This window comes from Brachybacterium sp. 107 (assembly GCF_052379725.1).
Lineage (GTDB): Bacteria > Actinomycetota > Actinomycetes > Actinomycetales > Dermabacteraceae > Brachybacterium.
Genome location: NZ_JBQSYW010000013.1, coordinates 1 through 54667, shown reverse-complemented (window position 1 = coordinate 54667; position 54667 = coordinate 1). Strand labels below are relative to the sequence as shown.

General features: G+C 71.1%; 55 protein-coding genes and 1 pseudogene (1 of these 56 cut by a window edge). 39 read left to right on the top strand and 17 right to left on the bottom strand.

Features of this window, described 5'->3' with window-relative positions; genetic code table 11:
• Window positions 1-499 carry the 5' portion of a class II glutamine amidotransferase gene (locus ACT3UL_RS13965; protein WP_444578855.1) on the bottom strand. Its footprint begins 446 nt before the window's first position, so 499 of the gene's 945 nt are visible here — the first part of the coding sequence; its start codon is at window positions 497-499; its stop codon lies off the left edge, out of view.
• Between the two features lie 168 nt (window positions 500-667).
• Here ACT3UL_RS13965 and ACT3UL_RS13960 point away from each other — a divergent pair, with 168 nt between their 5' ends.
• The 3 genes from ACT3UL_RS13960 (at window position 668) to ACT3UL_RS13950 (ending at window position 3689) form a co-directional block, all read left to right on the top strand.
• Window positions 668-2206 (top strand): sulfatase-like hydrolase/transferase, encoded by a 1539-nt coding sequence (locus ACT3UL_RS13960; RefSeq protein WP_444578854.1) that lies wholly within the window; start codon window positions 668-670, stop codon window positions 2204-2206.
• Window positions 2207-2338: 132 nt separating this feature from the next.
• Window positions 2339-2761: a VOC family protein gene (locus ACT3UL_RS13955; protein WP_444578853.1), complete on the top strand. Its 423-nt coding sequence runs from the start codon at window positions 2339-2341 to the stop codon at window positions 2759-2761.
• A 106-nt stretch (window positions 2762-2867) separates the two neighbouring features.
• Window positions 2868-3689 (top strand): NADPH-dependent F420 reductase, encoded by an 822-nt coding sequence (locus ACT3UL_RS13950; protein ID WP_444578852.1) that lies wholly within the window; start codon window positions 2868-2870, stop codon window positions 3687-3689.
• Here the strand turns inward: ACT3UL_RS13950 and ACT3UL_RS13945 are convergent.
• Window positions 3578-4597 (bottom strand): lysostaphin resistance A-like protein, encoded by a 1020-nt coding sequence (locus ACT3UL_RS13945; protein ID WP_444578851.1) that lies wholly within the window; start codon window positions 4595-4597, stop codon window positions 3578-3580. The two genes, ACT3UL_RS13950 and ACT3UL_RS13945, sit on opposite strands and share 112 nt — an antisense overlap.
• A 164-nt stretch (window positions 4598-4761) precedes the next feature.
• Between ACT3UL_RS13945 and ACT3UL_RS13940 the strand changes: the two genes are divergently transcribed.
• Together ACT3UL_RS13940 and ACT3UL_RS13935 are read left to right on the top strand one after the other, a co-directional pair.
• Complete coding sequence (locus tag ACT3UL_RS13940) at window positions 4762-6045, top strand: sensor histidine kinase (RefSeq protein WP_444578850.1); 1284 nt, start codon at window positions 4762-4764, stop codon at window positions 6043-6045.
• The gene (locus ACT3UL_RS13935; RefSeq protein ID WP_444578849.1) at window positions 6030-6809 is read left to right on the top strand and encodes a response regulator; all 780 of its coding nucleotides are present in this window, start codon (window positions 6030-6032) and stop codon (window positions 6807-6809) included. Before ACT3UL_RS13940 ends, ACT3UL_RS13935 begins: the two co-directional genes overlap by 16 nt.
• Before the next feature lie 6 nt (window positions 6810-6815).
• On the opposite strand, the gene ACT3UL_RS13930 is transcribed toward ACT3UL_RS13935, so the two are convergent.
• Both ACT3UL_RS13930 and ACT3UL_RS13925 read right to left on the bottom strand, forming a co-directional pair.
• On the bottom strand, window positions 6816-7250 hold the full coding sequence (locus tag ACT3UL_RS13930; protein ID WP_444578848.1) for a hypothetical protein: 435 nt from the start codon (window positions 7248-7250) through the stop codon (window positions 6816-6818).
• Between the two features lie 163 nt (window positions 7251-7413).
• Complete coding sequence (locus tag ACT3UL_RS13925; protein ID WP_444578847.1) at window positions 7414-7590, bottom strand: hypothetical protein; 177 nt, start codon at window positions 7588-7590, stop codon at window positions 7414-7416.
• A 249-nt stretch (window positions 7591-7839) separates the two neighbouring features.
• Here ACT3UL_RS13925 and ACT3UL_RS13920 point away from each other — a divergent pair, with 249 nt between their 5' ends.
• Complete coding sequence (locus ACT3UL_RS13920) at window positions 7840-8433, top strand: AAA family ATPase (RefSeq protein ID WP_444578846.1); 594 nt, start codon at window positions 7840-7842, stop codon at window positions 8431-8433.
• 61 nt (window positions 8434-8494) lie between these two features.
• On the opposite strand, the gene ACT3UL_RS13915 is transcribed toward ACT3UL_RS13920, so the two are convergent.
• Window positions 8495-8671 (bottom strand): hypothetical protein, encoded by a 177-nt coding sequence (locus ACT3UL_RS13915; RefSeq protein ID WP_444578845.1) that lies wholly within the window; start codon window positions 8669-8671, stop codon window positions 8495-8497.
• 236 nt (window positions 8672-8907) lie between these two features.
• On the opposite strand from ACT3UL_RS13915, the gene ACT3UL_RS13910 reads away from it, so the two are divergent.
• Window positions 8908-9663 (top strand): SAM-dependent methyltransferase, encoded by a 756-nt coding sequence (locus ACT3UL_RS13910; protein ID WP_444578844.1) that lies wholly within the window; start codon window positions 8908-8910, stop codon window positions 9661-9663.
• Between the two features lie 71 nt (window positions 9664-9734).
• Here ACT3UL_RS13910 and ACT3UL_RS13905 read toward each other — a convergent pair whose 3' ends face one another.
• Entirely contained in the window at window positions 9735-10715 is a 981-nt protein-coding gene (locus tag ACT3UL_RS13905; protein ID WP_444578843.1) for an aldo/keto reductase, read from the bottom strand.
• 169 nt (window positions 10716-10884) lie between these two features.
• The gene (locus tag ACT3UL_RS13900; RefSeq protein WP_444578842.1) at window positions 10885-12126 is read right to left on the bottom strand and encodes a thermonuclease family protein; all 1242 of its coding nucleotides are present in this window, start codon (window positions 12124-12126) and stop codon (window positions 10885-10887) included.
• Between the two features lie 174 nt (window positions 12127-12300).
• Here ACT3UL_RS13900 and ACT3UL_RS13895 point away from each other — a divergent pair, with 174 nt between their 5' ends.
• Entirely contained in the window at window positions 12301-12837 is a 537-nt protein-coding gene (locus ACT3UL_RS13895) for a DUF2087 domain-containing protein (protein ID WP_444578841.1), read from the top strand.
• 15 nt (window positions 12838-12852) lie between these two features.
• Here ACT3UL_RS13895 and ACT3UL_RS13890 read toward each other — a convergent pair whose 3' ends face one another.
• Window positions 12853-13365, bottom strand: coding sequence for a hypothetical protein (locus ACT3UL_RS13890; protein ID WP_444578840.1), 513 nt, complete (start codon window positions 13363-13365; stop codon window positions 12853-12855).
• A 51-nt stretch (window positions 13366-13416) separates the two neighbouring features.
• On the opposite strand from ACT3UL_RS13890, the gene ACT3UL_RS13885 reads away from it, so the two are divergent.
• The 4 genes from ACT3UL_RS13885 to ACT3UL_RS13870 all read left to right on the top strand — a co-directional run bounded on the left by ACT3UL_RS13885 (window position 13417) and on the right by ACT3UL_RS13870 (window position 17319).
• Window positions 13417-14313: an ornithine cyclodeaminase gene (locus ACT3UL_RS13885; RefSeq protein WP_444578839.1), complete on the top strand. Its 897-nt coding sequence runs from the start codon at window positions 13417-13419 to the stop codon at window positions 14311-14313.
• Window positions 14314-14523: 210 nt separating this feature from the next.
• Window positions 14524-15012, top strand: coding sequence for a DUF4383 domain-containing protein (locus tag ACT3UL_RS13880; protein ID WP_444578838.1), 489 nt, complete (start codon window positions 14524-14526; stop codon window positions 15010-15012).
• Between the two features lie 134 nt (window positions 15013-15146).
• Window positions 15147-15515, top strand: coding sequence for an ArsR/SmtB family transcription factor (locus tag ACT3UL_RS13875; RefSeq protein ID WP_443335551.1), 369 nt, complete (start codon window positions 15147-15149; stop codon window positions 15513-15515).
• Between the two features lie 7 nt (window positions 15516-15522).
• Window positions 15523-17319, top strand: coding sequence for a SulP family inorganic anion transporter (locus ACT3UL_RS13870; protein ID WP_444578837.1), 1797 nt, complete (start codon window positions 15523-15525; stop codon window positions 17317-17319).
• 38 nt (window positions 17320-17357) lie between these two features.
• Here ACT3UL_RS13870 and ACT3UL_RS13865 read toward each other — a convergent pair whose 3' ends face one another.
• The 3 genes from ACT3UL_RS13865 to ACT3UL_RS13855 form a co-directional block, all read right to left on the bottom strand.
• Window positions 17358-17780 (bottom strand): organic hydroperoxide resistance protein, encoded by a 423-nt coding sequence (locus tag ACT3UL_RS13865; RefSeq protein WP_444578836.1) that lies wholly within the window; start codon window positions 17778-17780, stop codon window positions 17358-17360.
• A complete protein-coding gene (locus tag ACT3UL_RS13860; protein WP_444578835.1) occupies window positions 17777-18277 on the bottom strand; it encodes a MarR family winged helix-turn-helix transcriptional regulator in 501 nt (166 codons plus the stop codon). The genes ACT3UL_RS13865 and ACT3UL_RS13860 overlap by 4 nt, the downstream gene beginning before the upstream one ends.
• A gap of 84 nt (window positions 18278-18361) precedes the next feature.
• Window positions 18362-20920: an FAD/NAD(P)-binding protein gene (locus ACT3UL_RS13855; RefSeq protein WP_444578834.1), complete on the bottom strand. Its 2559-nt coding sequence runs from the start codon at window positions 20918-20920 to the stop codon at window positions 18362-18364.
• Between the two features lie 146 nt (window positions 20921-21066).
• Between ACT3UL_RS13855 and ACT3UL_RS13850 the strand changes: the two genes are divergently transcribed.
• The 9 genes and pseudogenes from ACT3UL_RS13850 (at window position 21067) to ACT3UL_RS13810 (ending at window position 30951) form a co-directional block, all read left to right on the top strand.
• Entirely contained in the window at window positions 21067-22107 is a 1041-nt protein-coding gene (locus ACT3UL_RS13850; RefSeq protein WP_444578833.1) for an amino acid ABC transporter permease, read from the top strand.
• A 176-nt stretch (window positions 22108-22283) separates the two neighbouring features.
• Window positions 22284-23021: pseudogene (locus tag ACT3UL_RS13845) on the top strand (amino acid ABC transporter ATP-binding protein); the annotation flags it as partial.
• Between the two features lie 203 nt (window positions 23022-23224).
• A complete protein-coding gene (locus ACT3UL_RS13840) occupies window positions 23225-24241 on the top strand; it encodes a transporter substrate-binding domain-containing protein (RefSeq protein ID WP_444578832.1) in 1017 nt (338 codons plus the stop codon).
• Window positions 24238-25296 carry a transporter substrate-binding domain-containing protein gene (locus tag ACT3UL_RS13835; protein ID WP_444578831.1) on the top strand — a complete coding sequence of 353 codons (1059 nt, stop codon included), beginning with the start codon at window positions 24238-24240 and terminating at the stop codon, window positions 25294-25296. Before ACT3UL_RS13840 ends, ACT3UL_RS13835 begins: the two co-directional genes overlap by 4 nt.
• On the top strand, window positions 25293-26294 hold the full coding sequence (locus ACT3UL_RS13830) for an LLM class flavin-dependent oxidoreductase (protein ID WP_444578830.1): 1002 nt from the start codon (window positions 25293-25295) through the stop codon (window positions 26292-26294). Before ACT3UL_RS13835 ends, ACT3UL_RS13830 begins: the two co-directional genes overlap by 4 nt.
• Complete coding sequence (locus ACT3UL_RS13825) at window positions 26291-27691, top strand: LLM class flavin-dependent oxidoreductase (RefSeq protein WP_444578829.1); 1401 nt, start codon at window positions 26291-26293, stop codon at window positions 27689-27691. Before ACT3UL_RS13830 ends, ACT3UL_RS13825 begins: the two co-directional genes overlap by 4 nt.
• 136 nt (window positions 27692-27827) lie before the next feature.
• Window positions 27828-29273, top strand: coding sequence for a hypothetical protein (locus ACT3UL_RS13820; protein WP_444578828.1), 1446 nt, complete (start codon window positions 27828-27830; stop codon window positions 29271-29273).
• Window positions 29274-29388: 115 nt separating this feature from the next.
• Complete coding sequence (locus ACT3UL_RS13815) at window positions 29389-30306, top strand: LysR family transcriptional regulator (RefSeq protein ID WP_444578827.1); 918 nt, start codon at window positions 29389-29391, stop codon at window positions 30304-30306.
• Window positions 30307-30426: 120 nt separating this feature from the next.
• A complete protein-coding gene (locus tag ACT3UL_RS13810) occupies window positions 30427-30951 on the top strand; it encodes a hypothetical protein (protein ID WP_444578826.1) in 525 nt (174 codons plus the stop codon).
• A gap of 167 nt (window positions 30952-31118) precedes the next feature.
• Here ACT3UL_RS13810 and ACT3UL_RS13805 read toward each other — a convergent pair whose 3' ends face one another.
• Complete coding sequence (locus ACT3UL_RS13805; protein WP_444578825.1) at window positions 31119-31403, bottom strand: YciI family protein; 285 nt, start codon at window positions 31401-31403, stop codon at window positions 31119-31121.
• A 188-nt stretch (window positions 31404-31591) separates the two neighbouring features.
• On the opposite strand from ACT3UL_RS13805, the gene ACT3UL_RS13800 reads away from it, so the two are divergent.
• From ACT3UL_RS13800 to ACT3UL_RS13785, 4 genes are all read left to right on the top strand, one after another.
• Window positions 31592-32167 carry a helix-turn-helix domain-containing protein gene (locus ACT3UL_RS13800; protein ID WP_444578824.1) on the top strand — a complete coding sequence of 192 codons (576 nt, stop codon included), beginning with the start codon at window positions 31592-31594 and terminating at the stop codon, window positions 32165-32167.
• A gap of 2 nt (window positions 32168-32169) precedes the next feature.
• Window positions 32170-33321 carry a serine hydrolase domain-containing protein gene (locus ACT3UL_RS13795; protein ID WP_444578823.1) on the top strand — a complete coding sequence of 384 codons (1152 nt, stop codon included), beginning with the start codon at window positions 32170-32172 and terminating at the stop codon, window positions 33319-33321.
• Window positions 33318-33695: a hypothetical protein gene (locus ACT3UL_RS13790; RefSeq protein WP_444578822.1), complete on the top strand. Its 378-nt coding sequence runs from the start codon at window positions 33318-33320 to the stop codon at window positions 33693-33695. Before ACT3UL_RS13795 ends, ACT3UL_RS13790 begins: the two co-directional genes overlap by 4 nt.
• Before the next feature lie 75 nt (window positions 33696-33770).
• Complete coding sequence (locus ACT3UL_RS13785) at window positions 33771-34322, top strand: hypothetical protein (protein WP_444578821.1); 552 nt, start codon at window positions 33771-33773, stop codon at window positions 34320-34322.
• Between the two features lie 82 nt (window positions 34323-34404).
• Here the strand turns inward: ACT3UL_RS13785 and ACT3UL_RS13780 are convergent, their stop codons facing one another.
• Window positions 34405-35181: an alpha/beta hydrolase gene (locus ACT3UL_RS13780; protein WP_444578820.1), complete on the bottom strand. Its 777-nt coding sequence runs from the start codon at window positions 35179-35181 to the stop codon at window positions 34405-34407.
• Between the two features lie 98 nt (window positions 35182-35279).
• Between ACT3UL_RS13780 and ACT3UL_RS13775 the strand changes: the two genes are divergently transcribed.
• The 6 genes from ACT3UL_RS13775 (at window position 35280) to ACT3UL_RS13750 (ending at window position 41951) form a co-directional block, all read left to right on the top strand.
• Window positions 35280-36698, top strand: a complete 1419-nt coding sequence (locus tag ACT3UL_RS13775) for an alpha-amylase family glycosyl hydrolase (RefSeq protein ID WP_444578819.1) — start codon at window positions 35280-35282, stop codon at window positions 36696-36698.
• A gap of 52 nt (window positions 36699-36750) precedes the next feature.
• The gene (locus tag ACT3UL_RS13770) at window positions 36751-37110 is read left to right on the top strand and encodes a hypothetical protein (protein WP_444578818.1); all 360 of its coding nucleotides are present in this window, start codon (window positions 36751-36753) and stop codon (window positions 37108-37110) included.
• A 42-nt stretch (window positions 37111-37152) separates the two neighbouring features.
• Window positions 37153-37344 (top strand): hypothetical protein, encoded by a 192-nt coding sequence (locus tag ACT3UL_RS13765; protein ID WP_444578817.1) that lies wholly within the window; start codon window positions 37153-37155, stop codon window positions 37342-37344.
• A 180-nt stretch (window positions 37345-37524) separates the two neighbouring features.
• The gene (locus ACT3UL_RS13760) at window positions 37525-39366 is read left to right on the top strand and encodes an ABC transporter ATP-binding protein (protein WP_444578816.1); all 1842 of its coding nucleotides are present in this window, start codon (window positions 37525-37527) and stop codon (window positions 39364-39366) included.
• Window positions 39363-41180: an ABC transporter ATP-binding protein gene (locus ACT3UL_RS13755; RefSeq protein WP_444578815.1), complete on the top strand. Its 1818-nt coding sequence runs from the start codon at window positions 39363-39365 to the stop codon at window positions 41178-41180. Before ACT3UL_RS13760 ends, ACT3UL_RS13755 begins: the two co-directional genes overlap by 4 nt.
• 258 nt (window positions 41181-41438) lie before the next feature.
• Window positions 41439-41951 (top strand): lamin tail domain-containing protein, encoded by a 513-nt coding sequence (locus tag ACT3UL_RS13750; protein WP_444578814.1) that lies wholly within the window; start codon window positions 41439-41441, stop codon window positions 41949-41951.
• A 178-nt stretch (window positions 41952-42129) separates the two neighbouring features.
• Here the strand turns inward: ACT3UL_RS13750 and ACT3UL_RS13745 are convergent, their stop codons facing one another.
• Window positions 42130-42786 (bottom strand): GNAT family N-acetyltransferase, encoded by a 657-nt coding sequence (locus ACT3UL_RS13745; protein WP_444578813.1) that lies wholly within the window; start codon window positions 42784-42786, stop codon window positions 42130-42132.
• Window positions 42787-42881: 95 nt separating this feature from the next.
• Here ACT3UL_RS13745 and ACT3UL_RS13740 point away from each other — a divergent pair, with 95 nt between their 5' ends.
• The gene (locus ACT3UL_RS13740; RefSeq protein WP_444578812.1) at window positions 42882-43511 is read left to right on the top strand and encodes a pyroglutamyl-peptidase I; all 630 of its coding nucleotides are present in this window, start codon (window positions 42882-42884) and stop codon (window positions 43509-43511) included.
• A gap of 794 nt (window positions 43512-44305) precedes the next feature.
• Here the strand turns inward: ACT3UL_RS13740 and ACT3UL_RS13735 are convergent.
• Window positions 44306-45226, bottom strand: coding sequence for a rhomboid family intramembrane serine protease (locus tag ACT3UL_RS13735; RefSeq protein ID WP_444578811.1), 921 nt, complete (start codon window positions 45224-45226; stop codon window positions 44306-44308).
• A gap of 159 nt (window positions 45227-45385) precedes the next feature.
• Window positions 45386-46543, bottom strand: a complete 1158-nt coding sequence (locus ACT3UL_RS13730; protein WP_444578810.1) for a DNA glycosylase AlkZ-like family protein — start codon at window positions 46541-46543, stop codon at window positions 45386-45388.
• 238 nt (window positions 46544-46781) lie between these two features.
• Between ACT3UL_RS13730 and ACT3UL_RS13725 the strand changes: the two genes are divergently transcribed.
• Window positions 46782-48983, top strand: coding sequence for an MMPL family transporter (locus tag ACT3UL_RS13725; RefSeq protein WP_444578809.1), 2202 nt, complete (start codon window positions 46782-46784; stop codon window positions 48981-48983).
• Window positions 48984-49171: 188 nt separating this feature from the next.
• Complete coding sequence (locus ACT3UL_RS13720; RefSeq protein WP_444578808.1) at window positions 49172-50026, top strand: VIT1/CCC1 transporter family protein; 855 nt, start codon at window positions 49172-49174, stop codon at window positions 50024-50026.
• Window positions 50027-50240: 214 nt separating this feature from the next.
• Here the strand turns inward: ACT3UL_RS13720 and ACT3UL_RS13715 are convergent, their stop codons facing one another.
• Window positions 50241-50777 (bottom strand): peptidylprolyl isomerase, encoded by a 537-nt coding sequence (locus ACT3UL_RS13715; protein ID WP_444578807.1) that lies wholly within the window; start codon window positions 50775-50777, stop codon window positions 50241-50243.
• A 260-nt stretch (window positions 50778-51037) separates the two neighbouring features.
• On the opposite strand from ACT3UL_RS13715, the gene ACT3UL_RS13710 reads away from it, so the two are divergent.
• The 5 genes from ACT3UL_RS13710 to ACT3UL_RS13690 all read left to right on the top strand — a co-directional run.
• Window positions 51038-51826 (top strand): hypothetical protein, encoded by a 789-nt coding sequence (locus tag ACT3UL_RS13710; RefSeq protein WP_443397960.1) that lies wholly within the window; start codon window positions 51038-51040, stop codon window positions 51824-51826.
• A 34-nt stretch (window positions 51827-51860) separates the two neighbouring features.
• Window positions 51861-52532 carry a GNAT family N-acetyltransferase gene (locus ACT3UL_RS13705; protein ID WP_444578806.1) on the top strand — a complete coding sequence of 224 codons (672 nt, stop codon included), beginning with the start codon at window positions 51861-51863 and terminating at the stop codon, window positions 52530-52532.
• A gap of 145 nt (window positions 52533-52677) precedes the next feature.
• Window positions 52678-52887 (top strand): hypothetical protein, encoded by a 210-nt coding sequence (locus ACT3UL_RS13700; protein WP_443335534.1) that lies wholly within the window; start codon window positions 52678-52680, stop codon window positions 52885-52887.
• A gap of 31 nt (window positions 52888-52918) precedes the next feature.
• Complete coding sequence (gene gluQRS / locus ACT3UL_RS13695) at window positions 52919-53854, top strand: tRNA glutamyl-Q(34) synthetase GluQRS (protein WP_444578805.1); 936 nt, start codon at window positions 52919-52921, stop codon at window positions 53852-53854.
• Between the two features lie 80 nt (window positions 53855-53934).
• Window positions 53935-54667, top strand: a 733-nt coding sequence (locus ACT3UL_RS13690; RefSeq protein WP_444578804.1) for a YhgE/Pip domain-containing protein, incomplete at its 3' end; no start/stop codon positions are given.

The window sequence follows — 54667 nt, the reverse complement described above, 5'->3', positions numbered from 1 at the left end:
GGACGTGGGCGGCGATCCAGCTCAGCGCGGCGGTCACGCCGGCGCGCAGGTCGCCACCGTGGGCGGCCACCTCGCCGGTGATCAGCGCGGCCATCCACTCGCTGTCGGTGGAGCCGAGGACGTGGTGGGCGGCGCCGAGCTCGGCGACCCGCCGCCGCATCTCCTCGGTGACCTCCAGGACCCCGTTGTGGGCGCTGATGATGCCGTCCTGCAGGAACGGGTGGGTGTTCTCGTCGCAGTGCCCGGAGCCGGAGGAGAGGCGCAGGTGCGCGAGCATCGCCCGGGAGCACAGCGTGGTCGCGAAGTCGGTGAACGCCTCGGACTCGTAGGCGGCGACGGGGCGCTTGCGGATCCGCGGCTCGCCGTCCTCGTCGATCCACCCCAGGCCCGTGCCGTCGGCGTTGAACCGCGACTGGCTGAGCAGGGAGTAGGGCGCATCGAGCAACCAGAGATCGGCGGTGACGGGGCGGTCGGAATGAAGAGCGAAGAGTCGGCACATGGCATCTCCACTGTAGAACTCCCTGGCTGGGGGCGCAGTGAGGGGAACCACGATCGCACCACCCGGCACGGTCCGGTCCTGGTCCCGCGGGACCGCGCGGGTGTCCGGGGGGCGCGGTACCGTCGGACCACGAACCCATCGCCTCCTTCGACGACGAGGACTCCGCGCATGAGCAGTTCCCCCGGCCCCCTCACACCGCCGCCCCGGCCGCGACCGACGCCCTCCAACGGGCCCCTGGGGCCCGGAGAGCCGACGGTCCCCGCCCCTGACGTCGTCGTGCTCATGACCGATCAGCAGCGAGTGGGCTGCACGGCGGCCCAGGGCGGTCCGGACACGATGTCGCGCACCGATGCGCTGCTCGCCGCGGGTACGAGGTTCGACCGGGCCTACACCACCTCCCCGGTCTGCGTCCCGGCCCGCACGAGCCTGCTCACCGGTCGCTTCCCGACCGCCCACCGGGTGCGGCAGAACAGCACCGCCGGGCATGCGCTGTACGGGGCGGACCTGCTGGACGTGCTGCGCGGGGCGGGGTACTCGCTCCATTTCAGCGGGAAGCCGCACATGCATCCGGGAGCAGAGGACTTCGACAGCTACACCGGGCCGTTCTTCCACGACAGCGGCCCCGCCCGGCCCGCCACCGGCGACCCCGCCGGCTTCGAGGCCTGGCTGCGCGCCCTGGACCACGGCGTGGCGGAGGAGCCCACGCCGTTCGAGGTCGCGGACCAGTTCCCCGCTCGCATCGTCGACGGCGCCCTGCACGCCCTCGAGCAGGCTCCGACGGACCGTCCCCGCTTCCTCTGGGTCTCCTTCCCCGAGCCGCACAACCCCTACCAGGTGCCCGAGCCGTACTTCAGCATGTTCGAGGACGAGGTGCCCGAGCGGGAGACCGACGCGAGTGTGCTGGACGGCATGGACTGGCGCTTCCGGTGGCTGCATCGGCTGATCGAGGAGAAGCGGCCCGGCTTCGATCGGTCCTGGCGGCGCTATCGTGCGAACTACCTCGGGATGCTGCGGCTGATCGATGATCAGATCGGACGGCTGCTGGACGCCATCGAGTCCTCCGCCCGGCCCACGATCTTCGTGGTGCTCGCCGATCACGGAGACTTCACCGGGGAGTACGGGCTACAGCGCAAAGGTGCCGCCATGCCCGATGCACTGATGCGCATCCCCCTGGGGTTCAGCGGACCCGGCATCTCCGCGCAGGAGCGCCACGAGCTGGTCTCGATCATCGACGTGCTGCCCACCCTCGCCGAGCGCCTGACCGGGGAGATCCCGCCCGGGGTCCAGGGACGCTCCCTCGACCCGTTGCTGCAGGGCCTTCCTGCCCCCGCCGAGGAGTTCGGGTCGATCCTCGGCGAGCTCGGCTACGGGGGTGTGTCCTACGAGGAGACGGATCGGCCTCCTCTCCACTTCTCCTACGAGGGGGCGAGCTTCGACGAGCTGAACTCGGTGACCCTGGGCGGGGAGATGCGCATGCTCGTGCGCGGCCACCACAAGCTCGTGGTCGACGACCGCGGCCACGACACCCTGCACGATCTCCTGGCCGATCCGCTGGAGACCCACGATCTCGCGGCCGACGCCGACCACCAGCAGCTCCGGGCGGAGCTCCGCCGCGAGCTGGTGCGATGGATGATGCGAGCGGCCGATGACCTCCCCGTGGGCGCCTACACGCCGCGCACCCGGCCGCACAACTGGCGCTGGGTCTGAGGACCACCCGTCGGGACCCACCGCGTCAGGGCGCCCGAGCCATCCCCTCCGGCCCGTTTCGTCCGTCGGCCACCGGTGGCACGATCAGCAGCACGAGGGATCGCGACGCGGTCCCGCCCCTGAGGAGGAACCATGCCCCGTTCCACGCCCTACATCTCGTTCCCCGGCAATGCCGCCGAGGCCATGCCCTACTACGCGGAGGTCTTCGGGGGCACCCTCGAGCTCAACACCTACGGCGACAACCCCATGGAGGGCATGCCGTTCACTCCCCCGCCGGAGTCCGTCGCCCACGCCCAGCTGGACGGCGGCCTGCTCACCCTCGCCGGGGGCGACGACATCGGGGAGGACATGCAGCCGCTGGACGGATCGGCCTACTCCCTGATGGTGATGCCGGGGTCGGTGGCCGATGCAGAAGCCCTCATCGAGAGGCTCACCTCGACCGGGGCGAGCATCGAGATGCCCTTCGCGCAGGCTCCGTGGGGCGATCACTACGGGCAGCTCAAGGACCGCTTCGGCGTGCTCTGGCAGATCGACGTGCCCGGCACGCAGGGCTGAGGCGCCCGCAGCGCCGCCCCTCCGCGGAGGGGCGGTGGCACGCACGGCGGGCGCGGAACCGGTCACGTCCGGGAAGACCGCGCCCGCCTGCCGCGTTGCCCCTGTCATGAGCTCTTCCCTCCATCGCACCCTCGGGATCCTCGGCGCCGGCAAGGTCGGCACCGTGCTGGCCCGCCTCGCCCTCGCCGCCGGGCACGACGTGCTGATCTCCGGTTCCGGCGATCCCGAGAAGATCGAGCTGATCACCCAGATCCTGGCCCCCGGGGCACAGGCCGTGACCAACCAGGAGGCCGCCGAGCGTGCCGACCTCGCGATCCTCGCGCTGCCCCTGGGCAAGCACGCCTCGATCCCGGCCGACGCCCTCGCCGGGAAGATCGTCGTGGACGCCATGAACTACTGGTGGGAGACCGACGGGCACCTCGAGCAGTTCTCCCACGCGGGGGCGTCGACCAGCGAGTTCGTCCAGGCGCAGCTGCCCGGGGCGCGCGTCGTGAAGGCCTTCAACCACATGGGGTACCACGACCTCGAGGACCTCGCCCGCCGTGTGGCTGGCGAGCACGACGCCCGCGAGAATGACGCCCACGGGCTCGACAACCACGGACCCGACAGCCACGAGGCCCCGGCTCCTCGGGCGGCCATCGCGATCGCCGGACCGGCTCCGGCCGCGGGAATCGTCGCCGAGCTGGTGGACGAGCTCGGCTTCGACCCGGTGGTGATCGGCTCGCTGGCGGAGGGAGTGCGCCTGCAGCCCTTCACGGAGGCCTTCGGCGCGGGGATAGACGCCGCCTCGCTGCGGGCGATCGTGGACCGCTTCCCTCAGACCGACAGGGGCCGCGAGGTGCTCTCGGCGCTCGGCGCGGACACTGCCACGGGCGCCGACGGGCTGGCCGACGAGGTCGACGACGCGCTGGCCGACGAGAGGGTCTGACCCCGACCCCGCTGCGGCTCCCACAGCTCCAGGCCCGCGCGCTTCGAGTACCACCACCAGATCCCGGCGCTCAGCAGCAGCATCGGCACCAGGGCGAGGGCAAGGCCCAGGAAGCCCACCTCTCCCTGTTCGGTGAAGCCCGGGATCAGCGGAGAGATCGCGAAGAGGGTCCAGTTGTTGGCGGTGTGCAGCAGGATCGGGATCTCGAGACCGCCGGTCTTCCAGGCCAGCAGGCCCATCACGATCGCGAAGAGGGCGATGTCGATCTGCCCCACCCAGTTGTAGCCGTGGCCCAGCACGAACAGCGGCACGGGCACCAGGATCCCGAGGAGCGGCCAGCGCAGCCAGGTGCCGAGGACCTGCATCGGCAGCGCCCGGAAGGCGACCTCCTCGCCCGCGCACTGCAGCGGGGCGAGGAGAAGGGCCACGAGCCACGCCAGGATCACGGCCGGCCCGAGATGCGGGATCACGATCGCCTCGCGCTCCAAGATCAGGTTCAGCACCATGTTCAGCAGCACGTACACGGGGACGACGACGAGCGCCGCCCGCCCCAGCAGGCCCCAGCGGAATCGCCCCATCACCGACAGCACGATGCCTGCCCGGCCGTAGCCGGCCAGCGATCCCACCAGCACCGCGGGGACCAGCAGCGCGAGCATGCCCAGCCCCAGCACCTGGTCGGCCGGGTTCAACGGATCCATCAGGGAGGGGCTCGTGGAGGCCGCCGGCCAGAGCTCCCCGAGGATCATCAGCGGCACCATGACCTGGAGGTTCATGGCGATCCACACGAATGCTGCCACGGCGGTCGTGACCAGCGGGCGCCACCAGTAGCCGCGGTGCGGGATCGCGCGGGCGATGCGATGGTAAGGCTGGGACGGCGTGGTGCGGGGAAGGGGTTCGTGCTGCGTCATGCCCCGATCCTCTCGTCCCGGCTCGGGTGTGGGCATCCGCCGTGCGTCCTCGTCTGCGCCGCTCGGGTCCCCCGCCCGGACCTGCCGCTCGGCTGATGGCGCGACGAGGGTCATCGGCCGCATGGCCGATCCGTCGGCCGCAGATCGATCTCTACGCTGGTGCCATGACCGTCACCGCGCCTCCTGCTCCCGCCGCGCCGTCCGTGCGCAGCGTGCGCCAGTGGGCGATCGCGGTCGCCCAGTCCCTGGTGTGCACGGCGCTGGGCTTCCTGTTCTTCCTCATCAACTTCGGCATGCTGCTCGAGGAGTTCTCCGACAACCCTCCCGAGGGTCTGCTGGGGATGTACGGGGTCGACGCCCTGGTGGGTGTGGTCGCCACGCTCGCGATCGGTCCCTTGCGGTTCGTGCCTCCCGGTCGGTGGCACAGCGCAGCGCATCTGCTGGTTGCCACCGCGGCCGGGATCAGCGGATGGGCGTGGGTGGCCGCGGCGATCGGCATGTACCGACTGGGGGTCCGGCGCCGCCTGGTGCTCGACGTCGTGGCAGTGCTGCTGGTCTCCGGGATGTCGCTGGCGACGATGGTCCTCGATACCCGGATCCGGGGGACCGACCCGGGCATGCTGGAGCTCACCACCATGGGCATCATCGTGGTCCTCGCCCTGGTCCCCCTGCTGCTGGGCCATGTGGTCGGCACCCGCACCGAGCTCCTGGCGTCCCTGCGGGAGCACGCCGCCTCCGCGGACAGGGAACGGGAGGCCGCGCAGCTGGCGCGCGACGCCGCCGAGCGCGAAGCTGCTGCTCTGGTGCGCGAGCGCGACGCGGACGACGCCCGGGTGCGCGCCGAGGAGCGCTCCGCCCTGGCCCGCGACATGCACGACAGCATCTCCCACCATCTGGCCACGATCGCCATGCACGCCGGCGCGATGTCCTACCGCGACGACCTCCCGGTCGCCGAGCTGCGTCGCAGCGCGGGCACGGTGCGCGATGCCGCCCAACAGGCCAACCGCGAGCTGCGCATCGTGCTGATGACTCTGCGCACCACCGGCGGCGACACTCCACTGGCCACCGTCCCCACCCTCACCGACATCGTGGAGCGGTGTCGCAAGGAGGGCCAGGACGTGGAGCTTTCCTGGGTCGGGCTCGCCCCGGAGGATCTCGAGGGTGCCGATCGCAGCACCGTGGTGACGCTCGCCCGGATCCTCACCGAGATCACGACCAACGCCGCCAAGCATGCTCCCGGCGCGCCCCTGGCGATCACGCTCTCGCGGGCCGACCACACCGTGCACCTCCACGCCTCCAATCCGCTGCCGGCGAGCGCACTGCACGCGTCGACCTCCACCGGGCACGGGCTGCTCGGGGTGCAGGAACGGGCCCGCCTGCTGGGCGGCGACGCGGAACATCGCGTGCACGAGGACTCCTTCGAGGTGGAAGCATGGATGCCATGGTGAACGAGACGGAATCAGAGGGATCCGCAGGATCCGAGAGGTCTGTGACGGCCCCGGTCCGGGTGCTGCTGGTGGACGACGAGGCGCTGATGCGCGCCGGTCTGCGCCTGATGATCCACGGCACCCACGGCATCGAGGTGATCGGGGAGGCGGCCGACGGGAGCGCGGCGCTCGAGCAGATCGGCGCCCTGGACCCGGACGTGGTGCTGATGGACATCCGCATGCCCCGCATGACCGGGCTCGAGGCGCTGCGGTCGCTGCGCGAGGCGGGATCCGACGCACGCGTCATCATGCTCACCGCCTTCGACACCGACGAGTTCCTGCTGGAGGCGCTGCGGGCCGGCGCGGTGTCGTTCCTGCTCAAGGACTCCCCTCCCCAGGAGGTCGTGCAGGCGGTGCTCGATGCGGCCGGTGACCGTCCGCGCTTCTCACCCGACGTGCTCACCCGCCTGGTGCGCCTCGCGTCCGACGGCACGCAGACTCCCGCGGGCGCTGTGGGAACCGGAGGGAAGAGGCCGGAAGGACAGGGGTCCGCCGCGGAGGCCGACGCCGAGGCACCGGCATCATCCCCGGCCCCGTCAGGGATCACCGACCGCGAATGGGAGGTGGGCAGGCTCGTCGCGCAGGGACTCGCGAACCCCGAGGTCGGCGAGGCGCTGTTCATGTCCGTCGCGACGGTGAAGACCCACCTGGGCAGGCTCTATCACAAGCTGCAGGTCACGAACCGCGTGCAGCTCGCGATCCGGGTGCTCGAGCTGGGCGGCTGAGCACTCTCACCTCTTGAGGATCCGCCACAGCGCCGTCGCGACGGGCTTGAGCACGCCCACGACGAGGAACAGTCCGATGATCAGGACCATCGGAGAGAACGGCAGGGAGTCGAACATGCCCCCGCTGGAGACGTCTGTCGAGCCGGAGAAGCCCGCCTCGATCTGCGCCCGCTGGCGGGAGATGAAGAGCCAGATGCCTCCGATGAAGGCCAGCACCACGAGGAAGAACGCGGCCTTGCCGATGCTGCTCACGAGGTCGGCCCGATCGGACGTGGCCGTGTCGTGCTCGGGCGCGGTTGCGGAGAAGTCCGCGTTCCACTGTGTGCTTCCGTCGCGGTCCTCGCGGAACGGGAGCGCGGAGTGCGAGCCCTGTTCGTGCGGTGCCGGGTCCTGTCCGAAGGGGTCCTGAGGCATGCCCTCGGGCCCGGTGCTGTCCATCATCGCGTTCGCTCCTGTGTCGCGGCGCCGCGGCGCTCCCCCTGCGACGACCGCCCCCGCGGCCGCGCTCTGCTGGGTCAGAGGATACGACACCCCACCGCCCCGCGGCCGAGGCCGCGCACGTACGCCCGGGCGTCGGCCGACGGAGCAGGCGTCGGGCGACGGATCAGAAGAAGGACAGCACCGCCGCGGTCGCGACCACGAGGCAGGCGCCGCCGAGGGCGAAGATCCACCGGGGGATGGGCCGGTTCCGGGCCGTCACGCAGGAGAGGTGGATCGAGATCATGGTCGCCAGGAACAGGATCCCGGCGAAGGCGGTCAGCAGGATCGTGAGGGTGCTCATCGAGCCACCCCACCGGTGGAGGGTCGTGACGACACCATCGGTCCTCTTTCTCGCGCTTCTCGGGCGTCTCGGGTTCCTGGTGCGTGGGCCGGTCATGGCGATCCGGGGGACGGGACATGGGCGCCGCCGACGAGCCCGCACGCTCCTGGGGCAAAGCCTGCAGAATACTCCTCCGTGATGGATCCCTGATGGGCGCCGATGGCTCGCCGGGGTCGTCTTGCTCACGTCCTCCCAGGCATGATGGGCCGCATGCCCCGAGACCACGTCCTCCCGGTCCGCACGACGCTGATCCTGATCGCCGGTCCTCTCGCCGCCGGGAAGAGCGCCGTCTCCCGGCGCCTTGCCGCGGACCTGCGCCGCCGGGGCCGGCAGATCGCGCTGGTCGAGCTCGATGCCATCGCCGACATGGCGCGGCCGACGCTGCCCGACTGGGCCGCTGCGCACCGGATCTTCGCCCAGGTCACCGGGCAGTGGCTGCGGACCGGTCTGGACACGGTGATCGCCGAGTCGGTCAGCGACCAGGGCGAGCTCGACAGGGTGCTCCAGAACGTTCCCGCGGGAACGCCTGTGCTGACCGTCGTGGCCACCTGCCCTGTCGAGGTCGCGCTCGAGCGCGCGCTGGCGGATCCGACCCGCGGGGTCTCCCGGGACCCTGGATTCCTCCGTGCGGCGCACGTGCGATGGGCCGACGACGCCCGGTCGATCAACGCCGACCTCGTGCTGGAGACCTCGACGACGAGCCTCGAGGAGAGCGTCTCGCGGATCCGGGCGGCGATCGCCGAGCGGTCGACCGGGTCCGGCTGGTCAGCCGAGCCCGAACCGTCAGCCGGTTCCGGGGCCTGACCCGTCGTGCCCGCACGGTCGCTGCACAGCGTTCACGGGCCAGAGGGTCGGGGCCAGAGGGTCAGAGCGCAGAGACCACGGCGGCAATGCTGACGAGGAGCGCGGCGCAGCTCAGGACGACCACCCAGCGCGGGATCGCGCCGGGTCGCGCGGTGACGTTCGTGAGGTAGACGGAGATCACCGCGGCGACGCACAGCACGCCCGCTGCGATGGCCAGGGCGAGGGTGGGGCCGCTCATGCGGCAGCCCGCTCGGTCGGGGGCGTGAAGGGCATCTGCTGTCCTTTCCCTCCGTGCTGCGGAGGTGGCGACGGGCCGGTCGTATGCACCCGACAGGCGTCCTGCTCGACCATGCATCATACCCGTTCAGGGGCCAGAAATGAGCTCCTCCGGCGCCCCGACGGGACGATGCCGGGTGGTTCCCCAGAGGGGTATTCTTTCGACGCTCGCGGGCGGCTCCCGGCACCATGGTCCCTATGAGCACTGCCGAGACGCTGATCGCCGAGGCCGCGCGGGCTGATGTGGACGGCTGGGGCTTCGGCCACCTCGCAGGGCGCGCCACCGAGGAGCGCCCGCCCTGGGGCTATGCGGTCCTGCTCGCCGACGCCGTGGCCACCGCGGGGGTGGCGATCGATCTGGACACCGGCGGCGGCGAGGTGCTCGGGCAGTGCCCGCGCCTGGCCGCGCAGCAGCACGTCACCGAGAGCTGGCCGCCGAACGCCGCGCAGGCCCGGGCGCTGCTGGGTCCCCGCGGGGTGGTCGTGCACGAGACCGCTCCCGGCGCGCCGATCCCTCTGGCCGACGGCGCCGCGGACCTCGTCACGTCCCGCCATCCGGTGCGCCCGGACTGGCCGGAGATCGCCCGCGTGCTGGGGCCGGGAGGCCGGTACCTCGCCCAGCACGTCGGCCCGAGCTCGGCCTTCGAGCTGATCGAGCACTTCGTCGGCCCCACCACCGCGCAGCAGCGCCGCGGCCGCCACCCCGACGACGAGGTGGCCGCGGCGCAAGCCGCCGGCCTCGAGATCCTGGACCTGCGCACAGCGCGGCTGCGCATGGAGTTCTCCGACGTGGGGGCCGTGGTGTGGATCCTGCGCAAGTGCGTGTGGTGGGTCCCGGATTTCGAGGTCGACCGCTACCGGGATCGACTGCTCGCGATGGATGCGATGATCCGCCGCGAGGGTTCCTTCGTCGCCCACTCGACGCGGCACCTGATCCGGGCACGGCGCCGCTGACCGCACTTCACGAGAGCAGTGACGTTCCCGCGGGAACGCCACTGCTCACTGTGAGGTCTGCGCACCGTGGGTCACTGGGCGCCGACGACCTCATGGGGGACGTACGGAGCCTCGAGCGCGGTGATCTCCTCACTGGTCAGCTTCAGATCCAGAGCACCGAGTGCCCCGTCGATATGGCTGGTCCTCGTGGCGCCGACGATCGGCGAGACCACCGGACTCTTCGCGAGCAGCCAGGCCAGGGCCACATGCACCCGTTCCACGCCCCGGTCCGCGGCGATGCGGGCGACCTGCTCCACGATCTCCCGGTCGGTGCCCTGGGTGGAGTCGTACTTCGTCTTCGCGGTGGCGTCGGTGCGGGCGCGCTCGGTGTCCGCGTTCCAGTCGCGGGTCAGGCGCCCGGCGGCGAGCGGGCTGTAGGGCGTGGAGGCGACGCCGAGCTCGCGCAGCAGCGGCATCATCTCCCGCTCCTCCTCGCGGTACAGGAGGTTGTAGTGGTTCTGCATGGAGATGAACTTGGTCCAGCCGTTGACCTCGGCCACGTGCTGGGCCTGCAGGAACTGCCACGCGAACATCGCGGACGCGCCGATGTGGCGGATCTTTCCCGAGCGCACCACGTCATCCAGCGCCCGCATCGTCTCCTCGATCGGGACCGTGTAGTCCCAGCGATGGATGATGTACAGGTCGATGTAGTCGGTGCCCAGGCGCTCGAGGCTCTTGTCGACCTCGGAGAGGATCGCCTTGCGGGAGAGGCCACTGCCGTTGGGGCCCTCGTGCATGCGGCCGTGCACCTTGGTGGCGAGCACGATCTCGTCGCGGTTCGCGTAGTCGACCAGCGCCTTGCCGAGGATCTCCTCGCTGCGCCCGATCGAGTACACGTTCGCGGTGTCGAAGAAGTTGATGCCGGCGTCCAGCGCATGCTGGATGACAGGACGGGCAGCATCCTCCTCGAGCACCCACGGGTGGATCCAGCGCTCGGGATCGCCGAAGCCCATCGCGCCCAGGCACAGCCGCGAGACATCCAGTCCGGTGTTTCCCAGCTTCACGTACTCCATGAGGTGCTCCTTCTGAGGTCGGCTCCGGGCTGCGTCGCCCGTCGAGCTCCATCATCCCCGGGAGCAGCGGAACGAGGGAGTGCTTGCGAGTGCACCCCTCGGGGCCGGCGCGCCGGGCGGAGACGCTGCCCGGCCAGACGTTCCCTCTCCTCCACGTCGCCCTCGAGGATCACGAGCACTTTCGGAACGTCTTCCCACCAGGCATTCCATAGCGAAGACCTGTGTATCCCCCGTCAGCAGCGTTCGAAATTTCGGGCCCATAGGGGGTGCAGCCGGAGGACGACTTGGGCTTCTCCGATTCCGGTGCGGGAGCAGGCTTCTTGGTCTGCTGCGAGGTCGAGCCGCCGCCGGAGGACGATCCGTTTCCCGACCCACCGCTCGAGCCTCCGGTCTTGGGCGGGGCCGAGGGAGCGGGGGCCGATTTCTCGGACTCTCGATCCTTCCGGTCCTGCTCCTCTCGGTCCTGACGATCCTGTTCCTCGCGGTCCAGACGTTCCTGCTCCTCGTGGGCCTCACGATCCAGGCGTTCCTGCTCCTCCCGCTCGAGGCGTTCCTGCTCCTCCCGCTCGATGCGCTCCTGCTCGGCGTCGAAGTCACTCTTCGCGTCGTCAAGGGTCATGCGAGCCGTCTCCGCGTGCTCCCGTGCACCGTCGGCCTCGATGCTCAGCGTGCTGAGGAAGGTCTCCATGGCAGGGACCGCCATCACGGCGTTCCCGAGGCCGGGCAGCCCGTCCGGCCCGAGAGCCGTGCGAAAGGCGTCGAGCTCTTCGACCAGCGACGTCGCTCCGGCGAGGGCGTCGGCCGGGTCCCCGTCGACAGTGAGCGGAATCTGGCCGGCGGCGTTGTCCAGAGCCTGCACCTGCGCCGGCAGCGAGCAGGCGATCTCTGCGGAGAACAGACCCAGACCTGCCTCCTGTGCGGCCCGGGACGCCTCCTCGACCTCCGGGAGGAAGCGATCGTTGGGCTCGAAGAGCACCGGGACCCCCAGGCCCTCGGCGGCGATCTCTGCATTGATCAGTGCACCGGATTCGTAGACGCCCGCCAGCGTCCGGTCGTAACGGTCGGTCCGTTCCCGGTCGTACTCGAGCTCGATCTCGGTGCCGGCCGGAAGCCGCTCGACGAGGAACTCCGCACTCTCCGGGCCCAGACACTGGACCTCCTCATCGGGGTCCTTCGTCTCCGGGGTATCGATGTTCAGCAGACGGATCGTCGTCTCCTCCCCATCGACCAGCGCGATCAACGTGTCCCCATCGATGACGCGTACGACCTCTCCTCGACGATCGTCGCCGGTCGTCATCGCATACGCCCCACCGGCGAGCAGGCCCATTGCTGCGAGGCCGACAGCGGCTTTCCCCCACGGCCTGCTCCGCCGCGGCCCGACCTGGCCCGGCACCCCCTGTCCAACGCTCACGACGCCGCCTCTCAGAGATCAACCCGCCCGATACGCCATGATCCCAGAGAATCTGACAAACCGGGCGCCCCCGAATCAGCCTCGGCAGGCTCCCCGAAGAAAGAGAGAGACCGATGGCCGGACCGTGCGCCATGCTGGGCATCCCCGTGTCGTGCACCCGAAAGAACTGATCCCATGACCACACCCCGTGACCTCCAGGCCCCACTGGGCCGAGCCCGCATGCTCTTCTCACTGCTCGCGACCCCGAAGCTGCGCGCCGGGCTGGGTGCGCGGCTCTCGGGCGCCGGGGCATCGGCCACCGGGACATCCGAGACCAACGCCGAGACCACCGGGGCGCCCGAGAACCCGAGCGTGAGCGGGCCGTTGTCCCGCATCGACTGGCTGGACGCGGACGGCGAGGTCGATCTTGCCGCTGTCCGCGACGTGGCTGACGTCCTCTCGCTGATGCGGTCCGATCAGGCGATCCTCGAGGTGCCGCGCCTCGACGGCATCCCAGTCCCGACCGCGGAGAGCCGCGAGGTCAGCGGACGGATCGCGCGACTGGTGTTCGAGCGCGTCGGGCGCGACCGGGTGCTGAGCGAGCCCGAGCTCAATGCCGCGATCGCGATGTTCGTCGGCGACGTCGCGCTCGTGCGGCGCGATGCGGTGGATTCCGGGGTGCTGACCCGCACGCCCGACGGCACCGCCTACCGGCTCACCGGGTGCACCTGACCGGGGCTCAGGCCGTCACCTCCGGGTGGACCTCCCCAGCAGGCGACCCACCCGGCGGATCAGGGGAATGCCCACGAACAGCAGCACCCACCAGAAGTCCATGCCCATCTTGAAGGCGAAGACGGCGACGATGACGATGCCCACCACGGAGGACAGCACCCCGATCAGCACCGCGGCCGTCCCCTTGCCCGAGCCGTGACTGCTGCTGCTGCTGCCGGAGTCGTTCGCGCCGGTGAAGCCCGAGGCCCAGCCCGAACCGTTCCCCTCGCTTCGGCTCGAGCCGTCCTGGCCGGACCTGTCCCCGAATACGGGCCCCTGCTGGTCGGGTCCATGCTGGTCAGGCGCCCGCTGGTCCGTCGCCCCGGAGGCCGGACCGCTGTCGCCGAAGTCCGAGGACCACCCGGTCCCGGACGATCCGGAGCCGGACGGATCGGAGCCGGACGGACCGGACCCTCCGCGGTCCTTGCCACCCAACCAGGATTGGTCGTCACCTGGCCCCTGACCGTTGTTCCCCCATGTGCTGTCCATGCCCCCAGCCTAGAGCTGCCCCCTCCCCGGTGCGGCGGCTACGGTGCACCCATGCTCCATCTCAGCGATGACCAGGTCCGCGACCTCCTGCCCGACCCTCTCCACGCCGTCGAGCTGATGCGCGAGACGCTGCTGGCCCTGGCCGATGGTGCCGCCTCGGTGACCCCGAAGAGCCAGGTCGTGCACGAGGAGGGCGGGTTCGCCAACGCCATGCCGGCGGCGTGGCCGGAGCGCGGCCTGCTCGGCATGAAATGGGTGACCGTCACGCCCTCGAACCGCGACCAGGGCCGGCCGCTGATCGGCGGGCTGATGGTGCTCTCTGCGGCCGACGGGTCCACCCGCGCCACGATGGACGCCGCCGCGCTCACCGCCCTGCGCACCGCGGCGGTCACCGGTGCCTCGCTCGCACTGGACGATCGCCCGGTCGCCTTCGTCGGCACCGGGGTGCAGGCCCGATCGCATGCCCGGGTGCTCGAGTCCCTGGGCCGCGGCCCCCTCACGGTGTGGGGCAGGCGCCGCGAGGCCCTCGACGAGCTCGCAGCCTGGTGCGCCATCCACACGCCGGACCTGGAGCTGCGCCTGATCACTAACCGCGCCGAGGCAGTCGCTGACGCAGGCGTGGTGATCAGCGGACTGCCCATTGGCCTCACCGGCTCGGAGCTGTCTCTGCGCGAGATCCGTCCCGACGCGACGTTCCTCCCCCTGGACTACGCCTCGGTGGCCGGCGCCGAGCTCTCCCGCACCGGCACCGTGGTGGCCGATGATCCCGTGCAGTTCGAAGCGCTGCGCGTCCTCAAGCACGGCGCGGACTATCCGCTCGCGAGCGGCAGCACCGGTGACCTGCTGCGCACGGGCCGTCCGGAGGGCCTGCTCGTGGTGCAGAACCTCGGTTCGGGCCTCGGCGACGTGGTGCTCGCCGACGTCGTCGCCCGGGCGGCCGAGGCCTGAGCATGGCACCGGCCGACGGCGCAGGCTCCGAGGCGCCGAGCCCCGTCGAACCGATCCGTCGACCCCTTTCGCGGCCGCCACTGCGGGCGTAGCCTGGGTCACACAGCGTCGGACGGAATGTCCGCTTCGCAGCCGTGCCCGTCGGTGCATCCACCGCGCCGGCGGCCCCATCGAAGCTCCTGCACGGAGCACACGATCGGAGGACCTGTCATGGCAATCGACGGCCCCATCGACCCACCCCTGACACGGGCGAACGACGATCCTGCACGCGCTCCCGTGCGATGGGCCGCGATCATGTGCGGGATCTTCTTCCTCATGATCGGCTTCGCCGGCTTCGTCCCGGCTGTGACATGGAATCTGCACACCATCGAGATGGGCTACGGCTCCGAGGCGATGGTGCTGGGCATCTTCCAGGTGTCCGTGCTGCACAACATCATCCATCTGTTCGCCGGCCTGGCCGGTCTCTCACTGTCGAGGTTCTCGGACTCGGCGCGCTGGTACCTGCGGGTCGGCGGTGGTGTCGCTGTGGTGCTGTGGATCTTCGGCCTGCTCGTCGACCGGGACTCGTACTCCAACTTCCTGCCGCTGAACACCGTCGACGACTGGGCGTATTTCGTCATCGCTCTCGTCATGGTCGGGCTGTCGTTCCTCTCTCGAGATGTCACTCCCGCGGCGACGACGGCCCGCCGGCCCTCCTGAGCGTCGTTCGTGAGCCGTTGCACGGACGCCGACGGCACCTCCGGCGACGCAGCGCGCGTCGCCTGGACATCGTGATATCGCCGTGCCCACAGAGGGGTGCGGCCCCCGATGACATCCCATATGATGATTTCATCATGCCGTTCAGCCAGTCGCAGCGCCCCCTCTACGAGGTGAAGGCCAACCTCTTCAAGGGCCTCGCCCACCCGTTCCGGATCCGCATCCTCGAGCTGCTCTCCGCCGCTGACGAGGTCAGCGTCACCGCGCTCCAGCAGGAGACGGGTCTCGAGGCGTCCCACCTCTCCCAGCACCTGTCCGTGCTGCGTCGCCATCACCTGGTGGTCTCCGAGCGACGGGCGAGCCACGTCTACTACCGCCTCGCCGACCCCCGCACCGCGGAGCTGCTCGCCGTGGCGCGCGCGCTGCTGCTGGGTATCCTCGCCGCGGACAGCGACCGGCTCAGCGACGCCCAGGGGCTCCCGGCACTGCCCGGTGCGGAGCGATGACCGGCCGATGACCAGCTCTGCGCGGATCCCCGCTCCCCGACGCACCCAGGCCGAGAACGCCCCTGCCGCCCCGTCGGCCCGCTGGCGCACGTCGCTGCGACGTGCGACGTCGCTGCTGCCCGGCCCGACAGACTACCGCGGCCTCCGCCGCACCTGGAAGGGCGACCTGCTGGCGGGCGTCACGGTGGGCATCGTGGCCCTCCCGCTCGCCCTCGGCTTCGGGGTCAGCTCCGGGCTCACCGCCGAGCAAGGCCTGGTCACCGCGATCATCGCAGGCCTGCTGGCGGCTGTCTTCGGCGGGTCGAACGTGCAGGTCTCCGGCCCCACCGGGGCGATGGTCGTGGTGCTCGTGCCGATCGTCGCGAGCTACGGCGCAGCCGCCGTCGCCTCTGTGACCCTGCTGGCCGGCCTGCTCGTGCTGGCCGCCGGGGTGCTGCGCCTGGGCCGGGTCGTCGGGATCATCCCCTGGCCCGTCATCGAGGGGTTCACCCTCGGCATCGCCTGCATCATCTTCATGCAGCAGATCCCCCTGGTGACCTCGCCCGTGCAGGCGGCCCCCGGCGAGCACAGCTCGAACGCCCTGGTCGCCGCTGCCCAGGCCCTCTCCGCGGCCGATCCCGGATACCTGCTCCAGGCTCTCGGTGCGGTCGCCGTGGTCGTGGCCTGCATGCTGATCGCCCCGCGGATCCACCCCTCGGTCCCGGGCTCCCTGATCGGCATCGTCCTGGTGACCGTGCTGTGCGCCGTCCTGCCCGGTCCGCTGGCACGGATCGGGACGATCCCCGCGACGCTCCCCTCCCCGTCCCTGCCCGCCCTGGATCCGGCGCTGCTCCAGGTGCTGCTGCCTGCTGCGGCGACGGTCGCGGCGCTGGCCGCCATCGAATCGCTGCTCTCGGCGCGGGTGGCTGCCGGGCTCGCCGACACCGGCGTGTACGACCCGGATCGGGAGCTGGTGGGGCAGGGCGTCGCCTCGATCGGCGCCTCCCTGTTCGGCGGCATGCCGGCCACCGGCGCGATCGCCCGCACCTCGGTGAACGTGCGGGCCGGTGCGCGCAGCCGCCTGGCCTCGGTGGTGCATGCGCTCGTGCTGCTCGCCGTGGTCTATGCGGCGTCCGGCCCGGTGGGGGCGATCCCGCTGGCGGCGCTCGCGGGCGTGCTGTTCATGACGGCGGTGCGCATGGTCCATCTGGCGACGGTGCGCACGATCCTTCGTTCCACCCGGGCGGATTCCCTCACCTTCGTCATCACCGCTCTGATCACGGTCTCCTTCGACCTCATCGCGGCCGTGCTGATCGGTGTGACGCTTGCGGCGATCTTCGCCCTGCGCGGGATCTCCCGTTCCAGCGGGGTCACCCTCGAGCCGATCCGTTCCGCGCGGCCGCAGGAGCGCGACGACGAGATCCTCGCGGTGCGCTTCGACGGGCAGCTGTTCTTCGTCTCCGCGGAGCGAGTCTTCGACACGGTGATGGCGGTGGGGCCGGTGAGCGTGGTGATCCTGCGGATGTCCGCCCTCGAGGCAGTGGACGCCTCCGGCGCGAAGTTCCTCTCGGAGATCGTGCGCGGGCTCGAGCGGCGAGGGATCACCGTGCTCCTCAAGGGCGTGCAGGACGACCACTCCGCGCTGTTCCGCAAGGTCGGGGTGCTGCGGGCGCTGCGCCACCACAATCATCTGTTCGTGGAGTTCGACGCCGCGCTCGAGCATGCCCGCTCGCACGTGCGGCGCGATCGTGCAGCCCGGCAGCCGGCGAAGTCGCAGGAGGCGCCGACCCCCGATGGGCCGACGGCTCGGGCCACGCGCAGCTGATCCCATCGACCCCGGCGCCGACGGGATCAGCGGAGCGGTCAGTCGTCCGAGACGGTGACCGTGACCTCGATGTTGCCGCGGGTGGCGTTGGAGTACGGGCACACCTGGTGCGCGGTGTCGGCGAGCTCCTGCGCCTGCTCGTGCGGCAGGTTGGGGATGACGACCTCGAGCTCGACGGCGAGCTGGAAGCCGCCGTTCTCGTCGGGGCCGATGTGCACGCGGGCGCCGACGGTGGAGTCGGTGACGTCGGCCTTGGCCTTGCCGGCCACCAGGGTCAGCGCCGAGTGGAAGCAGGCGGCGTAGCCGGCGGCGAACAGCTGCTCGGGGTTCGCGCCCTTGCCGGAGCCGCCCATCGCGGCCGGGGTCGCCATGTCGAGGTCGACGGCACCCTCGACAGTGCGCACGTGGCCGTCGCGTCCCGAGCCGGTGGACAGGGATTCTGCGGTGTAGAGAGTCTTCATGATGTCTTCTCCTCTGATGCCGATGCGGGTCGGCGGGTGGCCCCGGCGGGTGCGCCGGGGAGCTGGGGCGGGACGACGTCGCGGATCGACCGGGTGAGGTCCTGCAGCGTGGAGATCAGCGCCTGCGCCTCCTGAAGGCTGCCGATCCCGGTGCCCTCGGCGATGCAGGCGGGGACGTGGGAGAGCTGATCACGCAGGTCCTCGCCGTGCTCGGTGGGCGACACGGTGACCACTCGCTCATCGGGACCGCCGCGTCGGCGCACGACCACCCCGGCCGTCTCCATGCGTCGCAGCATCGGCGAGAGGGTCCCGGAGTCCAGCTGGAGCGCCTCTCCCAGCGCCGAGACGCTCTGCTCACCCTCGGACCACAGCATCACCAGCACGAGGTACTGGCCGTAGGTGAGCCCCCAGGGCTCGAGCAGCGCCCGGTAGGCCTGGGTGGTGGCGCGCGAGGCCGCGTAGAGAGCGAAGCACACCATCTCGTCCGTCGTCGTCATGCGCCCATCGTGGCACCCCATCAAGTTGTGCACAACCGAGTTGTGCACACGTCACATCATCCAGGCACCGGGCGGGGTGCCCGCTCAGGCCACGCGCACCTGCTCGCGATGGCGGCGATGAAGCTCATCCCGGGTGCTCCAGCCGCTGAACAGCCCGGCTCCGAGCTCGAGGTGGCGCCCGGCGGCGAGGGCGCCGAGCGCGACCCCGTCGTAGCCCAGGCGGTTCAGCAGGGCGGCGACCACGTCGGCCGCGCGGGAGTCATCCGCGGCGACCGCGATCGCCCGGCGTCGCGGATGCCCGGAGTCCCGGCCCTGATCCTCGACGTCGTGATAGCCGATGTGGTTCAGCGCCTTCACGACGCGGGAGCCGGTCAGGTGCGTGGCGAGCAGCTCGCTCGTCGAGAGCTCATCGCGCAGGTCGCCGGCCCCGAGACGAGCGGCGGCCACCGCGCGGGCGTCGGCCTCGCCCCAGGGGTTGGTGGCGTCGATGACGATCGCGCCGCGCAGCACCTCCGGATCGATCGCCAAGGCCACGTGCAAGGGCACGGTGAGCGCCACGACGTCACAGGTCATCGCGAGATCCTCGGCGTCCACGGGGAGCGCGCCGGGGAGCTTCGCGGCGATCACGGGGGCAGCGGCGCGGCCCGCGACCTGGACCTCGAGGCCTCCGCGCAGCGCGGTGCGGGCCAGGGCCGTGCCGATCTTGCCGGGACCGAGGATCCCCAGGCGCGGCGCCGTCAGGGCACGGGGCAGCGGATCGCTCAGCGCCGGGTCGCCCGGAGCAGCACACCCTGCGAGGCTCGGGGCAGCGGGCACCACGCCCCGCGGCGCGGCCTGCCCGGGCAGGGTGAGCGCCGCGTCCAGGATCTCCCGGGCCAGGGCGTCGTTGCGGCGGTGGCAGGGCGCGTTGGTGCGGGGGCGGGCGAAGGCGCCGATGGGCAGCTCGGAGGTCCAGGGGCCCACCGCCCAGAGCCCCTCGTGCGCGGTGCCGTCGGGCGCGATGACCCGGTATCGCGCATCGACCTCGAGCGTGCCGGCCGCCGCGGCGGATTCGCGCCCCACGGCGCTCTCCCCCGCGACCAGATCCCGCAGCAGCGGGTTCGTGGACTCCACGAGCGACGGCTCCGGCAGGAAGGCATCGACCAGGGCGGTGGCGGAGACCTGCACGCCGGCGCCGCGTGCCACGAAGCGCCCGGTGACGTCGTCCGCGGTGACGCGGGTGCGCGGGCCGAGGAAGCGCACGACGCCTGCGCGCTCGAGCGCGAGCAGCTGATGGAGGCGGTGCGGGGGCGGGCCGGAGTCCACGAAGCTGAACAGCGAGTGCCACCAGTGCGGATAGTCGCCGCGCGAGGACTCCCGCAGCCGACTGGCGGGCAGCTGATCCACGAGCACTCCGTGCAGGCGCAGCAGCAGCTGGAACAGCGCCCGGGCGGAGCTCACGTCGCCCTGGGTGCGGGAGCGCAGATCGTGCTCGATGTGGCGGATCACGGCGTCGCGGGTGGCCTGCTCCGAGACATCCTCACCGAGCCGGGCCAGCGGATCATCGAGCCAGGCCAGGGGATCCTCCCCCGGCTGAGCGCGCGGGGCATCGGGCACCCAGCGGGCCACCTCGGCGGCGATCAGGGGCACCACGTCGGCCCGGAAGTCCAGGCGTCCGTGGGCGTCCTCCCGCTCCCGGAGCTTCTCGGCGGTGACGTGCACGAGGTCGCCGGGCCCGGCAGGATCACCCTCGCCGCGGACCTTCGAGTGATACGGCACGCCGCGGCGCGAGCCGACCCAGAGCCGGGGCTCACGACCGGAGGGCCGGTACTCCACGCGATCCGGGTCCCCCGGCGACGGTGCGGGCTCGAACCGGCCGCCGCGCCCCTGCGTGAGCAGCGCCATGAGGTCGATGAAGCCCAGGCCCATGCCGCGCACGATCGTCTCCTGACCGGCGGCGAGCTGGTCGAGATGGGCATCGCCGGCCTGCGAGGGTGCCAGATAGGCGCCGCCGTGGCGGCGGGCGAAGGCGGCGAGCTCATGGCGCGCGGCCGACGGGCGGGAGTCGGTGTGGCCGGCGGCGAGCACGAGCAGGTCGGCGTGGAGCGGTGCACGCTCGTCGAGCTCGACGCTCCAGTGCGCAGGCCCACGTCGGCGCACGGCGGTCGCCGTCGTGCGGTGCACCGTGACGGTGACGGTCGCCGGCAGGGCCGCGAGCACCTGCCCGAAGAACCATTCGAGGTACAGCGCCTGCACCCGGCGGCTGGCGAAGCTGGTGGCCACGAGGGCGTCGATCTCCGCGAGGCGATCCGTACCGGCGGTCGGCGCGGCGATCGTGCCGCGGCGGATCCCGTCGGCCCACTGGGCCAGCGAGGGCCCTGCGACGACCGGGCCGTCACAGTCCACGGTGTCGTCGGTGAAGATCGAGACGTCGGCCGCGCGCGAGTTCATCAGCAGCAGCGGGCTCTCGGTCGCGCGCCAGATGCGCCCGGCGCCGGGCATGTGCGGATCCACGATGTCCACGTGCAGCCCGGTGCGCGCCAGCTGCGCGGCCTGCTCGGGCAGCGCGGCGCTCGCGCCGAGGCGTTCGAGCACGCCGATCGCTCGCGGTCCGCCGCCGACGATCACGAGGCGGGTGCTCGCGAGGCTGTTCCGAGAGGTCATCAGGGGATCCCTTCCGAAGCTGTATCTGTGTCGCACTGTGACGACCCATAGCCGCCGCCTTGCATGTCCATTAGGTTCGCTTATACCGTCGGGCAGTGCAAGCCATGTCCGCCCTCGCGTTCATGCATCGTCACGGAAGGCACCTCATGACCTCCTCCGCCGTCTCCGAAGAGACCGCACGCCACGTCCCCCAGGCAGCCGGTACCGCTGCCACCGGGCACGCCTCGGCGACCGGAGCGGACCCCATGTCGTGCCAGCCCGCCCCGATCCCTGCCGAGGACCTCTCGCATCTGCGGGTGGTGCCGGCCCGCCATCCGGGCCGCGTGGTCCTCGCGGTCGCCGTCGGCCTCCTGGTGGCCGTCGTCGCGTACTCCTTCGTGACCAATCCGCGCTGGGAGTGGGGCGTGGTCGCCCAGTGGTTCCTCGCCGAATCGATCCTCCGCGGCCTGCTGGAGACCCTGAAGCTCACGGTCCTCGCCGGCGCGGTCGGGTTCACCCTGGGGCTGATCCTCGCTCTCATGCGCCTGTCCCCCTCCGGACTGATCTCCGGGGTGGCCTGGACGTTCTCGTGGATCTTCCGGTCCACGCCGCTGCTGGTGCAGCTGCTGCTCTGGTACAACCTCGGCTACCTCTACGAACGCGTGACCCTGGGCATCCCGCTCACGGACATCACCCTCGTCGACGCCCGCACCAGCGACCTCATGACCCCGATGCTCGCCGCGATCCTGGGGCTCGGCCTGCACCAGGCGGCCTATGCGGCCGAGCTCATCCGCGGCGGGATCCTCTCCGTGGACCAGGGGCAGCTGGAGGCGGCGGGCGCGCTCGGCATCCCGGCCCGCGACCGCTCCCTGCGGATCGTGCTGCCCCAGGCGATGCGGGCGATCCTGCCCACCGCGTTCAACGAGATCATCGGCCTGGTCAAGGGCACCTCGATCGTCTACGTGCTGGCCCACGCCGAACTGTTCTTCACCATCCAGCTGATCTACGGACGCACCCAGGAGGTGCTGCCGATGCTGCTGGTCGCGACCCTCTGGTACGTCGTGATCACCTCGCTGCTCTCGATCGGGCAGTACTACATCGAGCGCCACTACGCGAAGGGCGCCGTGCGGAACCTGCCGCCGACGCCGCTGCAGAGCCTGCGCGCCCGGTTCGCCCGCCGTTCCACCCCGACGGGAGCCGTCGCATGAGCATCCTCGACCGCCTGCGGGGGCGCGGCATCTCGCGCCCTCACCTCATCCCGGAGATCGGATCCGATTCCGAACCGGCCCTCCGATTCTCCGAGGCGGATCGGCACGCCACGGAGCCTCCTGCTCACGCACCCTCCGCGCGCCCCGCTGCCCGCTCACGCGGCGGGCTCGTCGAGATCCGCGGCGTGCACAAGTCCTTCGGGGACCTCGAGGTGCTGCGCGGCATCGACCTGCAGATCGCTCCCGGCTCGGTCACGGCCGTGCTGGGCCCCTCCGGTTCCGGCAAGTCGACCCTGCTGCGCACGATCAACCACCTCGAGACCCTGGATCAGGGCCTGATCAGCGTGGACGGCGAGGTCATCGGGTACCGCCGTGAGGGCGACCTGCTGCACGAGCTGCCCGAGCGCGAGGTGCTCCATCAGCGCACCGCGATCGGGATGGTGTTCCAGAGCTTCAACCTGTTCGCCCACATGACGGCGCTGCAGAACGTCACCGAGGCTCCGCGTCGGGCGCTCGGCGTGCCTGCCCGTCAGGCCGAGGCGCGGGCCCGCGAGCTCCTCGCCCTGGTGGGGCTCTCGGACAAGGCGGACGTGTATCCGCGCCAGCTCTCCGGCGGCCAGCAGCAGCGGGTGGCGATCGCCCGGGCCCTGGCCCTGGAGCCGAAGGTGCTGCTGTTCGACGAGCCCACCAGCGCGCTGGACCCCGAGCTGGTCGAGGAGGTGCTCGCGGTGATCCGGTCCCTCGCTCGGGCCGGCACCACGCTCGTGATCGTCACCCACGAGATCTCCTTCGCCCGGGACGTGGCGGACACGGTCGTGTTCATGGATCAGGGGCTGGTCGTCGAGCAGGGGCCCCCGTCCCGCGTGATCGACCATCCCGCCCACGAGCGCACCCGGTCCTTCCTGCAGCGCGTGCGCACCGGCACGGAGGATCCGGACCTCCGCCCGGCACCGGCCCCGGCGTCCCCCGCGCAGCAGCCCGTCTCCGGTGCCGCTCCCGAGCGGACGGCCCCGCCCGGCGATCTCGCCGGCGTCGGCTCCTCCCATCCCCCCGTCATCGGCGCGGACCAGGCCACCAGCCGCACCCCGCTCCCCCGTCATCACTCCGAGGACCACTCATGACCCGTTCCCGCTTCCTCTCAGGCCTCCCGTCCCGTCGCGCCGTCACGACCGCGGGCCTGCTGCTGCCCGTCGGCCTGCTCGCCGCCTGCTCCGATCCGGTGCCCACCGCGTCCGCCGGGGGCACCGTCTCCGACGGCGGCTCCGGAGCGTCCGACGGGGGCGGCTCGGGCGCCGGTCCCATCGACACCTCGGGCAGCCAGGACCTGATCCGGGCTTCTGCCGACGCGGAGGCCGCCGCCCTGCTGCCCGCCGAGATCGCCGAGTCCGGTGTGCTGCGCGTGGGGATCAACGGCACCAGCGCCGCCCCGCTGTCGTTCCTGGCCGACGACAACCAGACCTACATCGGCTCCGAGATCGACATCGCCCGGATCGTCGCCGACAAGCTCGGCCTCGAGTTCGAGCTGAATCTGACCACCTGGGAGAACTGGCCGCTCAAGCTCGAGGCCGGGGAGTTCGACGTGGTGCACGCCAACATCGGCATCAACGCCGAGCGGCTGCAGAAGTTCGACTTCGCCTCCTACCGGGCGGCGTACATGTCCTTCCTCGCGAAGAAGGGCGCCGACTTCTGGCTCGAGGACGCCGACTCCCTCAGCGGGCGCATCATCGCCGTGGGCAATGCGACCAACCAGGAGCGGATCCTCACCGACTGGAACGCGGAGCTCGAGGCCGCCGGCAAGGAGCCGGCCGAGCTGAAGAACTACTCGACCGACGCCGACACCCTGCTGGCCCTCGGCTCCGGCCGGGTCGACGGCTATCTCTCCCCCTTCGCCTCGCTCTCCTTCGTGGCCTCGCGCCGCGACGACATGGAGCTGCAGGGCAAGATCAACGCCGGCTGGCCCGACGAGACGCTGGTCGCGGGCACGTTCCCCGCCGGCAGCGGTCTCGCCGAGCCCTATGCGGCCGCGCTGAACGCCCTCATCGAGGACGGCACCTACGCCCAGGTGCTCGAGCGCTGGCAGCTGACCGAGGAAGCCGTGACCACATCCCGCGCCCACACCCAGGAGAACCCGTGAACGCCGCTCACCTGACCCGCCGCACCCTCGCGGGTGCCGGGCTGCTGCTGCCCGTGGGTTTGCTCGCGGCCTGCTCCGATCCGCTCCCCGAGGCGCAGGCCGTGGGTGCGGGCTCTGGTTCTGATTCCGGTTCCGGTTCCGGTTCCGGTTCCGGTTCCGGTTCCGGTTCCGGTTCCGGTTCCGCAGCCTCCGACGGCGGAGGCGCCCCGGCGACCGGACGGCTCGACACCTCGGGCACGCAGGAGCTCATCCGTTCCACCGCCGATGCCTCGATCGCCGCGCTGCTGCCGCCCGAGATCGCTGAGTCCGGCGTGCTCCGGGTGGGCATCGGGAGCCAGAGCTTCGCCCCGCTCTCCTTCCTCGCGGACGACAACGAGACCTACATCGGATCGGAGGTGGACACCGCCCGCCTGGCCGCGGACAAGCTCGGCCTCGATCTCGAAACCTGGCTGACCAGCTGGGACAACTGGCCGCTCAAGCTCGAGGCCGGCGATCTCGACGTGGTCCACTTCAACGTCGGTGTGAACGCCGAGCGCCTGGAGAAGTTCGACTTCGCCTCGTATCGCGCGGCGTACGTCGCCTTCCTCGTGCAGAAGGGCGCGGATCTCCGCCTCGAGGATGCCGACTCGATCAGCGGGAGGATCATCGCCGTCAGCGCCGCTTCCAACCAGGAGCGGATCCTCATCGACTGGAACGCCGAGCTCGAGGCCGCGGGGAAGGCGCCGGCGACCTTGAAGAACTACTCGTCCAGCGCTGACACCCTGCTCGCCCTCGGCTCGGGCCGGGTGGACGCCTCGTTCGGCCCCTATGCGACCCAGACCTTCATCGCCTCCCGGCGTGACGACGTCGAGGTGCAGGGCCGGGTCGAGGAGGGATGGCCGGACAAGACCCTCATCGCGGCGACGTTCGATCGCGGCAGCGGGCTCGCCGACCCGTATGCCGCGGCGCTCAACGCCGTGATCGCCGACGGCACCTACGCCCAGGTGCTCGAGCGCTGGAACCTCGCCGACGTGGGGCTCCCCGAAGCACGCGTCCACACGAAGGAGAAGCCATGACCACCACCGCCTCCCACCTCGGCGCCCACCGCGCCGACACCCAGAGCACCAGCACCCAGAGCGTCGATACCTTGAGCGTCCAGGAACAGCGCCCGGGCCTGCCCGTCCTCGCCGTGGACCTCGTCGCCGAGCCCAGCCTGCTGGGCCACCTCGCAGACCGTGCGCGCGAGCTCGAGCAGGCAGGGGTCGGCGCCCTCACGCTCAGCGACGGCGGGCTCCACCCCATCCATGTCGCCTCCCACCTGGCTCCGCTCACCGACGCCATCGCGCTGCTGCCGCGCACCGACGCCGTCTACGTGGAGCCGTTCCACCTGGCCACGCAGCTGATGAGCCTGGACCACATCAGCCACGGCCGTGCCGGCTGGCTGCTCACGGCGGAGACCGACCCGACGGTGGCCGCGACCGTCGGCCGCACCACGCTGGGCCTGGAGGCGACCGCCCGCGAGGCGGCCGACGTGCTCGAGGCCTCGCGGCTGGTGTGGGACTCCTGGGCCGAGGACGCCGTGGTGCGCGATACCGACCGGGGTGTGTACGTGGACGCCGCGCGCCTGCAGTACGCCGATTTCGAGGGCGAGTCCTTCGCGGTGCGCGGGCCGGCGATCACCCCGCGCTCCCCGCAGGGCCTGCTCCCGGTGCTGATCGCCGATGCGGACCGCGCCGCCGTCGGCGAGCGCGTCGCGACCGAGCTGGCCGATGGGCGCGTGCTCGACCTCGATGTGTCCACGGGCGCCCGCCCCGACGCCGTCGAGCGGGCGCTGGCCGAGGATGCCGGTCCCGCCGTGCGCCTGGTGCGCCTGGTGGGTCTGGACCTGGAGGCCGATCCGCTGGGCACCGTGGCCGAGCTCTCCGCCGCCCTGCGGGAGCGCGGGCTGCTCGCCGCGGCCCCGTCGGCCGGGCAGAGCCTGCGTGACCAGCTGGGCCTGCCCGTCGCGGCCCGTGCCGCCGATCCTGCGCGTCGCTCCGACCGCGCCCGTCTGAACTCCGAGGACCTCGCATGAGCACCACCGCCCCGTTCCGCCCCGCCGCCGACACCGAGCTGTCCGCCGAGGCCGCCGAGCTCTCGGCCGAGGCCGCGGCCCTGGCCACCGGACCCGCCGAGCACCCGATCCACCCCGCGCACACCCCCACCGGGCAGCTGTCCTTCGGGGCGTTCTTCCAGGGCGTGAACTCCTCGACCATCTGGCGACTGCCCCAGAGCGGTGACCAGGTGGCCTGGGAGTCCTTCGAGGCGCTGGTGCGCACCGCCGAGCGCGGGAAGTTCGCGGCGTTCTTCCTGGGTGAGGGGCTGCGGCTGCGGGAGCACCGCGGCGTGCCCCTGGAGTTCGACGTGGCCGGGCGTCCCGATGCGCAGGCCCTGCTCGCGGCGCTGGCGGCGGTCACGGACCAGATCGGGCTGGTCGCCACCCAGAACACCACCTACAACGACCCCGTGGACCTCGCCCGCCGGTTCCAGACCCTCGATCTGCTCTCGGGCGGCCGGGCCGGCTGGAACGTCGTGACCACGGACAACGCGTGGACCGGGGAGAACTTCCGGCGCGGCGGCTATCTCGACCACGCGGACCGCTACGTGCACGCCGAGGCGTTCGTGGAGGTCGCCCAGCAGTTCTGGCGCGGCGAGCAGATCGAGCACGACGGCGCCCACTACTCGGTGCGCGCTCAGGGCGATCTGCCCCGTTCCGCGCAGGGCCGGCCGGTGCTGTTCCAGGCCGGGGCCTCCCCCGCCGGGCAGGACTTCGCCGCCCGCACGGCGGACGTCATCTTCTCCCCGCACGGCAGCCTCGAGGCGGCGGTCGACTTCCGCCGCAGCATCGCCGAGCGCACCGTCGCGGCGGGTCGCGACGCGAACAGCGTGAAGATCCTCCCGGGCGCGGAGGTGGTGCTCGCGCCCACCGAGAAGGAGGCCGACGAGAAGATCCGCTGGGTGCGCGACCTGCAGGTGGGCCCCGAGCAGGCGATCGCCCTGCTCGAGCAGTACTGGGGCCGGGACCTGTCGGACTTCGATCCCGAGGGGCCTCTTCCCGACGTCGAACCGGAGGTCGTGGAGTCCGGCGTGACCCGCGGGGCCGGCTTCCAGTTCGCCAAGGCCCAGGAGCTCACGCAGCAGTGGCGCGAAGAAGCCGCGGAGAAGGGCCAGTCGATCCTCGAGTTCGCCCGGGTCAAGGCCGGTTCCCGCCGCGGCACCTTCAGCGGCAGCTACGACGCGGTCGCCGATCGTCTCGTGGAGTTCGCCCGGCTGGGAGCGATCGACGGCCTGAACATCACCCCGTGGCTCATCCCCTCAGGCCTGGACGACATCGTGGACCACCTCATCCCCCGCCTGCAGGAGCGCGGCGTGTACCCGACCGACTACGCCGGCTCGACGCTGCGGGAGAACCTGGGGCTGCCGCCGGTCTGAGTCGCCGCGTGCGCAGGGTAGGCGTAGGCAAGCGAGGGCTCCGTGGGCAGCTCCAGCCTTCGGGCTAGCCCTGTCTGCCCGCCTGCGACTCAGGAGGGATCGACCATGAGTCGCAGGCGGACAGAACGCGCGCCGGATGCGCCCAAGCTCGCTACCGCGCATCCTGCAGCACAACGAACCGATCACGATTCCCCATCCCTCGCCCGCGTTTCGCCCTTTCGCACAACGTTTGTCGGCGCTGCGGAGCACACTCAAGAAGATGAGGCGACGCCGAGCCGCCCCCGAGCTTCCGGAGTACAGAATGACGAACGATATTGACGTGATCAGCGACGAAGATGGACTCGCCGTGCTGGGCGCACCCGGAGACGTCGACGCGTTTCTGACGTCGTTCGGCTTCGAGTCGACCGAGCTCGAGCTCCACCGACTCGGCCCGTCGTACAAGGCCTCAGCGGGCGTGCTCAACGCCGGTGCGGGAATCATGGCGAACTCCGGCCGCTGGATGAAGCTCACGTCGGAATCGTTCGCCGCATCGAAGGCTCTGCCGCTGGTCAAGAACGCGGCCACAGGGAACTTCCACGCCACTCTTCGCGCCTCCGGGGGCCAGTTCGCCAAGAATATGCAGTTCGTCGCGGGGCCGACGGCCCTGCTCAACCCTGCGGTACTCGCCGGAGCTTCGGCGATCATGGCGCAGATGGCCATGCAGGAGGCGATCGAGGAAGTCGGCGAGTACCTCGCAGTCATCGACGAGAAGGTCGACGACATCCTGCGTGCGCAGAAGGACTCGGTGCTCGCCGACATGATCGGCGTGGACCTCATGGTCGAGGAGGCAATGACCGTCCGCGACGAGGTCGGGCGAGTTTCGGAAGTGACCTGGTCCAAGATTCAGACCTCAGGGCTGACGATCGCGACCACCGAGGCCTATGCGCTGCGGCAGATCAACGGACAAGCGGAGAAGGTCGAGAAGGCGAGCGTCTCCGAGCTGGCCGCGACGGCGAAGGTCGCCGAGACCACAGTGCGCGAGTGGCTCGCTGTACTCGCGCGATGCGTCCAGCTGCAGGATGCGCTGTCCGTCCTCGAGCTCGACCGCGTACTCGACAGCTCGCCGGGCGACCTCGACCGGCACCGTCTTGGTCTCCGTGCGGCACGGGCGAAGCGTCTCGCGTTGATCCACCGCACCACGGAAGAGCTGCTCGATCGCATGAACACGACCATTCGACGGGCAAACACGAAGGTCCTGCTGTCCCCTCGACCGGCTCGCGCCGCAGTCAACTCCAGCAACCTCGTCGTCGGCCGTGTGCTGGACTTCCAGACTGCCCTGGAGATCGAGGACGGTCACGACTCTGCTAAGGCGAAGCGCTGGCGGGCGGCCGCCGGGGAGATGCGCGACAAGGTCGTCAAGACCGGGGCGGACAGTGCTGGCGCAGCATTCCAGTTCGGCGGCGACACTGCAGGCCGTGTCCGTTCCGGGGCCGGCAGGCTGTCGAATGGCGCGCGCGCGTTCCGCGAAGCAGTCCGTCACGAGGGGACCAGACCGGCCGATGAGGCGTCAGGCGAGCAGGCAACGGAGGAGAAGACTCAGTAGTTCGACCTTCCGCCTGTGCAGCCTGCACGCAACGGGAATATCCGGGGCACCGCAGGCCTGAGCGGTGTGCCTCAACCCATAAGCAGGGCTTGCCACCCGGGCCTACCATGGAGGTATGGATCCTCGTCGCCTGCTCATCTTCCGCACCGTCGTGCGCAACGGCTCGATCGGTGCCGGCGCGCGCGAGCTGGGCTGGACCCAGCCGGCCGTCTCCCAGCACCTCGCGGCGCTCGAGAAGGAGGTGGGCACCCAGCTGCTGCTGCGCTCCTCCTCCGGGATCACGCCCACCGAGGCCGGCGGCCGGCTCGCCGCGCACGCCGAGGCGATCGCGGCCCAGCTGCACGCCGCCGAGGAGGAGCTCGCGGACATCACGGCGCTGCGTCGCGGCACTGTGAAGTTCGGGACCTTCCCGTCGGCCGCCGCCGTGCTGCTGCCGCCGGTGCTGGCGAACCTGGGGACGACGGCCCCCGATCTCGAGGTCACCTTCTCCGAGCTCGAGCCGCCGGATGCGATCCCGGCCGTGCGCGAAGGCGCCCTCGACCTCGCCCTGGTGTTCCGCTACCCGTGCAGCGACATCGACGACGAGGGCACCCTGGAGTGGACCCCGCTCCTGGAGGATCGCGTGATGGCCGTGCTGCCGCGCGAGCATCCCCGCGCCGAAGATCCGGACCTGACGTTGGCGGACCTGGCCGAGGATCCATGGATCGCGGGCTGCGAGCGCTGTCGGGCGAACCTGCTCAGCAGCGCCCGTCGGGCGGGCTTCGTGCCGAAGATCCGCCACTCCACCGACGATTCGATCGTGGTGCAGCGCCTGATCGTGCACGGCGGCGGCGTCGCCCTGATGCCGGAGACCGCACTCGAGGCCGCTCCCCCGACCGACGACGTCGTGGTGCGCCACCTGCCGGACCTCGATGACCGCATGATCGGTCTGATCAACCGTCGCGGGGCCCTGTCGATCCCGGCCGTCGGCGCCCTGCGCGATGCGCTCGTGGCCGAGACCAACACCCGGCTGTCGACCGCGGCGATGATCTGAGCGTCCGGCCCGCGCAACGCACCCGGTGCATCGTAAGTATCTAGTGCACTCGGTGCATCGTGAGCTTCCGGTGCACCCGGCGCATCTGCCGCGCTCAGCGAGCACCTCTACCCTGGACCCATGACCAGCCCTGATACTTCCGGCCCTGCGCCTGCACCCCGCGCCCGTGCCCCGCTCTCGGCGTGGTTGCGGCCGGCTCTGCTGCTGGTGGGCGGGCTGATCGCGGCCGGCCTGCTGGTGCTGGCGCAGCAGCGGATCGCCGCCGTGGCGGTCGTGCTGTTCTCGCTGTTCATGGCGTACTGGACGAGCCCGCTGCACGCCGGGCCGCACACTCCGCTCGCCACCGCGCTGCGCCGTCGCGGCGATGACGTGGCGATCGTGCTGTGGGCGCCGGGCAACGCCCTCTCCGCCCGGCTGCAGACCGCGATCCGCAGCCCCCGGGAGGACGTGATCTGGGTGAACGTCTACCAGGATCCGGCCGCCCAGCAGTTCCTCGCAGAGCACGGCGGGGCCGAGGCCGTGCCGCTCGTGATCGTCGGCGAGGAGATCACTCCCGCGGCGAGCGTCGTGCAGCTGCTGGACGCCCAGGCCGAGGGTCGGGAGCGCGCCAAGGGTGGGGACCAGCCCGAGGGAAACTCACCGTAACGCCGTATCCAGTGGCGCCTGGCGTACAGGCTGCCTCTCTAGGGGCGAGGCTGCACACCACGCGCCAGTGGGCACGACTGCCGGAACAGCGCCCGATGCACCCCCGTGACCGACGCCGGAACAGCGCCCGATGCACCTCGAAGACCGACGCCGGACCGACCCTCGCCTCAGGCGCCGGGCAGCTCGCCGATCGAGACGGACCACTCCCGCGCGCTGCGATCGATGATCACGCCCTCGCGCAGGAAGGGGTCGCCGTCGAGGGCGGCCAGCGCACCCTCCTCGGAGTCGGCGCGCACGACCAGCAGACCGCCGGGGGTGCCGGTGAACGGCCCTGCCAGCAGCAGGGTTCCAGCGGCGAGGAGCTCGCGCAGGTGATCGCGATGCTCCGGCCGCACGGCCTGCGTCTTCTCGGCGTCGTCGGTGTAGGTGTACTGCACGGCGAAGAGGGCCATGGTCGCTCCTGAGGTCGAGGGTGCGGCCGACGACGGACGACATCGGCGCAGATCTGTTCGACATCGTGCCGCATGCAGGCGCCGCGCGGCGCACACGTCCATGTCTCCTCCATGCCTCCGAGACCGACTCTTTACTTTTCCGGATTTACGGATAATCTGAAGGAGTCGTCGTACCGGAGAGGGGCACCATGGCTCAGGACTCACCTGCCGATCCGTTGCTCGCCCGCCTCGAGGCGCTCGAGATGCGGGTGCACGAGCTCGAGGACCGCGCCCCGAGCACTCCCCCGTCGGCCCCGACCTCCGCACCGGAAGGCGCCGAGAGCAGCAGAGCCAGCGACGCCGTCGGATCCACCGATGACGCGGATCCGTTCTGGGCCCTGACCGCCCTCACGGCGCGCGAACCCTCCCCCGGCGCCGTGGTGTTCGCGGGCGCCGTCGACGTCGGGCTCGGACACCTCGAGTACCAATGGGGCCGACCCGTCGAGCACCTGCTGGCCGCCGACTGGGCGGAGCACGCCGAGCCCGTCGCGGCGCTCGGTCATCCGCTGCGCCTGGCGATCCTGCGCCGCCTCCTGGACGGCGAGCACACCGTCGCGCAGATCGTCGACGCGCTCGAGCTGGGCTCCACCGGCGTCGCCTACCACCACCTCTCCGCCCTGCAGAGCGGCGGCTGGGCGACGTCCCCGCGCCGCGGCAGCTGGAGCATCCCCGCCTCCCGGGTGGTCCCGTTGCTGGCGATCATCACCGCCCTCGAGAAAGGATGACCATGAGCTCACCGCTCGACGACCAGCCGTCCGACCCTCACCTCGCCGATCCTGCGCCGACGACGACCCCGCCGTCCCGGGCCACCACACGCCGCACCGCACTCGCCGGCGCCGCCGGAGCAGGCGCGATCCTCGCCCTCAGCGGGCTCGCCGCGGGCCCTCGCCCGGCTCGACTCGGAGACGTCCACGGCGACGCGGAGCTCGCCGCCGCGCTGCGCCCGCACCTCGGCGGCCATCGCCACGTCTCCGCCGTCGTCACCGACGGGGACCAGCAGCGATTCGCCGGCTTCGGGGCCGACGAGACCACGGAGTTCGAGATCGGCTCCGTCACCAAGACCTTCACCGGCGCGCTCCTGATGGACGCCGTCGACCGCGGCGAGGTCTCCCTGGAGACCACCGTCGCCGAGATCCTCGGCGAGCGAGCCGCCGGCTCCGAAGCGGCCGACGTGACCCTCGCCGAGATCGCCTCGCAGTCCTCGGGGCTGCCGCGGCTGCCTCTGACGAGAGTGCTTGCCAGCTTGCCGATCAACTTCCTGCGCAAGGACCCCTACTCCGGCTCCTCGGTCGACGGGGTGATCGACGCCGCTCTGGATGCGTCGCTCTCCGATCGCGGGGAGTACGCCTACTCGAATCTCGGGGTCGCCTTCCTCGGCCAGCTGCTCGCCGCGCCGACCGGCGTCAGCTGGCAGGAACTCCTGCGCTCCCGCCTGCTCGACCCGCTGGGGATGACGTCGACGAGGGCCCCGTTCCGCCTCGACGAGATCGGGGCCGACGCCCCGCGGGGCCATGGCCGATCGGGGCTCTCCGCCGGCGCCTGGACCATGCACGGCTATGGTCCGGCGGGCGGGATCCGCTCCACCGGGCACGACATGGCGCTCTACCTCGCGTCGATGCAGGACGGCTCCAATCCGGGGGCCGCCGGCCTGGAGCCCCTGGTCGAGCGCGGCGAGGACAGCGCGGTCGGGATCGTGTGGAGCCTGCGTACCACCGACGCCGGGGAGTCCCTCGTCCAGCACAACGGCATGACCGGTGGATTCGCGGCGTTCTGCGGGTTCAACCAGGACTCCGGCCGCGGGGTGGTGCTGATGACGGATTCCGCGCTCTCCCCGGACGACCTCGGGGTCGGGATCCTCGACGGGAGCGTTTCGCTGTGAACCTGCTCCTCACCCTTGTCGTCCCCCTGTTCCTCCTGGTGATGATGGTCCCCGCGGCCGTCGCCCAGCTGCGGCATTGGACGCATCCGGGCCGGGTGGTGCTCGAGGCGTGCGGCGCGGGAGTGCTGCTCATCGTCGCCTCGCTGGTGCTCCCGATCACGGGGTGGATGGCGATCGCCTGGTGGGCGGTGCTGGCGCTGTGCGCCGCCGGCGCGGGGGTGGCGACGTGGCGCACCTGGCACCGTCCGGCTCCGACGGCCGAGGGCCTGACCGGGCGGGCCGCGGTCAACGCCCATCCGGTCGGCGCCCGATCCCTCGTCGCTAATGTGGCGATATGGCTGGTCGCCGCTCTCGTCGCCCTCGTCGGCGGCTGAGCGTCGAGCCGCGAGCCACCGCTGACGTCCGATGTCGTGCCGGGATGTCCGCGCGGGTCCGTCTACTCTGACCTCATGTCGAATCCCCCCGTGCCCGGAGCCCCGCAGGACCCCGCGTACTCGTCCGACGCCTCCCAGCAGGTCGGGCCGGTGCCGCCGCAGGCCTGGGCGGTGCACCCCGCGGCCCACGAGATGCGCCCGGAGCACTTCCCGACCACCGTCGGCCGGGACGGGCGGATCGCCTGGTCGCTCGGGCTCCTCGGACTGCTGGGGATCCCTGGGCTCTCGATCCTCGCCCCCTCGCTCGCGATGCTGATCACCGGGCTGCTCCAGCGGAGGAAGAACCCGGTGGCGCGGTCGGTGGGCACCCGTGCGGCGATCTTCGCAGCGGTCTCCCTGCTCGCGACGATCCTGTTCTTCACCTTCCTGCTCGGCATCCTCCTGCCGCTGGTCGAGGCAGGTGTCGTCGCCGACAATGCCCTGTGGCCCGCGTTCATCATGGTCCCGCTCGGCGTGTGGGTGGTGATCGCCGGACCGATCACCTGCCTCGTGATGGGAATCGTCGGCCTCGCGAAGCCGGTGAGCCGGGAGAAGGCGCAGCGGCTGTACGCCCGCGCCGGGCGCTGAGCGCGTACAGCCGAGCCGGGCGCTGACTCTGCCCCTGACCCTGCCCCGCACTGAATCTCAGCTCGCGCGGGGCCCGGTCCTCTCACCCGCGGATCGGCAGCCAGTCCAGGACATCCTGGATGCCCTGGTCCCAGAACTCCCAGGCGTGGTCGCCGGGGCGCAGTCGCGAGGTGAGGTCCACGCTGTGCTGCTCGGCGGTGTCGATGAAGCGCCGGTTCTGCTCGAGCAGGCCGTCCTCGGTGCCGCAGTCCAGGAACAGCGCGGGCAGCGACTGCGGGTCGACGGAGCCGACCAGGCCGAGCAGGTCATCGGCGGTGCCCGCGAGATCGCGATCCCCCCAGATGCGCGGAGCCAAGGCCGCATCACGGGCGCTGAGGTCCATCGAGAGCAGGTCGATCGCGCCGGAGAGGCTCGCGGCGGCGGCGAAGCGATCCGGATGGTTCAGAGCCAGCTTGAACGCGCCGAACCCTCCCATGGACAGGCCCGCCACGAAGGTGTCCTCGCGGGCGGTGGACACGTGGAAGGTGCGCGCGACCAGCTCCGGGAGCTCCTCGGAGACGTAGGTCCAGTACTTCTCCCCCGCCTCCTCGTCGCAGTAGAAGGAGCGCCGCACCTCCGGCATCACCACGGCGATGCCCTTCTCGGTCGCATACCGCTCGATCGAGGTGCGGCGCTCCCAGATCGTGCAGTCGTCGCTGAGTCCGTGCAGGAGGTAGAGCACCGGCACGCCGTCGCCCGGGGCCTGGCCGGCGTCGGCCCCCTCCATGCCGATCCCGGAGGCGGCCTGCGGCATCAGCACCACCATCGAGGTGCCCATGCCGAGGGACTCGGCGAAGAAGTCGGTGCGCATACGGATCATCGGTGATCACTCCAGAGGTCGACGGGCGCCGCAGGAGAGAATGGCGCAGTGCCCATTGAAGCAGTGCCCCTCGACCACGTCCCGCCTACGATGGGCGCATGAACACGACTGCGCCGTCCGCACCGAGCTGGATCCGCGACGCGATCTGCTGGCAGGTCTACCCGCTGGGCTTCTGCGGCGCACCCCAGCACCGCGAGGACCTGGGCGGGGAGGGCTACGGCGGCGCCGACGGCGAGAACGTCGTGCACCGGCTGCGACGCCTGACCGGATGGCTCGACCATCTCGTGGGCCTCGGCGCGAACGTGCTGATCCTCAACCCGATCTTCGACTCCGTCTCCCACGGCTATGACACGCTCGACCATCGCCGCCTCGATCCGCGCCTGGGGAACGACGCGGACTTCGACGCGCTGATCGCGGCCTGCCGGGAGCGGGGCATCCGCCTCGTGCTCGACGGCGTGTTCAACCATGTCTCCGATCAGCATCCGGTGGCCCGTCGGGCGATCTCCACCGGGCCGGGCAGCCCCGAAGGTGCCCACATCCGCTGGTCCGGGGACCAGCCCTACGGCTTCGAGGGCAACGCCGACCTGGTGGAGCTGGAGCTCGGCGACTCCGTGGTGCAGGACGCGATCGTGGACATCATGTGCCTGTGGCTGGACCGCGGGGTCGACGGCTGGCGGCTGGATGCGATGTACGCCGCGGGGGTCGACGCCTGGGCCCCGATCATCCAGCGCGTACGCGCCGCGCACCCCGACGCGTGGATCCTCGGCGAGGTCATCCACGGCGACTATCCCGCGTTCGCCGCGGCCTCCGGCGCGGACTCGGTCACCCAGTACGAGCTGTGGAAGGCGATCTGGTCCGCGCTGCGCGACGGGAACCTCTTCGAGCTCGCCCATGCGCTGGGTCGCCACCAGGAGTTCCTCGAGGCCGACGGGGGCGCGCACCCGCTGACCTTCGTGGGCAACCACGACACCACCCGCATCGCCTCCCAGCTCACCGACGGCCGGGACCTCGCCGCCACCTACGCCCTGCTGGCGCTGCTGCCCGGCATCCCCGCCGTCTACGCGGGAGACGAGTTCGGGGCCACCGGCGTCAAGGAGGAGCGACCCGGCGGCGACGACGCGGTGCGCCCGTCGTTCCCCGAGGACCCTGCCGAGTCCGCCGCCGGAACCCATCCTGTCGTGCTGCGCCCCGAGGCCTCCCCGAGGATCCTCGAGGTGCACCAGCGACTGCTCTCCCTGCGCCGGCGCGAGCCCTGGCTCGCCGAGGCGAGCGTCGTGGTGCGCGAGGAGTCCCTCGAGAACACCTACGCCGAGATCGTGCTGAGCCCCCGTGGCGACGAGGACAGCGCCGACGGCGGCGAGCACTCCGCGCTCACCCTCGTGCTGAACCTCGGCGACGAGAACCGGCCCGCTCCCGGCGAGGTGGTGGAGTCCGTCAGCGGCGCCGACATGCTCGACGGCGTGGGCCCGGCGGCACCGGGCGTGGTGCCCGCGCACGGCATCGCCGTGGTGCGGTGACGGGCTGCTCTGCTTCAGAGTCCGCACACCGGCCCGGCGTAGGCTCCCGGCCATGAGCATCACGATCAAGCCTGCCGAATCCGTCAACACCGCCTCCGTCGTCACCGCCGGACTGATCGGCGGCTGGCTGACCGCCCGCGAGACCGGGATCCGTCCGCTGGGCGGCGTGGTGCTCGCCGCGGCCGGGATCTACGCCGGGCGCACCTGGCTGGCCCGTCGCGGGGCCGGGACCACGGCCGTGCTCGGCGCGACCTACGTGCTCGGCTTCGGCCTCTCGCACCCGCTCGCGAAGAAGATCGGCTCCTGGCCGGCAGTGCTCACCGTGACCGCCGCGACCGCCAGCGCCGCAGCGCTGCTCTCCGACGCCGCCTACAGCGAGTGGAGCCCGGTCGAACCGGCCGACGAGGCCTGAGACGCCCCCGCCCCACTCGGCTGGACGGCCGAGGGTGGAGGGATGCGCAATCTGACGAACGGTCTCGCCCTCGGATTCGCCCTGGGCCTGCTCCTCAGTGCCGCCGCGAGCGAGCTGGGCGGCGGCGAGATCCCGGTGATCCGGCTGATCCTCGCCGCGGTGCTCCTCGTAGGCATCGTCTTCGAGATCCTGAGGGTCCGACGTGTCGAACGGAGCGAAGCCTCTAGCGGGTGACGTCTCACCCCGCCTCGTGATCGCCATGAACGAGGCCGGGGCGACGGGCAGGGATGCGGTCGAGGCGGTGATCGATTCACAACGCGCGCGGAATGCGCTATCGGTCGTCGGGATAGTTGACTAGGCTAAGACTTCGTCCCGACCGCCGGGACAGCGCAATCCCTGAGGACTCCTTTCCCCATGCTCGGCACCATGAGCCGCCTCTGGCAGACGGTCCGCCCTATCCGATTCCGCCTCTACCTGGGCCTTCTCAGCGCCCTCACCGCGTCCCTCGTGGCGCTGATGATCCCCCAGGTCCTCGAATACATCGTCAACCGCCTTGAATCCGACGCCGTCGCCGCGACCATCTGGACCGGTGGTGCGATCGTGCTGGCCCTCGGTCTGCTCGAGGCGTCCCTGATCTGGCTGCGACGCACGTTCGCCGTGGCCCCCTCGACCACGGTCGAGAAGCAGATCCGCGTGAACTTCTACGAGAAGATCCAGAACATGCCGGTCTCCTTCCACGACGGCTGGGGGTCCGGGCAGCTGCTCTCGCGCATGCTCACGGACATCAACCAGATCCGCCGCTGGATCGCCTTCGGCATGATCATGGCGGTGACCAGCTCGGTCACGGTCATCGTGGGCATGGCCCTGCTGTGGCGCTCCTCGGGGATCCTCGCGATCATCTTCTTCCTGGCCGCGGTGCCGGTCTCCGTGATCGCCTACCGCTTCAACCGCAGCTTCTCGGTGCTCTCGCGCACCTCGCAGGACCAGAACGGCGACCTGGCCACCACCATCGAGCAGTCGGTGCAGGGCATCCGCGTGCTCAAGGCCTTCGGGCGGGGCCCGTCGGCCCTCGAAGGCTTCACCGAGCAGGCCGAGGAGCTGCGCCAGACCGAGGTGCGCAAGGCGACCGCCATCGCGCGCTTCGACATGTTCATGTTCATGCTCCCGGAGCTCGCACTCGGTGTGGCCCTGCTGGTGGGCCTGTACCTCACCGCGGGCGGCTCGATCTCGACGGGGCAGCTGGCCTCGTACTTCGCGACCGCCACCCTGGTGGTCGGCCCGGTGCGGCAGCTCGGCATGCTCCTGGGCCAGGCCGTCAACGCGACCACCGCCCTGGACCGTCACTACGAGGTCATGGACGAGGAGAACCGGATCACCTCCCCGGAGCACCCCGTTCCGGTGGACCCGGCCCGAGCTCTCGGAGCGGTGCGCCTCGAGGGTGTGCACTTCCGCTACGAGGATGCCCCGGAGCATGTCCCCGACGTCCTCGACGGCGTGGATCTCGAGATCCGTCCCGGTGAGACGATGGCCCTGGTGGGCGTGACCGGCAGTGGCAAGTCCACGATGCTGCAGCTGGTCCCGCGCCTGTACGACGTCACCGGCGGCACCATCACGATCGACGGCGTCGACATCCGCGACATGGACCTGATCGCCCTGCGCTCCCTCACTGCGTTCGCCTTCGAGGACGCCACCCTGTTCTCCGACTCGGTGCGCGAGAACGTGCTGCTGGGAGCAGATCCGACGCTCCCCGAGGCGGAGCGCGAGCAGCTGCTCGACCTCGCCCTGCGCACGGCCGACGCGACCTTCGCGTTCGACCTTCCCGACGGGGTGGACACTCCCATCGGCGAGGAAGGCATGAGCCTGTCCGGTGGCCAGCGTCAGCGCCTGGCTCTGGCCCGCTCCATCGCGGCCAAGCCCGCCGTGCTGCTGCTGGATGATCCGCTGTCCGCGCTGGACACCAAGACGGAGGAGACCGTCACCGGTCGCCTGCGCGAGGTGCTCGCGGGCACGACCACGCTGATCGTCGCCCACCGCACCTCCACCGTGGCCCTCGCCGACCGGGTGGCCATGCTCGACCACGGTCGCGTGATCGAGGTGGGCACCCATGCGGACCTGTTGAAGACCTCCCCGCGCTACCGCTGGGTGATCGCCAACCAGGAAGAAGAAGCCCGCCGCGACCAGGACATCGAGACCCTCACCGGGGAGCTCGAGCTGTCCGCGATCCGCGACGCCGCCGGGGAGGGGGAGCAGCGATGAGCGCCACGACCGTCGAACAGGACAAGGACGACGACAACCAGGATGCCCCCACCGCCGCCGAGAACAAGGCCTCCCGGCAGCGCTCCTTCGCACTGCTGCGAGAACTGATCTCCCCCGTCAAGAAGCAGTTCCTGCTGATGGCCCTGATGGTGGTCGTCGCCCAGCTCGCCGTGGTCGCGGGCCCGACGATCATCGCCTGGGGCATCGACACCGGCCTGCCCGAGCTGAAGGCCGGCAACCCGGTCCCTGCCATCCAGGCGGCCGCGCTGAACGTCGCCGCGGCCATCATCGGCGGTCTGCTGACCTTCGGGTACGTGCGCCAGTCCGTCGTCGTCGGCCAGAAGATGCTGCTGTCCCTGCGCCGCAGGGTCTTCCGCTTCACGCAGCGCCAGGACCTCGAGTTCCACGAGAACTACACCTCGGGCCGGATCGTCTCGCGCCAGACCTCGGACATGGAGGCCCTGCGCGAGCTGCTGGACTCGGGCGTGAACGTCATGGTCGGCGCGTTCCTGTCCATGGTGTTCACGATCGTGCTGATCGTGACCATGGACTGGGTGACCGGCGTGGTGATGCTGGCGATGCTGATCCCTTGCGTGCTGCTGACCATCTGGTTCCAGAAGCGTTCCCGCATCGAGTACCGCGCGATCCGCACCCACTCGGCGCGGCTGATCGTGCACTTCGTCGAGGCCCTCGCCGGGATCCGCGCGGTCAAGGCGTTCCGCAAGGAGGAGCGCAACCAGAAGGAGTTCGACACCCTCGCCCAGGACTACCGCGACGCCTCGCTGCGCTCGGTCAACGTGTTCGGCATCTACCAGCCGGCGCTGCGCATCCTCGCGAACGTGACCATCGCCGCCGTGCTGCTGGTGGGCGGCTTCCGGGTGCTCGACGGCAACCTCCAGGTCGGCGTGCTGGTCGCGCTGGTGCTCTACTCCCGCCGGTTCTTCCAGCCGGTCGACGAGATCGCGAACTTCTACAACGCCTTCCAGTCCGCTGTGGCGGCGCTCGAGAAGATCGCGAACCTCCTGGCCGTGCAGCCGCACGTGCAGGAGAAGGAGAACCCCACGCCGCTGCCGACATCATCCGGCAAGGTCGACTTCGTGGACGTGGCCTTCCGGTACACCGAGTCCGGGCCGCTCGTGCTCAAGCCCATGGACCTGCACATCCCCGCCGGGCAGACGATCGCCCTGGTGGGCCAGACGGGCGCCGGCAAATCCACGGTCGCCAAGCTGATCAGCCGTTTCTACGACGCGACCGAGGGCAGCGTGCGCCTGGACGACGTGGACCTTCGGGACATCTCCATGAAGGACCTCACCCGCAACATCGTCATGGTCACCCAGGAGGCGTACCTGTTCTCCGGGACCGTCGCGGACAACATCGCGCTCGGCAAGCCCGGGGCGAGCCGCGAGGAGATCGAGGGCGCCGCGCGAGCCATCGGAGCGGATTCCTTCATCGAGTCGCTCCCCTACGGCTACGACACCGATGTGAACAAGCGCGGCGGGCGCGTCTCGGCCGGTCAGCGTCAGCTGATCTCCTTCGCGCGCGCCTTCCTCGCCGATCCGCGCGTGCTGATCCTCGACGAGGCCACCAGCTCGCTGGACATCCCCAGCGAGCGCATGGTGCAGGAGGGGCTCTCGAAGCTCCTCGGGCACCGCACCTCGCTGATCATCGCGCACCGCCTGACCACCGTGATGATCGCGGACAGGGTGCTCGTGGTGCATGGCGGCGAGGTCGTCGAGGACGGCTCCCCGCAGGAGCTCGTCGCCCAGGGCGGCCGCTTCGCAGCGCTCTACCAGGCGTGGCAGGACTCCATGTGAGCCAGCGGTGGGAGCCGACGTGATCGCGTCGGCTCCCACCTCGGCACCGGGTCGCCGCATGGTCGCTGAGCGAGGAGCTGACCAGGAAGAACGCGCTGTGACGCGCATCGCTGGGCAACTGCGCAGAATCTCTGGCGCGAAGGCGCCGGGCGGGTTACATTACTTCCACAATCAACCACCTCGATCCTGAGGAGCCCCGGGCGCACCGTCGCGTCCCGACCGGCCACCCGCGGATCGCCCTCACCCTCAGAGGCACCCATGCTCTCCTCTATTGTGTCGCGCGCCCGTTTCCTGACCATGCTCCTCGCCGCCCTGCTGGTCGTGGGCATGGTGGGGATCGCTCCACCTGCCGCCGAGGCCGCGGTGAAGAAGCCGCTGGACATCGTGAAGGTCTACTACGATCCGCCGGGCAAGGACTACTCCAAGAACAAGCTGTTCAACAAGGAGTACATCCAGGTGAAGAACACCGGGAAGAAGACCCTCACGCTCACCGGCTACACGATCCGTGACAGCGGCCCGAAGAAGTTCACCTTCCCCAAGGGCACGAAGCTCAAGCCGGGTAAGACCCTCACGATCCGCACGGGCAAGGGCAAGAACACCGCCAGCACCGTGTACTGGAACAACAAGGGCTACGTCTGGAACAACACCGGCGACACCGCCCGCACCTACACGAACAAGGGCAAGCTCATCGAGTCCTGCAAGTACAAGGGCGGCTCTCACAAGGCGACGAAGACGTACGTGCGCACGAGCAAGACCACTGCCTACTGCTGACGCGTTCGCGCGGAGCAGCCTCTCGGGCCGTTCGAGCTGCCAGGGTTCCTCCGGCAGCTCGAGCGGCCCGAGCTCATCGGCCCGCCCGGAACGCCCAAGACGCTCGGACGCTACGGATCCCATCGTGACCGGGACCTCCGGTCGCCCGACCCTCCCGACCCCTGGGCAGCTGCCCGGTTTAGGCGCCGAGCAGCTCCCTCAACTGGTCAGTGACTCCCTCGACCCCGACCGGCACCGCGGGCCGCACGAAGCGGTCCGGGGTGAGCAGGAAGCGCTGCTCGACGATCCCCGGCCCGGGCTGCGGGCCCATCGCGGTGCCGTTGTCGACGTACCCGCAGCCGTGCGAGACCGCGAACGAGGGCGCGTTGCCGAGCACGGCCGAGGACTCCGCCCGCTGCGCGCCGAGGTGGTCGAAGGCGAAGACCAGCATCGCCTGCCGCATGAGCTTCCCGTAGCCCTTGCCGTGCGCATCGAGGGTCAGCCAGGAACCGGTGGTGACGGTGCGTCGCTCCGCGAACCGCTTCGCGCTGACGTCCTGGCAGCCGATCATCCGGCCGCCCGCCCAGATGCCCAGCGGCAGCTGCCATTCCTCCGGGGAGACTCCCGCGCGCAGGCGCCAGTTGAAGCTCAGCGCCTGGCGCACCCTGGTGTCGGGATCGGTCCGGTACCAGGGGAAAACCTCCGGGGAGTCGGGGTTCGCGAAGATCGGCCGACGCAGCAGCGCGGCGTATTCGGGCAGGTCGTCGTCGCGCATCATGCGCAGGGTGAGGTCTCCCGCGCGCAGGAGCAGCCCGAAGGGCGGGAACAGGGCAGCGAGGTCGGGCGTGAGCGACATCGCCCCAGGGTAGCGCCAGGTCCCGTCGTCGCCCACCCGAATATCGACCGCCTCCCTCCGCCCCGCTCGTCCTGCCCGCTCCGTAGGCTGTGCGCATGACGATCGATGTGCTGCTGAGCGGTTTCGAGCCCTTCGCCGGGGCTGTGGAGAACGAGTCCTGGCAGGCGGTCTCGCGAGCCCTGCCCGTGCTGCGCGAGAGCGGCCTGCGGGTCGAGGCCCTCGAGCTGCCCGTGGCGTTCGGGAGAGCCGGGGACCTGCTCGAGCAGGCCGTGCGCACGCATCGTCCGGCCCTGGTGATCGCCGTGGGGCTCGCGGCAGGCCGCAGCGGGGTCACCCCCGAGCGGGTGGCGATCAACGTGCGCGATGCCCGCATCCCCGACAACGCGGGCGCCTCCCCCGTCGACGAGCCGGTGGTGCCGGGCAGCCCCGTCGGCCACTTCACGAGCCTGCCAATCAAGGCGATGGTCGCCGCCCTGGGCGAGGCGGGGATCCCGGGCTCGGTGTCGCAGACCGCCGGGACCTACGTGTGCAACGACGTCTTCTACCGCCTCCAGCACCTGCTCGCGACCGACTCTGAGCTGGCGGGTGTGCGAGGCGGATTCGTGCACGTCCCGTCGGCAGACGTCGTGGCCCCTCAGGCGGCGGCCGCAGCCCTGGTGTCGATGGTCGGGACGATCCGGGAGACCGACGTCGACATCGCACGGACCGGCGGCACCGAGCACTGATCCACGCGACACCCCGTGCCGACGGCGCTACCACATGTCGGCGACGGTGAACAGAGCGGCCCTCCGTGGGGCTCCGGGGCTGTGGACAGCCGCCTTCATGGTGGATGACCACACTCCGTCCACACCCTGCCACGCCTGAATCCAGAGGTTATCCACAAGACTCTCCACAGTGGTGGACGAATGACAGAGTTGTAGTTCCGCAGGTACGGGCGTCGCATGCGGCGTGTCGCGCCAGGCGTTGAGGATAACCCGTCCGGCGGCCCCATCCGCGCCGTTCCCGCTCCTGACCTCCGCTCAATGAGGCGACCATCACTGCAGGTCATCGCGAGATCGGCGATTTTTCGCACAGTCCGCGATATGTGGGGCCCGGAGTGCCCCGATCAAGTCCAGAGGGAGGTCAACGCGCTGTGGATCGCGGGGATGAGGCCTGGAAGTCAACCGTCGCCGGATTGCTTTCCCCACTGTCTGTCCACACTCCATCCCCGGTTTTCCACACCCCGCGGCCCACATCCCCCACTCGATCGCAGTCCGTCCCCAATGTTGTCCACAACTGGGGATAGTCACACCGTTGTCATTCGCCCCGGTTCGCAGGCCACAAGAATGCGGGGGCGCAGGGCCGCCGGAGTGCCGGGGTGCCGGGGTGCCGGGGCGCCGAGACACAGCGCCCGCCAACGCACAAGCACGTCGCACGGGAACGGAACGACACGGAACGGGCCGGCGCAGCGTCGTCGGCTGCACCGGCCCGTGCACGGTGGGGTGTGCCCGGACAGGTTCCTGCCGGGGCGAGGTCCTGCTCAGAGGGGGAGCATCAGAGTCTTCACGATGATCGCCGCCACGCACAGCAGCACGACGCCGGCCACGCAGGCGGCGTGGAGCAGTGCCGACCGCTTGGCCAGGGCCTGCCTGTCCTCGCCGGGGCTCGCCTTCGGGCGCAGGGCGAACATGGCCGCCGTGAGCGCGCCGCCCACCACGAGGCCGCCGAGGTGGCCCTGCCACGAGATGTTCGGGAAGGTGAAGGTGATGACGAGGTTCAGCGCGATGAGCACCACGATCTGCGCGGTCTGTCCGCCCAGGCGGCGGTTCACGATGAACATGGCCGCGAAGAGGCCGAACACGCCGCCGCTGGCCCCGAGGGTGCCGCCGTACCAGGCGTTGCTCATCGGATCGGTCAGGAGGTAGACGGCCGTGTGCCCGCCGATGAGCGAGGCGAAGTACACCGCTGCGAATCGGGCGTGGCCCATGGTCGGCTCGAGGTACTGCCCCACGATGTACAGCGCGTACATGTTCAGCAGCAGGTGCATCACCCCACCGTGCAGGAAGCCCGCCGTGAGGAAGGTCCACGGCATGATGAGGATGCGGAAGGGCGCGAACACCCCGAACTGGTACACGATCTCGGGCACGAAGGTCTGGCCGAGGTAGGCCAGGATGCACAGCGCCATCACGGTGTAGGTGACATAGGGCTTGCTGCGGCCCATGCCGCCGCCCATGGCGTTGCGGGGGCGTGAGGCGGCCTGCTGCTTGCTGAGCTCGCGCTCGCAGTCCACGCACAGCATGCCCACCGAGGCGGATCGCTGGCAGTCCGGGCAGGCCGGACGCTCGCAGCGCTTGCAGCGCACGTAGCTCACCCGGTCGGGGTGGCGAGGGCAGACGGGGGCCGTCTGCTGCGCTGGGTCCGGATTGTCCTCGGCGCTGTAGCCGTAGCTGGGGCGTTCCATGGGGTCATTCCATCACGAGCACCTGGGCCGTTGCGGTGCCTCGCGGTTCGGGGCGGGCGGCGGCGGGGCCGACGGGCGGGCGGGCCGACGGGCGCGCGGCGGCGGGGCCGACGGGCGGGCGGGCCGACGGGCGGGCCGCCCAGTCCCGGGGCCGACGGGTCAGGGCGCCGTGTACGGGAAGGCCGTGAAGAGCGTCGCGAACCTCTTCCGCTGCGGGGCGCTGAGCGGACGCAGCTCGGTGAGATCCAGAGACCGCTTCCATGCGGGTCCCTTCCGCGTCCAGGTGCCGACCACCTCGCCGCGACGGATCGCCGCACGCTTGAAGACCCCGTTGTTCCCGGGGACGAGCGCGTGGTGCCGCTCCTGGTCCAGGAGATAGAGCCGGTCAGGGTAGCCGAGCTCCAGTTCGTCGAAGCCGGGCAGCAGCATCTCTGCCATCGTCTCCTTCTCCCGGGCCGCGTACTCCTCGGCGAGGCCGGGACGCCACCACAGCTGCTCACCATCGCCCCCGCGGGCCTCGGCCGCCGTGGCGTGGAGGCGGCCGTCCTTGTTGTCGGCGCAGCCGCTCTCGAGGTGCTCGGTGACCAGCGGGATCGCTGCGCGGATCGTGCGCAGCGGCAGTTTGGACCACCAGGCGAGGTCGCGCTCCCCCGCCGGTCCACGGGTCGTGAAATACCGGCGGGCCAGCTCGGCGGTGGCCGCGACCTCGTCGCCCCCGAAGGCGCCGTCGAGATCCGTGCCCGCGGGCAGCCAGGTCCTCGCGAGCACGACGGCCGTCTCCCCGTCGCGCCAGGGCCCGTAGGCGGCGACACCGAAGGAGATGAGCTCGCTGAGCAGGTGGTAGCCGCGACCCTGATCGGTGCGGATCCCGGCCGCCTCCCAGGCGGCGACGAGCTCCTTGCGCAGCACCCCGCGGCCCACGCCGGGCGTCGAGTGCTCCGCGGCGACCTCCTCGAGCACCTCCTGCGCGCGGCCCACATGGCGGTCCTCGAGCTCGAGCTGGCTGCGCCGGGAGATCGCGGCCCGCAGCGGGCCGCTCGCACACAGCTCGGTGAGCCAGGCGAGGGTATCGGCGGCGACCGCGAACACCGTGCCGCGCATCGGGTAGCCGCGCACGATCTCGCCCCGGTCGAAGGCCGCGAGGACAGCGCCCACATCTCCCCCGGTGCGCAGGGCGAGAGAGGCCATCACCCCGGACAGGTCCTGCCCCTGATGGGCCCCGAATTCCCGTGCGGCCTGCACCGGGCTCGTGAAGCGCTGCGGGCCCGCGAGGCCCTGCGCGAGGATCCGGGCACCGGCGAGGTGTCGCTGCGTCATGGAGCGAGAGTAGCGGCCACCACCCACGTCCGATCTCATGCCCGGCCCCCGCCCGACAGCGCACCCGGCTGTTGTCGTCGGCAGCACCGCTGGCAGCACCGCCGCCAGCCCCACGCCCGTCCGGCGAATACATCGAACGGTTGATCCCCTTCCGTCGGCCCGTCCATAGCGTGGGAAGCACCCGATCCGGGGACCGCAAATTTCCCGCCACCAGCGGCTTTCTTACGAAGGACCCACAGTGCCTGCATCCACACCGCTCACCCACCGCCACCGGGCCGGTGATCCCGTCCCGTCCGATCCGTCGGCCGCGGGCCGTCTCGGTCCCGACTCGGGCTCCACGCCCGTCGGCGAGGGCCCCACCGGTCCCCGCGGCCCCCTCGGCCGTCTCGCCGAGCGGATCGCCGGGGCCCTCACCGGTCGCCGCTCCGCCTGGGTGATGCTCGCCGTGTTCGTCGCGCTCCTCGTGGCCATGGCCGGTGGCCTGCGCGGCGCCGGCCCCGCCGCCGGGATGGACGCGCTGCCGGACTCCTCGGAATCCTCGCGCGCCGCCGCGATCGCCGACACCATGGAGGGCAACCGCTACCAGCCGGTGTTCGCCGTGGTCACCCGCGATGACGGCGGCGCTCTGACGGCTGACGACACCGCCGCGATCGAGTCGCTGAAGGCGGACCTCGCCGAGGTCTCCGGCCGCGACGCGATCGGCCCCATGCCCGCTGAGGACGGCGAGGCGGATCTGGTCATGACCACGGTCGACTCCGAGGCGGACAACGACACGATCGATGCGATGATCACCGATCTGCGCTCGGCGGCCCAGGACTCCGCCCCCGAGCAGCTCACCGTGTCCGTCACCGGCGGGCCGGCCGTGGGCTCCGACATCCGTGGCGCGTTCTCCGGCGCGAACTTCACGCTCCTCGCCGTCACCATCTCCGTGGTGGCCGTGCTGCTGCTGCTCACCTACCGCTCCCCGATCCTGTGGCTGATCCCGCTGTCGATCGTGGCCCTGGCCGACGGCGCCGCCGGCGCGCTGACGTCGATGCTCGGCGAGCAGTTCGCCCTGGCCTTCGACGCGGGCGTGATCAGCGTGCTCGTCTTCGGCGCCGGGACGAACTACGCCCTGCTGCTGATCTCCCGTTATCGCGAGGAGCTGCACGCCACGGACGACCACCGCGCGGCGCTGCGCACCGCCTGGATCCGCACGGCCCCGGCGATTATCGCCTCGAACGTGACCGTGGTGCTCGCGCTGATGACCCTGCTGGCCGCCGTCATGCCCGCCACCCGCGGACTCGGCATCGCCGCCGCGGCCGGGCTGCTCGTCGCCCTCGTCGCCGTGCTGTTCCCGCTGACCGCGCTGCTCGCCGTCGTAGGCCGCAAGGTGTTCTGGCCCTTCGTGCCCAAGCCCGAGACCTCCGCGGACGCCGCCCCCCGTCGTGACGATGCCGAGCACGGCCCGTTCGCGGTCGTCGCGCGCACCGTCACCAAGCGACCGGCCTTCGCCGCCATCATCTCCGTGCTGCTCCTGGGTGTGCTGGCCACGGGCCTGATCGGCACCCGGGTGGGCCTGTCGCAGGATGAGCAGTTCGCCTCCGCGAACGAGTCCTCCACCGGTTTCGCCGCGATGGCCGAGCACTACGGCGCCGGCGAGAGCGCCCCGCACCAGATCGTGGTCCACGAGGACTCCGCGGACGCCGCCGTGGCGGCCGCCGAGACCGTGCCCGGCATCGACCGCGCCTCGGTCACGGGCACCACGCCGGACGGCTGGGCCGTGCTCTCCGCCGTCGGCACCGCTCAGCCGGAGTCCCCCGCCGCGATCGACGAGGCCCAGGGACTGCGCGACACCCTGCACGACCTCTCCGGGGCCGACGCCCTGGTGGGCGGCACCACCGCGAGCGCCATGGACGTGCGCGCCGATTCCACCCGCGACCTGCTGGTGGTGGCCCCGATGATCCTGGGCGTGGTGCTGCTGGTGCTGATGGTCCTGCTGCGGGCCGTGGTGGCGCCGCTGGTGCTGCTCACGGTGAACGTGGCCAGCGCTGTCGCGGCGATCGGCCTGGGCCTGTGGGCCGGACGTCTTCTGCTGGACATCCCTGCGCTCGACGTGACGGTGCCGCTGCTGGCCTTCCTGTTCCTCGTCGCCCTCGGCGTGGACTACACGATCTTCCTGGTCCACCGCGCCCGGCACGAGGCCGTCGAGCACGGCACGAAGAACGGCATGGTGCGGGCCGTCGGCTCCACCGGCGTGGTCATCACCAGCGCGGGCGTGGTGCTCGCCGCCGTGTTCGCCGCCCTCGGCGTGCTGCCGCTGGTGGTGCTGGGGCAGCTGGGCCTGATCGTGGGCCTCGGCGTGCTGCTGGACACCCTGCTGGTGCGCACCGTGCTGGTGCCGGCCCTGTTCGCCCTGATCGGCGACCGCATGTGGTGGCCCTCCAAGCCCACCGCTTGAGCAGCGCCACCGCTCGCGCAGCGGAGCCACCGGATCGACGGGGTCCGCGGGGAGACCCGCGGGCCCCGCCCGGGGATTTACGGCCCGATAGAGTTGCCTGATTCGGAAAGCCTCACCTTACGTTCATGCAGGTCAGCGTAGCCTCACCTTGCTTGTTTGTACTGAGTCCAAACAACTAGAGTGCCGGTATGGCTCTCGTCGACTCGCTCCCTCCCACGGCACCGCCGTCGGCCCGCCCCCGCCCCGCAGCGCCGACCGCCGCCGGCACCTCCAGTGCCCCCGGCACTCGCAGGGGACCTGCGCCGGCAGCCCCCAGCACGCCCACTTCCGCCTCCCGCGCCCCGTCGGACCTGGAGCGGGAGCGCGCCTCCCGCTCGGAGCGCGTGAACCGGCTGCGCGCCGGGGTGCTCGGGGCGAACGACGGCATCGTCTCCGTGGCCGGCCTCGCGGTCGGCGTCGCGGGTGCCACCACGGACATCCGCTGGCTGCTGATCTCCGGCCTCGCCGCCCTGGTCGCCGGTGCCCTGTCCATGGCGATGGGCGAGTACGTCTCCGTCTCCACCCAGCGCGACACGGATCGGGCCCTCATCGCCCGCACCCGCGCCGATCTCGCCGCACAGCCCCGCCGCGAGCATGGCCACCTGGTCGAGGCTCTGACCGAGACCGGCATCCCGGACGACGTCGTGGAGTCGGTCGCCGACTCCCTCGAGCGCCACGACGCCCTGGACGCCCACACCCGGTTCCGCCACGGCGTGGAGGGGGACGCTGTGGTCTCCCCCTGGGGCGCCGCGATCACCTCGCTGGTCTCCTTCGCGATCGGCGGCGTGATCCCGCTGCTGGCGATCCTCATCTCCCCCGCCATCTGGCGACTGCCGGTCACCATGGCCGCCGTCGTGATCGCCCTCGGCGTGCTGGGCATGGTCAGCGCCCGTCTCGGTCAGGCGCAGGCCCGCAGGGCGACCGTCCGGACAATCGCCGGAGGCCTGCTCGCCCTGCTGGTCACCTACGGGATCGGCGCGGCGCTGGGCGTGGCCATCGGCTGACCGTCGGCCCGCTGGTCCCCGGGGGCCCACCGTCGTGCAGGCCCATGGGCGCGCGCCCTGAGCCACGAGAGCCACGAGAGCCACGAGAGCCACGAGAGCCACGAGAGCCACGAGGACCACACACGAAGAAGGCCCGACCCCAGCAGGGGTCGGGCCTTCTCGCCATCAAGGGCCCCTCGCCGAGACTGCGCTCAACGGGGCATCCCGAACGGGATCACTTCTCGATGGTCACCGAGTTGATGACGACGTCCTCGAGGGGACGATCGCGCATGTCGGTCTTGACGCCGTCGATCGCGTCGACGACCTTCTTGGAGTCCTCATCGGCCACGGCACCGAAGACGGTGTGCTTGCCCTGCAGGTGCGGGGTCGGGCCCACGGTGATGAAGAACTGCGAGCCGTTGGTGCCGGAGGGCTGACCGGTGATCGCGTTGCGACGCTTGCCGGCGTTGGCCATGGCCAGCACGTACGGCTCGTTGAAGTTCTTCTCCGAGATCTCGTCGTCGAAGGTGTAGCCGGGGCCGCCGGTGCCGGTGCCCAGCGGGTCGCCGCCCTGCAGCATGAAGCCGGAGATGATGCGGTGGAAGACGACGCCGTCGTAGAAGGGACGCGTCACCTTCTCGCCGGACTCGGCGTCGGTGAACTCGCGAGTGCCCTCGGCGAGGCCCACGAAGTTGTCGACGGTCTTGGGGGCGTGATCGGGGTACAGCTCGAGACGGATGTCCCCGTGATTGGTATGAAGAGTTGCGAACATGCGGTCATCTTCCCACAGACCTCGCATCGGGCACCGGGAGCCCGCCCCGGAGCGCTCCGTGGAGCCGTACGCCCTCAGCGGACACCCGCTGTGCCCAGGCCCGACCGCTCGGCAGGGAGCAAACCTGACCTTTGTCCGAGGACCGCACATACTCGCTCGCGTTAGAGTTGTGCCACACGGGTCGTGTCATCCTCCGGGATGCCCCGGCCCAGGGACCACCGTCGGCCCGACCCGGCGGATTCGACCGAAAGGGGAACCTCATGGCGCTGACCACCAAGCGTGAGTCCAAGAAGGCCAAGAAGCAGGCCGAGAAGACCGCGGCTGCCGCAGGCTCGACCGCACAGAGGGCCGAGAAGGCCGTGGAGGAGCTCCAGAAGCTCGCCGCGACCGTCGGCCCGGTCGTGTCCGAGGGTGCCCGCGAGGCGCGTTCGCGCGCCACCGGCCTCGTGGACCAGTACGGCCCGGGCGTCGAGGAGCGCTTCCGCCAGCAGGGCGAGAAGATCTCCGAGCTGTCCTCGAACCTCGGCCCGCGTGCCGACAAGTTCAAGCAGGACGTGCAGGACGACTACATCCCGCGCGCCCGCAAGACCGCCGAGACCACCGGCTCCGTGCTGAAGGCCGCCGTCGACGCGGCCCGCAGCGAGCTCGAGAAGGGCCAGGGCGACATCAAATCGGCCGCGCTCGCCCCGACCCCGGCTGTGAAGAAGAACCGCGCCGGCAAGGTGCTGCTCGTCCTCGGGCTGGCCGCCGCCGGTGCCGCTGCGGGCTACATCGCCTGGCAGAAGACGCGTCCGGTCGAGGACCCGTGGGCTCCGCCCGCGGACTTCGCCCGCGCGCACTACCCGGCCTCCGCCTCGAGCGAGGACGACTCCTCGACCGTCTCGGACACCGTCGGTTCGGCCGACGCCGGCGACGTGGCGCAGGCGCTCAAGGGCGACGACCGTTCCTCGGACACGACCCCCAAGGAGGTCAAGGTCGACTCCGACCTCGACCAGAGCAACGGCGCCTCGGACGACGAGAAGCGCGGCAACCACCGCAGCGACGTCTGAGTCCCGGCTCAGCACCCTGACCGCGGAGCATTCCGTGCCCGGCGCGGCGACCCCGTCCTTCGACGGCGGTCGTCGCGCCGTCGTCATGCGCGGGATCCTCACGACACGGCGCCTGCGGCTGACCCCCGTGGGCGAGGACGATCTCGAGGAGCTGCTCGCGCTGCACGCCGATCCCCGCGCCTTCGCCGAGGATCTCACCGAGCCGCTCACCGACCGTGAGCAGATGCGCTGGGTGCTGGACCGGTGGATCCAGGCGTGGCAGCAGCACGGCACCGGCTACCTCACGGTGCGGGTGCGAGCACAGGCACCAGCACCAGCACCAGCACCAGCACCAGCACCAGCACCAGCACCAATACAGCAGACGGGCGGTGCGGCGATTCCCTCCGGCCTGCTGGGCGTCGTCGGCCTGACGCACCTCGAGCACGAGGGCGAGCAGTCCCTCAGCGCCTACTGGCGGCTGACCCCTGCGGCGACCGGGCACGGCATCGCCACCGAGGCGATGGCCGCCGTGCTCACCGATCCCCGTCTCGGTGGCGCCGACCACGAGGTGATCGCCGTGACCGCCGAGGCGAACCGCCCCTCGCGCTCCCTCGCCGCACGGCTCGGTTTCGCCCCGGCCCCGCCGGGTCGGGCTGCACCCGGCGGCCGGGAGGGGGACATCCTGCTGATCCGCCCTCCCGGTCGGACCCCGCCGCGTACCCTCTGAGCCACAGGCTCGCAGAGGCCGGCGTCGCGATCACCCGCAGGCGGCAGCGCCCGACGGCCAGCAGCGACCAGAAGGTTGCAGCGACCGGCAGGCTGCGGCGCCCGGCGGCCAGCAGCGGACGACGGACGACGGAAGAGTGGTCACGATGCGCAGGAATCCCCTTCGACCCGGCGGCGTGCCCTCGCTGCCGGAATACTTCCCGGGCGCGAACGAGAGGGTCTCCAGGATCGAGATCGCCTCGGAGCAGGAGGACACGAGCCTCGTGGAGGACCGCCCCGACGCCTCGTTCCTCGAGACGGGCCGGATACGGATCGAGCTTCCGAGCGACCCCGAGGACGGCACGGCCACACCCTGAACACGGCGCGGCACCCCTAGACTCGGGCGCCATGGATGCCCCGGCCGCAACGACCCCCTCCTCGACACCGGGGGCCGGGCGCTACGCCCCCTCCCCCAGCGGCGATCTGCATCTGGGGAACCTGCGCACCGCGATCCTGGCGTGGACCCTCGCCCGACGCACCGGCCGGGCCTTCCATCTGCGCATCGAGGACCTCGACCGGGTGCAGGAGGGCTCCGCGGCGCGACAGCTCGAGGATCTCGCCGCCCTCGGCCTGGACTGGGACGGCGAGGTGGTGCGGCAGTCCGAGCGCGGATCCGCGCACGACGCCGCGATCACCCACCTGGTCGAGCGCGACCTGGTCTTCGAGTGCTACTGCACGCGGCGGGAGATCCAGGACGCCCCGAGCGCTCCGCACGCCCCGCCCGGGGCCTATCCGGGCACCTGCCGTGAGCTCTCGCCCGCCGCCCGCGAGGCCGGCCGGGCGCGGATGCGGGAGCTGCGGCGGGAACCGGCGCTGCGCCTGCGTGCCGGGACGCGCGACTGGACGGTCCAGGACCTCTGGGCCGGAACGGTCACCGGATCCGTCGATGATCTGGTGCTGCGCCGCGGCGACGGCGTGGTCGCCTACAACCTGGCGGTCGTGGTCGACGACGCGGCGGCCGGGGTGGACCAGGTGACGCGGGCCGACGACCTGCTCAGCTCGGCGCCCCGCCAGGCGTACCTGGCGCAGCTGCTGGGGCTGGAGGAACCCACGTACGCCCATGTGCCGCTCGCGGTGAACACCGACGGGGCGCGCCTGGCCAAGCGCGACGGGGCCGTGACCCTGCGCGACCGCCTCGAGCGCGGCGAGAGCACGGCGGATGTCGTCGGCCGGATCGGTGATTCCCTGGGCCTGCCCGGCTGTCGCACCGCCGCGGACTTCCTGGAACGCTGGGACCCGTCAGCCCTCGTGCACGAGCCGTGGGTGGTGGAGCTGCCCTCCTGAGCGCTCCCCACGTCTCCCCCACCACACTTACTTCTGGGTGATATCCAAACTCGATACACCTCTGTATCGTACTTCCCGTGATGGGAATTCTTCGAGCTCTCCTGACCGCCCTCTCGACGGCGGTCCGTGCCGTCGCGTCCGCCATCGGCTCCGCCGCACGCGCCGTCGGCCGTGCCTTCTCCGCCACCGGGCGCGGCATCGCCGCCACCGGCCGCGGTGCCACGGCCCTGCTCCCGTCGGAGTGGAAGAAGCCGATCGCGGCACTGTTCGTGGTGGGCCTGGCCCTGGTGCCGCTGATCTACTCCGGCAACATGACCTGGTCCTTCCTCGACCCCAGCAACAACCTCAACCAGGTCACCGCCGCTGTGGTCAACGAGGACGAGGGCGCGACCACGACGCCTCCGGGTGGCGAGGAGACCACGATCGACGTGGGCCAGGAGTTCACCGACACCCTGCTCGACATGGACAAGGAGAACGTCTTCCACTTCGTCGAGGTCTCCCCGGAGGAGGCCCACCGCGGCCTGGAGGACGGCACCTACGGCGCCACCGTGGAGATCCCGTCGGACTTCTCCGCGAACGTCGCCTCCCTGGGCGGCGACGCCGAGAAGGCCGCCCCCGCGCTGCTGACCGTCACCACCAACGACTCGGTCAACTACGTGGGCGGCAACTTCACGAAGTCGGTGGGCACCGCCCTGACCGACTCCCTGCGCGCGAGCGTGCTCGAGCAGTACCTCGACAACATCTACGTGGGCTTCACGACCATCCACGACGGCATCTCCGATGCGGCCGACGGCGCCGACGACCTCGCCGACG

What these genes read in the sequence shown, in the direction of transcription:
- ACT3UL_RS13955 (WP_444578853.1), top strand. Translation starts at nt 2,339, where the DNA reads ATGCCCCGTTCCACGCCCTACATCTCGTTCCCCGGCAATGCCGCCGAG.
- ACT3UL_RS13745 (WP_444578813.1), bottom strand. Translation starts at nt 42,786, where the DNA reads ATGTCGCTCACGCCCGACCTCGCTGCCCTGTTCCCGCCCTTCGGGCTG.
- ACT3UL_RS13920 (WP_444578846.1), top strand. Translation starts at nt 7,840, where the DNA reads ATGCCCCGAGACCACGTCCTCCCGGTCCGCACGACGCTGATCCTGATC.
- ACT3UL_RS13885 (WP_444578839.1), top strand. Translation starts at nt 13,417, where the DNA reads ATGCTCCATCTCAGCGATGACCAGGTCCGCGACCTCCTGCCCGACCCT.
- ACT3UL_RS13935 (WP_444578849.1), top strand. Translation starts at nt 6,030, where the DNA reads ATGGATGCCATGGTGAACGAGACGGAATCAGAGGGATCCGCAGGATCC.
- ACT3UL_RS13880 (WP_444578838.1), top strand. Translation starts at nt 14,524, where the DNA reads ATGGCAATCGACGGCCCCATCGACCCACCCCTGACACGGGCGAACGAC.
- ACT3UL_RS13815 (WP_444578827.1), top strand. Translation starts at nt 29,389, where the DNA reads ATGGATCCTCGTCGCCTGCTCATCTTCCGCACCGTCGTGCGCAACGGC.
- ACT3UL_RS13945 (WP_444578851.1), bottom strand. Translation starts at nt 4,597, where the DNA reads ATGACGCAGCACGAACCCCTTCCCCGCACCACGCCGTCCCAGCCTTAC.
- ACT3UL_RS13860 (WP_444578835.1), bottom strand. Translation starts at nt 18,277, where the DNA reads ATGACGACGACGGACGAGATGGTGTGCTTCGCTCTCTACGCGGCCTCG.
- ACT3UL_RS13855 (WP_444578834.1), bottom strand. Translation starts at nt 20,920, where the DNA reads ATGACCTCTCGGAACAGCCTCGCGAGCACCCGCCTCGTGATCGTCGGC.
- ACT3UL_RS13875 (WP_443335551.1), top strand. Translation starts at nt 15,147, where the DNA reads ATGCCGTTCAGCCAGTCGCAGCGCCCCCTCTACGAGGTGAAGGCCAAC.
- ACT3UL_RS13795 (WP_444578823.1), top strand. Translation starts at nt 32,170, where the DNA reads ATGAGCTCACCGCTCGACGACCAGCCGTCCGACCCTCACCTCGCCGAT.
- ACT3UL_RS13905 (WP_444578843.1), bottom strand. Translation starts at nt 10,715, where the DNA reads ATGGAGTACGTGAAGCTGGGAAACACCGGACTGGATGTCTCGCGGCTG.
- ACT3UL_RS13805 (WP_444578825.1), bottom strand. Translation starts at nt 31,403, where the DNA reads ATGGCCCTCTTCGCCGTGCAGTACACCTACACCGACGACGCCGAGAAG.
- ACT3UL_RS13910 (WP_444578844.1), top strand. Translation starts at nt 8,908, where the DNA reads ATGAGCACTGCCGAGACGCTGATCGCCGAGGCCGCGCGGGCTGATGTG.
- ACT3UL_RS13810 (WP_444578826.1), top strand. Translation starts at nt 30,427, where the DNA reads ATGACCAGCCCTGATACTTCCGGCCCTGCGCCTGCACCCCGCGCCCGT.
- ACT3UL_RS13890 (WP_444578840.1), bottom strand. Translation starts at nt 13,365, where the DNA reads ATGGACAGCACATGGGGGAACAACGGTCAGGGGCCAGGTGACGACCAA.
- ACT3UL_RS13950 (WP_444578852.1), top strand. Translation starts at nt 2,868, where the DNA reads ATGAGCTCTTCCCTCCATCGCACCCTCGGGATCCTCGGCGCCGGCAAG.
- ACT3UL_RS13915 (WP_444578845.1), bottom strand. Translation starts at nt 8,671, where the DNA reads ATGAGCGGCCCCACCCTCGCCCTGGCCATCGCAGCGGGCGTGCTGTGC.
- ACT3UL_RS13750 (WP_444578814.1), top strand. Translation starts at nt 41,439, where the DNA reads ATGCTCTCCTCTATTGTGTCGCGCGCCCGTTTCCTGACCATGCTCCTC.
- ACT3UL_RS13730 (WP_444578810.1), bottom strand. Translation starts at nt 46,543, where the DNA reads ATGACGCAGCGACACCTCGCCGGTGCCCGGATCCTCGCGCAGGGCCTC.
- gluQRS (WP_444578805.1), top strand. Translation starts at nt 52,919, where the DNA reads ATGGATGCCCCGGCCGCAACGACCCCCTCCTCGACACCGGGGGCCGGG.
- ACT3UL_RS13800 (WP_444578824.1), top strand. Translation starts at nt 31,592, where the DNA reads ATGGCTCAGGACTCACCTGCCGATCCGTTGCTCGCCCGCCTCGAGGCG.
- ACT3UL_RS13740 (WP_444578812.1), top strand. Translation starts at nt 42,882, where the DNA reads ATGACGATCGATGTGCTGCTGAGCGGTTTCGAGCCCTTCGCCGGGGCT.
- ACT3UL_RS13755 (WP_444578815.1), top strand. Translation starts at nt 39,363, where the DNA reads ATGAGCGCCACGACCGTCGAACAGGACAAGGACGACGACAACCAGGAT.
- ACT3UL_RS13760 (WP_444578816.1), top strand. Translation starts at nt 37,525, where the DNA reads ATGCTCGGCACCATGAGCCGCCTCTGGCAGACGGTCCGCCCTATCCGA.
- ACT3UL_RS13850 (WP_444578833.1), top strand. Translation starts at nt 21,067, where the DNA reads ATGACCTCCTCCGCCGTCTCCGAAGAGACCGCACGCCACGTCCCCCAG.
- ACT3UL_RS13840 (WP_444578832.1), top strand. Translation starts at nt 23,225, where the DNA reads ATGACCCGTTCCCGCTTCCTCTCAGGCCTCCCGTCCCGTCGCGCCGTC.
- ACT3UL_RS13720 (WP_444578808.1), top strand. Translation starts at nt 49,172, where the DNA reads ATGGCTCTCGTCGACTCGCTCCCTCCCACGGCACCGCCGTCGGCCCGC.
- ACT3UL_RS13715 (WP_444578807.1), bottom strand. Translation starts at nt 50,777, where the DNA reads ATGTTCGCAACTCTTCATACCAATCACGGGGACATCCGTCTCGAGCTG.
- ACT3UL_RS13895 (WP_444578841.1), top strand. Translation starts at nt 12,301, where the DNA reads ATGACCACACCCCGTGACCTCCAGGCCCCACTGGGCCGAGCCCGCATG.
- ACT3UL_RS13825 (WP_444578829.1), top strand. Translation starts at nt 26,291, where the DNA reads ATGAGCACCACCGCCCCGTTCCGCCCCGCCGCCGACACCGAGCTGTCC.
- ACT3UL_RS13830 (WP_444578830.1), top strand. Translation starts at nt 25,293, where the DNA reads ATGACCACCACCGCCTCCCACCTCGGCGCCCACCGCGCCGACACCCAG.
- ACT3UL_RS13735 (WP_444578811.1), bottom strand. Translation starts at nt 45,226, where the DNA reads ATGGAACGCCCCAGCTACGGCTACAGCGCCGAGGACAATCCGGACCCA.
- ACT3UL_RS13765 (WP_444578817.1), top strand. Translation starts at nt 37,153, where the DNA reads ATGCGCAATCTGACGAACGGTCTCGCCCTCGGATTCGCCCTGGGCCTG.
- ACT3UL_RS13865 (WP_444578836.1), bottom strand. Translation starts at nt 17,780, where the DNA reads ATGAAGACTCTCTACACCGCAGAATCCCTGTCCACCGGCTCGGGACGC.
- ACT3UL_RS13820 (WP_444578828.1), top strand. Translation starts at nt 27,828, where the DNA reads ATGCGCCCAAGCTCGCTACCGCGCATCCTGCAGCACAACGAACCGATC.
- ACT3UL_RS13785 (WP_444578821.1), top strand. Translation starts at nt 33,771, where the DNA reads ATGTCGAATCCCCCCGTGCCCGGAGCCCCGCAGGACCCCGCGTACTCG.
- ACT3UL_RS13925 (WP_444578847.1), bottom strand. Translation starts at nt 7,590, where the DNA reads ATGAGCACCCTCACGATCCTGCTGACCGCCTTCGCCGGGATCCTGTTC.
- ACT3UL_RS13930 (WP_444578848.1), bottom strand. Translation starts at nt 7,250, where the DNA reads ATGATGGACAGCACCGGGCCCGAGGGCATGCCTCAGGACCCCTTCGGA.
- ACT3UL_RS13960 (WP_444578854.1), top strand. Translation starts at nt 668, where the DNA reads ATGAGCAGTTCCCCCGGCCCCCTCACACCGCCGCCCCGGCCGCGACCG.
- ACT3UL_RS13940 (WP_444578850.1), top strand. Translation starts at nt 4,762, where the DNA reads ATGACCGTCACCGCGCCTCCTGCTCCCGCCGCGCCGTCCGTGCGCAGC.
- ACT3UL_RS13870 (WP_444578837.1), top strand. Translation starts at nt 15,523, where the DNA reads ATGACCAGCTCTGCGCGGATCCCCGCTCCCCGACGCACCCAGGCCGAG.
- ACT3UL_RS13700 (WP_443335534.1), top strand. Translation starts at nt 52,678, where the DNA reads ATGCGCAGGAATCCCCTTCGACCCGGCGGCGTGCCCTCGCTGCCGGAA.
- ACT3UL_RS13780 (WP_444578820.1), bottom strand. Translation starts at nt 35,181, where the DNA reads ATGATCCGTATGCGCACCGACTTCTTCGCCGAGTCCCTCGGCATGGGC.
- ACT3UL_RS13775 (WP_444578819.1), top strand. Translation starts at nt 35,280, where the DNA reads ATGAACACGACTGCGCCGTCCGCACCGAGCTGGATCCGCGACGCGATC.
- ACT3UL_RS13710 (WP_443397960.1), top strand. Translation starts at nt 51,038, where the DNA reads ATGGCGCTGACCACCAAGCGTGAGTCCAAGAAGGCCAAGAAGCAGGCC.
- ACT3UL_RS13770 (WP_444578818.1), top strand. Translation starts at nt 36,751, where the DNA reads ATGAGCATCACGATCAAGCCTGCCGAATCCGTCAACACCGCCTCCGTC.